Source organism: Neorhizobium huautlense (assembly GCF_030811685.1).
In the GTDB taxonomy this organism is placed as follows: Bacteria; Pseudomonadota; Alphaproteobacteria; order Rhizobiales; family Rhizobiaceae; genus Neorhizobium; species Neorhizobium huautlense_A.
Window position 1 is genome coordinate 1 of the sequence record NZ_JAUSRF010000025.1, and the last position, 57,671, is coordinate 57,671.

42 protein-coding genes and 1 CRISPR repeat array (1 of these 43 running past the window's edge) are annotated in these 57,671 nt (G+C 60.2%); of the genes, 28 read left to right on the forward strand and 14 right to left on the reverse strand.

The annotated features are described in order from the left end of the window. Positions 1-626: 626 nt before the first annotated feature. Positions 627-1,109 (forward strand): hypothetical protein, encoded by a 483-nt coding sequence (locus tag J2T09_RS25195; RefSeq protein WP_306839833.1) that lies wholly within the window; start codon positions 627-629, stop codon positions 1,107-1,109. Positions 1,110-1,115: 6 nt separating this feature from the next. On the opposite strand, the gene J2T09_RS25200 is transcribed toward J2T09_RS25195, so the two are convergent. Both J2T09_RS25200 and J2T09_RS25205 read right to left on the reverse strand, forming a co-directional pair. Continuing rightward, on the reverse strand, positions 1,116-2,303 hold the full coding sequence (locus J2T09_RS25200; protein ID WP_306839834.1) for an aminotransferase: 1,188 nt from the start codon (positions 2,301-2,303) through the stop codon (positions 1,116-1,118). A gap of 99 nt (positions 2,304-2,402) precedes the next feature. Continuing rightward, a complete protein-coding gene (locus tag J2T09_RS25205; protein WP_306839835.1) occupies positions 2,403-3,635 on the reverse strand; it encodes an ROK family transcriptional regulator in 1,233 nt (410 codons plus the stop codon). Positions 3,636-3,864: 229 nt separating this feature from the next. Between J2T09_RS25205 and J2T09_RS25210 the strand changes: the two genes are divergently transcribed. The 5 genes from J2T09_RS25210 to J2T09_RS25230 all read left to right on the forward strand — a co-directional run bounded on the left by J2T09_RS25210 (position 3,865) and on the right by J2T09_RS25230 (position 9,120). Then, entirely contained in the window at positions 3,865-4,890 is a 1,026-nt protein-coding gene (locus J2T09_RS25210; protein ID WP_306839836.1) for a sugar ABC transporter substrate-binding protein, read from the forward strand. A 97-nt stretch (positions 4,891-4,987) separates the two neighbouring features. After that, a complete protein-coding gene (locus J2T09_RS25215; RefSeq protein ID WP_306839837.1) occupies positions 4,988-6,067 on the forward strand; it encodes an ABC transporter permease in 1,080 nt (359 codons plus the stop codon). Further along, positions 6,043-6,861 carry an ATP-binding cassette domain-containing protein gene (locus tag J2T09_RS25220; protein ID WP_306839838.1) on the forward strand — a complete coding sequence of 273 codons (819 nt, stop codon included), beginning with the start codon at positions 6,043-6,045 and terminating at the stop codon, positions 6,859-6,861. Before J2T09_RS25215 ends, J2T09_RS25220 begins: the two co-directional genes overlap by 25 nt. Further along, on the forward strand, positions 6,858-7,481 hold the full coding sequence (locus J2T09_RS25225) for a nucleoside triphosphate hydrolase (protein ID WP_306839839.1): 624 nt from the start codon (positions 6,858-6,860) through the stop codon (positions 7,479-7,481). The genes J2T09_RS25220 and J2T09_RS25225 overlap by 4 nt, the downstream gene beginning before the upstream one ends. Positions 7,482-7,614: 133 nt before the next feature. Continuing rightward, entirely contained in the window at positions 7,615-9,120 is a 1,506-nt protein-coding gene (locus J2T09_RS25230; protein ID WP_306839840.1) for a DASS family sodium-coupled anion symporter, read from the forward strand. A gap of 565 nt (positions 9,121-9,685) precedes the next feature. On the opposite strand, the gene J2T09_RS25235 is transcribed toward J2T09_RS25230, so the two are convergent. Together J2T09_RS25235 and J2T09_RS25240 are read right to left on the reverse strand one after the other, a co-directional pair. Further along, complete coding sequence (locus J2T09_RS25235; protein WP_306839841.1) at positions 9,686-10,315, reverse strand: class I SAM-dependent methyltransferase; 630 nt, start codon at positions 10,313-10,315, stop codon at positions 9,686-9,688. A 9-nt stretch (positions 10,316-10,324) separates the two neighbouring features. Then, on the reverse strand, positions 10,325-10,993 hold the full coding sequence (locus J2T09_RS25240) for a pseudouridine synthase (RefSeq protein WP_306839842.1): 669 nt from the start codon (positions 10,991-10,993) through the stop codon (positions 10,325-10,327). Between the two features lie 196 nt (positions 10,994-11,189). Then, positions 11,190-12,608: a CRISPR direct-repeat array (repeat unit 32 nt; unit sequence GTCGCCTCCCTCGCGGAGGCGTGGATTGAAAC). 273 nt (positions 12,609-12,881) lie between these two features. Here J2T09_RS25240 and bcsN point away from each other — a divergent pair. The 8 genes from bcsN to J2T09_RS25280 all read left to right on the forward strand — a co-directional run bounded on the left by bcsN (position 12,882) and on the right by J2T09_RS25280 (position 27,454). Continuing rightward, positions 12,882-13,862 carry a cellulose biosynthesis protein BcsN gene (bcsN, locus tag J2T09_RS25245; RefSeq protein WP_306839843.1) on the forward strand — a complete coding sequence of 327 codons (981 nt, stop codon included), beginning with the start codon at positions 12,882-12,884 and terminating at the stop codon, positions 13,860-13,862. 63 nt (positions 13,863-13,925) lie between these two features. Beyond that, positions 13,926-16,127, forward strand: a complete 2,202-nt coding sequence (gene bcsA, locus J2T09_RS25250; protein WP_373458642.1) for a UDP-forming cellulose synthase catalytic subunit — start codon at positions 13,926-13,928, stop codon at positions 16,125-16,127. Next, complete coding sequence (locus J2T09_RS25255) at positions 16,127-18,610, forward strand: cellulose biosynthesis cyclic di-GMP-binding regulatory protein BcsB (RefSeq protein WP_306839844.1); 2,484 nt, start codon at positions 16,127-16,129, stop codon at positions 18,608-18,610. The genes bcsA and J2T09_RS25255 overlap by 1 nt, the downstream gene beginning before the upstream one ends. After that, positions 18,610-19,659, forward strand: a complete 1,050-nt coding sequence (locus J2T09_RS25260) for a glycosyl hydrolase family 8 (RefSeq protein WP_306839845.1) — start codon at positions 18,610-18,612, stop codon at positions 19,657-19,659. Before J2T09_RS25255 ends, J2T09_RS25260 begins: the two co-directional genes overlap by 1 nt. Further along, entirely contained in the window at positions 19,656-22,007 is a 2,352-nt protein-coding gene (locus J2T09_RS25265) for a cellulose synthase (protein ID WP_306839846.1), read from the forward strand. The genes J2T09_RS25260 and J2T09_RS25265 overlap by 4 nt, the downstream gene beginning before the upstream one ends. Positions 22,008-22,151: 144 nt before the next feature. After that, a complete protein-coding gene (htpG, locus tag J2T09_RS25270; protein ID WP_306839847.1) occupies positions 22,152-24,053 on the forward strand; it encodes a molecular chaperone HtpG in 1,902 nt (633 codons plus the stop codon). A 176-nt stretch (positions 24,054-24,229) separates the two neighbouring features. Then, positions 24,230-26,953, forward strand: a complete 2,724-nt coding sequence (locus tag J2T09_RS25275) for an ABC transporter transmembrane domain-containing protein (protein ID WP_306839848.1) — start codon at positions 24,230-24,232, stop codon at positions 26,951-26,953. Positions 26,954-26,992: 39 nt separating this feature from the next. Then, the gene (locus J2T09_RS25280; protein WP_306839849.1) at positions 26,993-27,454 is read left to right on the forward strand and encodes a cyclic nucleotide-binding domain-containing protein; all 462 of its coding nucleotides are present in this window, start codon (positions 26,993-26,995) and stop codon (positions 27,452-27,454) included. Between the two features lie 3 nt (positions 27,455-27,457). On the opposite strand, the gene J2T09_RS25285 is transcribed toward J2T09_RS25280, so the two are convergent. Further along, positions 27,458-27,940, reverse strand: a complete 483-nt coding sequence (locus tag J2T09_RS25285; protein WP_306839850.1) for a class I SAM-dependent methyltransferase — start codon at positions 27,938-27,940, stop codon at positions 27,458-27,460. 9 nt (positions 27,941-27,949) lie between these two features. Next, complete coding sequence (locus J2T09_RS25290) at positions 27,950-29,299, reverse strand: nucleotide sugar dehydrogenase (RefSeq protein WP_306839851.1); 1,350 nt, start codon at positions 29,297-29,299, stop codon at positions 27,950-27,952. 160 nt (positions 29,300-29,459) lie between these two features. Here J2T09_RS25290 and J2T09_RS25295 point away from each other — a divergent pair, with 160 nt between their 5' ends. Together J2T09_RS25295 and J2T09_RS25300 are read left to right on the forward strand one after the other, a co-directional pair. Beyond that, on the forward strand, positions 29,460-30,548 hold the full coding sequence (locus J2T09_RS25295) for a glycosyltransferase family 4 protein (RefSeq protein WP_306839852.1): 1,089 nt from the start codon (positions 29,460-29,462) through the stop codon (positions 30,546-30,548). Next, positions 30,545-31,294: a polysaccharide deacetylase family protein gene (locus J2T09_RS25300; protein ID WP_306839853.1), complete on the forward strand. Its 750-nt coding sequence runs from the start codon at positions 30,545-30,547 to the stop codon at positions 31,292-31,294. Before J2T09_RS25295 ends, J2T09_RS25300 begins: the two co-directional genes overlap by 4 nt. Here the strand turns inward: J2T09_RS25300 and J2T09_RS25305 are convergent. Then, positions 31,262-32,233 carry a glycosyltransferase family 32 protein gene (locus tag J2T09_RS25305; protein WP_306839854.1) on the reverse strand — a complete coding sequence of 324 codons (972 nt, stop codon included), beginning with the start codon at positions 32,231-32,233 and terminating at the stop codon, positions 31,262-31,264. The two genes, J2T09_RS25300 and J2T09_RS25305, sit on opposite strands and share 33 nt — an antisense overlap. Before the next feature lie 208 nt (positions 32,234-32,441). Here J2T09_RS25305 and J2T09_RS25310 point away from each other — a divergent pair, with 208 nt between their 5' ends. From J2T09_RS25310 to J2T09_RS25345, 8 genes are all read left to right on the forward strand, one after another. Continuing rightward, positions 32,442-34,346 (forward strand): ABC transporter ATP-binding protein, encoded by a 1,905-nt coding sequence (locus J2T09_RS25310; protein ID WP_306839855.1) that lies wholly within the window; start codon positions 32,442-32,444, stop codon positions 34,344-34,346. After that, the gene (locus tag J2T09_RS25315) at positions 34,343-36,220 is read left to right on the forward strand and encodes an ABC transporter substrate-binding protein (protein ID WP_306839856.1); all 1,878 of its coding nucleotides are present in this window, start codon (positions 34,343-34,345) and stop codon (positions 36,218-36,220) included. Before J2T09_RS25310 ends, J2T09_RS25315 begins: the two co-directional genes overlap by 4 nt. Beyond that, a complete protein-coding gene (locus tag J2T09_RS25320; RefSeq protein WP_306839857.1) occupies positions 36,220-37,218 on the forward strand; it encodes an ABC transporter permease in 999 nt (332 codons plus the stop codon). Before J2T09_RS25315 ends, J2T09_RS25320 begins: the two co-directional genes overlap by 1 nt. 5 nt (positions 37,219-37,223) lie before the next feature. Then, positions 37,224-38,384, forward strand: coding sequence for an ABC transporter permease (locus J2T09_RS25325; protein WP_373458643.1), 1,161 nt, complete (start codon positions 37,224-37,226; stop codon positions 38,382-38,384). A 39-nt stretch (positions 38,385-38,423) separates the two neighbouring features. Next, positions 38,424-39,632 carry a glycosyltransferase family protein gene (locus tag J2T09_RS25330; protein WP_306839859.1) on the forward strand — a complete coding sequence of 403 codons (1,209 nt, stop codon included), beginning with the start codon at positions 38,424-38,426 and terminating at the stop codon, positions 39,630-39,632. A 7-nt stretch (positions 39,633-39,639) separates the two neighbouring features. Beyond that, on the forward strand, positions 39,640-40,884 hold the full coding sequence (locus J2T09_RS25335) for a glycosyltransferase (protein WP_306839860.1): 1,245 nt from the start codon (positions 39,640-39,642) through the stop codon (positions 40,882-40,884). Between the two features lies 1 nt (position 40,885). Further along, the gene (locus tag J2T09_RS25340; RefSeq protein ID WP_306839861.1) at positions 40,886-42,037 is read left to right on the forward strand and encodes a glycosyltransferase family protein; all 1,152 of its coding nucleotides are present in this window, start codon (positions 40,886-40,888) and stop codon (positions 42,035-42,037) included. A gap of 153 nt (positions 42,038-42,190) precedes the next feature. Beyond that, the gene (locus tag J2T09_RS25345; RefSeq protein ID WP_306839862.1) at positions 42,191-43,561 is read left to right on the forward strand and encodes an APC family permease; all 1,371 of its coding nucleotides are present in this window, start codon (positions 42,191-42,193) and stop codon (positions 43,559-43,561) included. Positions 43,562-43,656: 95 nt separating this feature from the next. On the opposite strand, the gene J2T09_RS25350 is transcribed toward J2T09_RS25345, so the two are convergent. Continuing rightward, positions 43,657-44,409, reverse strand: a complete 753-nt coding sequence (locus J2T09_RS25350) for an SDR family oxidoreductase (protein ID WP_306839863.1) — start codon at positions 44,407-44,409, stop codon at positions 43,657-43,659. Between the two features lie 98 nt (positions 44,410-44,507). Here J2T09_RS25350 and J2T09_RS25355 point away from each other — a divergent pair, with 98 nt between their 5' ends. Beyond that, entirely contained in the window at positions 44,508-45,416 is a 909-nt protein-coding gene (locus tag J2T09_RS25355) for an AraC family transcriptional regulator (protein ID WP_306839864.1), read from the forward strand. Between the two features lie 48 nt (positions 45,417-45,464). Here J2T09_RS25355 and J2T09_RS25360 read toward each other — a convergent pair whose 3' ends face one another. The 3 genes from J2T09_RS25360 to J2T09_RS25370 form a co-directional block, all read right to left on the reverse strand. Next, complete coding sequence (locus tag J2T09_RS25360) at positions 45,465-46,442, reverse strand: P1 family peptidase (RefSeq protein ID WP_306839865.1); 978 nt, start codon at positions 46,440-46,442, stop codon at positions 45,465-45,467. 13 nt (positions 46,443-46,455) lie between these two features. Further along, a complete protein-coding gene (gene amaB / locus J2T09_RS25365; protein ID WP_306839866.1) occupies positions 46,456-47,997 on the reverse strand; it encodes an L-piperidine-6-carboxylate dehydrogenase in 1,542 nt (513 codons plus the stop codon). 108 nt (positions 47,998-48,105) lie between these two features. Further along, positions 48,106-49,389, reverse strand: a complete 1,284-nt coding sequence (locus J2T09_RS25370; RefSeq protein ID WP_306839867.1) for an NAD(P)/FAD-dependent oxidoreductase — start codon at positions 49,387-49,389, stop codon at positions 48,106-48,108. A 100-nt stretch (positions 49,390-49,489) separates the two neighbouring features. Between J2T09_RS25370 and J2T09_RS25375 the strand changes: the two genes are divergently transcribed. Continuing rightward, entirely contained in the window at positions 49,490-50,416 is a 927-nt protein-coding gene (locus J2T09_RS25375; protein ID WP_306839868.1) for a LysR family transcriptional regulator, read from the forward strand. A gap of 66 nt (positions 50,417-50,482) precedes the next feature. Further along, positions 50,483-50,719: an Lrp/AsnC ligand binding domain-containing protein gene (locus tag J2T09_RS25380; protein ID WP_153353411.1), complete on the forward strand. Its 237-nt coding sequence runs from the start codon at positions 50,483-50,485 to the stop codon at positions 50,717-50,719. 116 nt (positions 50,720-50,835) lie between these two features. Here J2T09_RS25380 and J2T09_RS25385 read toward each other — a convergent pair whose 3' ends face one another. Together J2T09_RS25385 and J2T09_RS25390 are read right to left on the reverse strand one after the other, a co-directional pair. After that, positions 50,836-51,033: a hypothetical protein gene (locus tag J2T09_RS25385; RefSeq protein ID WP_306839869.1), complete on the reverse strand. Its 198-nt coding sequence runs from the start codon at positions 51,031-51,033 to the stop codon at positions 50,836-50,838. 385 nt (positions 51,034-51,418) lie between these two features. After that, the gene (locus J2T09_RS25390; RefSeq protein ID WP_306839870.1) at positions 51,419-54,073 is read right to left on the reverse strand and encodes an aminotransferase class III-fold pyridoxal phosphate-dependent enzyme; all 2,655 of its coding nucleotides are present in this window, start codon (positions 54,071-54,073) and stop codon (positions 51,419-51,421) included. A gap of 289 nt (positions 54,074-54,362) precedes the next feature. Between J2T09_RS25390 and J2T09_RS25395 the strand changes: the two genes are divergently transcribed. Next, on the forward strand, positions 54,363-56,168 hold the full coding sequence (locus J2T09_RS25395) for an alpha/beta hydrolase (protein ID WP_306839871.1): 1,806 nt from the start codon (positions 54,363-54,365) through the stop codon (positions 56,166-56,168). Positions 56,169-56,180: 12 nt separating this feature from the next. Here J2T09_RS25395 and J2T09_RS25400 read toward each other — a convergent pair whose 3' ends face one another. Beyond that, positions 56,181-57,671: the 3' portion of a glycosyl hydrolase 2 galactose-binding domain-containing protein gene (locus J2T09_RS25400; RefSeq protein WP_306839872.1), read on the reverse strand. Its footprint extends 951 nt past the window's final position; 1,491 of the gene's 2,442 nt are visible here — the last part of the coding sequence; its start codon lies off the right edge, out of view; it ends in the stop codon at positions 56,181-56,183.

Sequence of the window (57,671 nt, forward strand, 5' to 3'; positions counted from 1 at the left end):
CGAGAGCCGTCTGTTCGGGAGCAGGTTTCTTCAACATGACCCAGTGAATCACAAAACCCCTGGACCAGCCAGGGGTTTGTCAGCAGTCTGACGCCGCCTCACGGAGGCGTTGATTGAAACTACGGGATGGGCCAGTCGAATAATGAACTCCGCCGGTCGCCTCCCCACGGAGGCATGGATTGAAACAAAACCCTCCTGCAGATCGTTGTGCCGATCGCGGTCGCCTCCTTGAGGAGACGTGGATCGAAACGGCGGCCTGGGTGCCGTGGTCGGCGAGCTTGTGTGGTCGCTTCCTCGCGGAGGTTTGGATTGAAACGTGCGGGACGTGTTCATCGCAGCTCTGTGAGGATGTCGCCTCCTTGAGGAGGCGTGGATTGAAACCGGTGTGCCGTCCGTGTGGAGGGTGGTGAGGGGCGCGCCTCCTCGAGGAGGCGTGGATCGAAACTACGATCTGGTGGTACAGGTCGCGATCGTGCGGCCGTCAACTCTTCGCGGCAGCATGTGTCGAACTGAAGCATGCTGCCGCGATCATGGTTTAAACGGATTACGGCGTGGATTTCTGATTTGCCCGTGGCTTTGAGACGGTTGAGCTTTTAATGGAAACCCGTGAAAGCACAGGAGCGTCGATGCCGAAAACCCGAAAGCGCCAGTCTCAGGCCGGACTGCGCCTCAAGAAAGAGTTTCCGGACATCCATGCCGAGCTTGTCGCAGGGCGTATTCCCTCGCTGAAAAAGGCTTTGGTCAAGGCCGGGATTGCCACCAAGCCGACGCCGGCGGAAAAGCTGCTGAAGGCGTGGGGCAAGGCGAATGCCGAGGAACGCGGTCGGTTTCTGGCGCAGATCGGCGCCAGCCGTAGCGTTCCGGCGGAAACGGCTGCATCCGCCGCGGTGGAAACAATTCTGATCGCCAATGGCCGTTATCTGCTGCCGCAGACCGTGAGGCGGATCGAAGCCATCATGAAACGCCGAAACCTCTCACCGATCCAGGTGATGAAGGAAGCCGGCTTTCCGTCCGAGGGGCGGTCACTGATACGCGCGCTTGCCAAAAATGCCAGCCTGAGACTGGTTGTCGTTGCAGCGCTCGATGATTGGCTTCGCAAGCAAGGCTGAGACCGGTCAGGCCGCCGCGACTGGCAGCCGATCCGTCAGGGATCTTATGGCGTCGATGCCGACATTGGCAAAGGCGGCACGAACAAAGGCCTGCTGGTTATCGCCAAAACATGTGCCGGGCAGCATGAGAATGCCATGCTCGGCGGCCATCCAGCGGGTCACATCCATCGCATCGCGATCAGGGAATGGATGCCGCAGATAGGCGAAATAGGCACCGATCGAGACGATCGACCAGCCATCCCGTCCTTCGATGACCGTCTGAAATGCCTGCCGCCGTTCGTCGATAATTGTGGTGTTGTTCCGTCGCCATTCGGTGAGCGTCGGCAAGGCCTCGGCGACCGCGTGTTGTGCCGGGCGCGGGGCGCAGATCTGCAGGTTGTCCATCACCTTTTGCAATTGCGCCATCGCCCTGCCTCCGCAGACGATCGCGCCGAGACGGTGGCCGGGAATGCAGAACACTTTTGAAAAGCTGTAGAGGTGGATGAAGCCGTCACGCCAGCCGGTTTTGGAAAACAGGGCGTGAGCCGGACCGGAACCGGCGGATAAGAAATCGCGATAGGTCTCGTCGGTTATGACAAAGATGCCGCGTGAATGGCAGAGGTCATAGAGCGCATCGAGAAACGCCGGCAGATAGACGGCGCCAGTCGGATTGTTGGGTGTCACCACGAACACGGCGCGTGTGCGTGAAGTCACGGCAGCTTCCACCGCCTCGATCGACGGCACGAAACCGGCCTGCGGATTGGCATCCACGACCTTTACGTCGACGCCCAGCATGCGCAGGGTCATTTCATGGTTGAAATAATAGGGGCGGATGAGAATGACCTCGTCACCCGGCCGGACCAGAGCCAATGCCACGGCAAAAAACGCCTGATTGCCGCCGGCAGTGATCTGTACATCCTCGACAGACACATTTGCCTGATAGGCGAGATTGAGATCGTCCGCAAAAGCGTTGCGTAGAACCGTCTCGCCCTGGATTTGGCCATAACCGCACAGATCGGCGCGGCTCGCCGTTTTTCCCAGCCAGCGCAACAGATCGGGATGGGGTGCATAACCGGGAACAGCCTGCGATAGATCGATGACCGGTCCTGCAGCACCACCATAGGATTTGAGGCTTGCCTGCACAGCCGGGATCGGTGGCGGCGCCAACTGTTCGACCCATGGATTGAAGGCAAGCGGTGCCGGCATGTCGTTCATGGTTTCCCCTTTTTGTTGGCCGCAATCCGGGCCTGCCGCGCGACAACCATCATCCGCCAGCTTTGCCAACTTGCAACGGCATCGGGAAAATTGAAAGCCTCAAGTCTCGCTGACATTTTTGAGGAGGACGGACTGATCGGTCAGGTATCGCGCAAAGATCGGCAGGCTGGCGCCGCCGATGGCACGCGCCTGTGAACCGACCTTGCCCTCTATGATATCGGGAATGACGACGCCGCGCAGGTCGAGCCTCGCGACCGCTTCGAGCGTTGCGGTAACGATACGTTTCCTGACCCAGGCCGGAAAACCACCATCGATGACGGCGGCACCAAAATCGATGATCGAGGCGGCGGCCACGATGGCCTGCGCCAGAGCCGCCGCCGTTGCCTGGATCCACAGTTCCAGCGGCTCGCCGAAATCGACCCATTCATCGGCGGAATACCAGAGTGGCTGCGGATCGACGCCCCGCTCGCGCAGCATGTTTTCCAGAACGAAGATCGAGGCGATATCGAGAAGCTGGCGGTTCTCGCCGTTCTTTCCGCGCACCGGCAGTGGGCCGACGGCGCCGGCCGTGCCGGTACGGCCGGAAAAGATGCTGGAATTCAGCACGATACCACCACCGATGAAGGAGCCGATGAAAAGATAGATGAAATCCGGATAGGTGGGGCCGACGCCAAACACCAGTTCGGCACCGCAGGCGCTTGTCGCATCGTTCTGCAGATAGACCGGATGCGCAACTCGGGCCGCCACTTCGGCCTGCAGATCGACGCCGTGCCAGACTTCCATGGCGCCGGACGGTGCACCAATTTCATCGGCCCAGTTCCACAGTTCGAAGGGGGCGGCAATGCCGATGCCGGCAATGCGTGCCTGTTCTTCTGCGCTTATCTGTTTTTCGATATCGGCAAGGCCGTTCGTGATGATCCGCAGAATTTGCTGGGGCAGCGGATAGGCATAGGTCTCGTGATAACGCTTGCGGACGTTGCCGACAAAATCCATCAGCACGAGGTCGGCGCTGCGACGGCCGATTTTTACACCGAAGGACAGGACCGCATCGGGATTGAGCCGCATCGGTACCGATGGCTGGCCGACACGACCGCGCAAGGGTTCGCCGCGCAAAAGCAGCCCGTCCTTTTCCAGCGCGCGCATGATGACCGAGGCCGTCTGCGCCGACAGGCCGCTGAGCCGGGTAATATCCGCCTTCGACAAGGCACCATGCAGTCGCACCAGCGACAGGACAAGCCGCTCGTTATAGGCGCGCACCCGCGTCTGGTTGGAGCCGCCGGAAAAACCGGCGGAAGCAGCAGGCCCGGCAAGCGGGCCATCGGTGATCGACATCCAGCACCTCCCTTGCCTTCGCTCTCTCACGCCGGACACAGCATAACAAGATGGAATAAATAATTCAATCGGAATTAATTATTGACAGGCGGTTTTGTTTTGCGATTATGCAAATCGCGAGGATGCAGGGATGTCTGGAGGAGGCGTCTGATCTCGATGGGGCTCAATCCGGCCTGCATTCACATCGAACCCGTCCGCGGCTTGCGGACTTTGTCTCTGGGAGGAGATCATGAAAAAATCCGTATTGTCCCTGTCGTTCGGGGCACTGGCGCTTGGCGTCGTATTTGCGGCACCGGCACAGGCTGCCGATGTGTCCGCCTGCCTGATCACCAAGACCGATACCAACCCCTTCTTCGTAAAAATGAAGGAAGGTGCTACCGCCAAGGCCAAGGAACTCGGCGTCACGCTGAAATCCTATGCCGGCAAGATCGATGGTGACTCAGAAAGCCAGGTGGCCGCGATCGAGACCTGCATCGCCGATGGCGCCAAGGGCATCCTGATCACCGCGTCCGACACCAAGGGTATTGTGCCGAACCTGAAGAAGGCCCGCGATGCCGGCCTGCTGGTCATCGCGCTGGACACGCCGTTGGAACCGATCGACGCCGCCGACATGACTTTTGCCACCGACAATCTGCTCGCCGGCAAGCTGATCGGCCAGTGGGCGAAGGATACGCTGGGCGATGCCGCCAAGGATGCCAAGGTGGCCTTCCTCGACCTCACGCCGTCGCAGCCTTCCGTCGACATTCTGCGTGACCAGGGTTTCATGATCGGTTTCGGTATTGATCCGAAGGATCCGAACAAGATCGGTGATGAGGACGACCCACGCATCGTCGGTCACGACATCACCAACGGCAATGAAGAAGGCGGCCGCACGGCGATGGAAAACCTTCTGCAGAAGGATCCGACCATCAACGTCGTTCACACGATCAATGAACCGGCTGCGGCCGGTGCCTATGAAGCGCTGAAATCGGTCGGCCGCGAAAAGGACGTGCTGATCGTGTCGGTCGATGGCGGTTGCCCGGGCGTCAAGAACGTCGCCGATGGCGCGATCGGTGCAACCTCGCAGCAATATCCGCTGCAGATGGCATCGCTCGGCATCGAGGCGATTAAGAAGTTTGCCGATACCGGCGAAAAGCCGAAGCCGACCGAAGGCAAGAACTTTTTCGATACCGGCGTGACGCTGGTCACCGACAAGCCCGTTCCGTCGATCAAGTCGATCGACACCAAGGAAGGCCTCAAAAAGTGCTGGGGCTGAGCCACTAGCCAATTCTTGCGGGCCGGTGACGCAAACATCATCGGCTCGCCACGGCAACTCGGTCTGAACCGGGAACACGACAAAGCGGGAGGATTTCATGAGCGAGCCAGTGGCAAGCACACCGCATAACGACTACGAAAAAGTGCTCAAGGACAGTTCGAAGGATGTCGCGTCCTTCGATCACGACAAGCCATCCGCCCTTCATAAATTCCGTCATTTCCTTCACTCCAACCCGTCGGCCGTATCGCTGATCGTGCTGGTGGTTTCGCTTTTCGTGTTCGGAATGACGCTTGGCGGCAAATTTTTCTCCGCCTTTTCACTGACGCTGATCCTGCAGCAGGTGGCGATCACCGGTATTGTCGGCGCCGCCCAGTCGCTGGTGATCATGACCGCCGGCATCGATCTCTCGGTCGGTGCCATCATGGTGCTGTCCTCGGTCGTGATGGGGCAGTTCAGCTTTCGTTACGGCCTGCCGCCGGAACTCGCCATTCTCTGCGGGTTCATCACCGGCGCGCTCTGTGGCTTCATCAATGGCGTACTGATCGCCAAGGTGAAACTGCCACCCTTCATCGTCACGCTCGGCATGTGGCAGATCGTTCTGGCCAGCAATTTTCTCTATTCGTCTAACGAAACCATCCGTGCGCAGGAAATCGAGGCCAATGCGCCGATCCTGCAATTTTTTGGAGAAACTTTCAGGGTTGGCGGTGCCGTCTTCACGTATGGTGTGATTGCCATGATCCTGCTGGTGGCCGTGCTCTGGTATGTACTCAACCACACGGCCTGGGGCCGCCACCTTTATGCTGTCGGTGATGATCCGGAAGCGGCAGACCTTTCCGGCGTCAACGTGCAGCGCATGCTGATTTCGGTCTACGTTCTTTCCGGCGTCATCTGCGCACTGGCCGGCTGGGCACTGATCGGCCGTATCGGTTCCGTTTCGCCGACAGCCGGCCAGTTCGCCAATATCGAATCGATCACTGCCGTGGTGATCGGCGGCATCTCGCTGTTCGGCGGCCGTGGCTCCATTCTCGGCATGATGTTCGGGGCATTGATCGTCGGCGTCTTTTCGCTCGGCCTGCGCCTGCTCGGCACCGACGTACAATGGACCTATCTCCTGATCGGCGTCCTCATCATCGTCGCCGTTGCTGCCGACCAATGGATCAGAAAGGCTTCACGCTGATGCCCCAGGAAAACATCGATACAAGAACCCCCATTCTCACCGGTCGCAACCTCGTCAAACGTTACGGTCGCGTCACCGCCATCGACAATGCCGATTTCGATCTCTATCCCGGCGAAATCCTCGCCGTGATCGGTGACAACGGCGCCGGAAAATCCTCGCTGATCAAGGCGATCTCAGGCGCCATCCGTCCCGACGAGGGCGAGATCCGCATGGATGGCGAACTCGTCCACTTCAACTCGCCGATCGAAGCACGCAAGGCTGGTATCGAAACCGTCTACCAGAACCTCGCGCTGTCGCCGGCCCTCTCTATCGCCGACAACATGTTTCTCGGCCGCGAGATCCGCAAACCGGGCTTCATGGGCAAAGTGCTGCGCAAGCTCGACCATGCCGCCATGGAAAAGATGGCGCGCGACAAGCTTTCCGAGCTGGGCCTGATGACCATCCAGAACATCAACCAGGCGGTGGAAACGCTGTCGGGTGGCCAGCGTCAGGGTGTTGCAGTAGCGCGCGCTGCGGCTTTCGGCTCAAAAGTCATCATTCTCGATGAGCCGACGGCTGCCCTCGGCGTCAAGGAAAGCCGGCGCGTGCTGGAACTGATCCTCGACGTGCGTTCGCGCGGTATTCCGATCGTGCTGATCTCCCACAATATGCCGCATGTGTTCGAAATTGCCGACCGCATCCATATCCATCGGTTGGGCAAACGGCTGACGGTCATCAATCCAAAAGATTATACGATGTCGGATGCCGTCGCCTTCATGACCGGCGCCAAGGCACCGGAGCCGATTGCCGCATGACACCAACCACCGAAGATCTCGCCCGCACGATCATCGACCGTGCGGGCGGTAAAAAACGCTTTCTCGTGGCGATCGCCGGCCCGCCAGGTGCCGGCAAGTCGACGCTGGCGGATGAACTGGCCACGGCCTTGCAGGCACAGGGCGAAAGCGCCGAAGTGCTGCCGATGGACGGTTTTCACATGGATGACGGCGTGCTGCGGGCAAAAGGTTTGTTGCCACGCAAAGGAGCGCCCGAAACTTTCGACGTGCGTGGGTTTCTCGATATCGTCCGCGCCGTGAAGGCGGCCGATCAGGAAGTGCTTGTCCCCGTCTTCGACCGATCACGCGAGATTGCCATTGCGGCAGCCCGCATCGTTGAACACTCCACCCGTTTCGTGCTGGTCGAAGGCAACTATCTTCTCCTCAACCGTGCACCATGGTCTGGGCTCGACGGACAGTTCGATTTTTCCGTCCTGATTTCCCCGCCGGTCGAACTCTTGGAGGCGCGGTTGATGCAGCGCTGGTTGGACCTCGGTTATACCGAGGCGGCGGCCCGCGCCAAAACCGAGGATAATGACCTTAAGAATGGTGCCCTCGTTCGCGAATACAGCCGTGTGGCCGATTACGTGCTGACGTCCTGATTTTTCGGGCTTCGAAAACACGATTGCCCTGCGCCCTTGATCAACATCAAGAAAATGCTGCGCGAAAAATGCCATCAGTCCAGTGGGAGGACGTGAGGCGGGGATTGCCCCGCAATGTCCAGAGGACACTGCAATGCCCACCAGATTGATCGATATTCTTACCTATTTCAAACAGGCGGTACCATTTCGCATCATTCCCGCGATCGTCACCACCGTCTTTCTTTTCACTCTTCTCGCCATACCCGCTCCATCGGATCTTGATGAAAACGGCTGGGTGATGCTGGCGATTTTTCTGACGACCATTCTCGCCATCATCCTGAAGGTGATGTCGATCGGCGTCATGGCCATCATGGCGATCGTCATCGTCTCGCTGGCGCAGGTGACCTCGCCCAGTTCGAAAGGTGCGGTAGCCGATGCGCTCAGCAGCTTCGCCAATCCGCTGATCTGGCTGATTGTCATTGCCGTACTGATCTCGCTCGGCCTCAAAAAGACCGGGCTGGGGCGCCGCATCGGGCTTTATTTTATCGCCCTTCTGGGAAAACGCACGCTTGGCATCGGTTATGGCCTGGTGTTCTGCGAGCTCGTTCTGGCGCCGTTCACGCCCAGCAACACGGCGCGCGGCGGTGGCATCATTCACCCGATCATGAAATCGATCGCCAATGCCTTCGATTCGGATCCCGCCAAGGGCACCCAAGGCCGCGTCGGCACCTATCTGGCGCTGGTGAACTATCACGCCAACCCGATCTCGTCGGCCATGTTCGTGACGGCGACCGCCCCCAACCCGCTGGTTCTGGAATATGTCGCCAAGGCAACCGGCGGCACGATCCACCTCACCTGGGTGACTTGGGCGCTCGCCATGTTTATCCCCGGCGTCATTGCCATGCTGGTTATGCCGCTGGTGCTTTATGTCCTTTCGCCGCCGGAACTGAAAAAGACTCCTGACGCCGTCACCTATGCCCGCAAGGAACTGGGTGACATGGGCCCGGTCTCGGCAAAGGAATGGGTGATGGTTGCCACTTTCGCCCTGCTGCTACTGCTCTGGGCAAACGTACCGGCCATGATCTTTGGCCCCGCCTTCACGCTCGATCCGACTGTCGTCGCGCTGATCGGCCTGTTCACGCTGCTGATCACCGGCACGATCGACTGGAACGATGTGCTGGGTGAAAAAAGCGCCTGGGATACGTTGGTCTGGTTCGGTGCATTGGTCATGATGGCCGACCAGTTGAACAAGCTGGGTGTCATCGGTTGGTTCTCGAACGGCATGAAGGACGCGATCACTGCCGCCGACCTCAGCTGGCAGCTGACTGCCGCCGTGCTGGTGCTGGTCTTCACCTTCGCGCATTACATGTTCGCCAGCACGACCGCGCATGTCAGTGCCATGATGCTCGCCTTCCTTACCGTCGGCGTCATGCTCATCCCGGCGGATTATCACGGCATCTTCATCCTAATGATGGCCGCCGGTTCGGGCATCATGATGACATTGACCCACTATGCCACCGGCACCTCGCCGATCATTTTTGGCAGCGGTTACGTGACCATGGGCAAATGGTGGGGCGTGGGTTTTGTGATGTGTGTGATCAACCTCACCATCTTTGCCGTCATCGGCGGCATCTGGTGGAAGGTGCTGGGTTACTGGTAAGCGTCTGAGCGCTTATGAAAAAATGGGGCGACTGCGAAAACCGTAGTCGCCCCGTTTTCATGTCCGGTATCGCTTTCGCAAAATTTCCGCCCTTGTGCATCGCAAGCGACGCGCTTTCACGGCTGGCTTCCAACCTCGACGATAAACGACCTGAAACCTGCCATGTCCGAAATCTTGTGCGCTGACTGGCCGACACTGCCGGCATTCAGCAAGCCGTTATCGAGGATCGGATTCCTGACCGGTTTGGCCTCGTTGCCGGACAGTGACGGCACGAGCGCGTCGGTATCAAGAGCTAGAGCACGTCGCAGCTAATCTGCACCATTCTGTTGGCTTAGACGGAGTCGGATATTCGCTCGGCCGGCGCGCGTCGTAGCCAAAGCATACGGCCAAGCCGGCCGAGCGAATAGGCGGCCCGTATCAGCCAACCCCGAAGGGGCCGGGCATCTTTCCGCCAGGATCAGAGGCGATCGGCTCGAACGTACCTGAAGGTATGCCCTTCGCCAATCGCCTCTGCCCTGACGAAAACCTGCTCCGGCAGAATGGCGCAGATTGGCTGCGACGTGCTCTAAGATGCCGGTGTCGGGATCTTCGCATTGACGAACACGTCATACCGCGTGCTTTTGCCCACGATCTGGTGTGATGGCTTGCGAATTCCAGTCATCGGCTCGCCACGCAAGGGCCATTTCAGGACGACGCGATATTGCGCGCTTTCGAGAGCAATCTGCATCAGCCTGGCCGAGTCGGGATCGGTACCGACGATGTCGCGGATCAATCGCATTTCCTTCTTTACCAAAGCCGTCTTGTCACGTGGCGGATGCATGGGATCGATCAGAACGACCTGCGGCGCCAGTTGTGGCAGCAGATCGCAGGAATCGCCTTTGATCAGCGTCATTCGGGAAACGGTCTCGGCATACCGCCCGCCTTCCAACCGCGCCCGCTCCAACCCTTCGGCGAGACGCGCATGCATGTCTGGAGAACGTTCGATCAGAGTGACGCGTGCGCCAAGTGAGGCGAGGAAAAAGGCGTCACGACCGAGCCCGGCCGTCGCATCGACGACATCGGGCGTGATGCCGCTGGCAAGACCGGCGGCTTTCGCCAATGGTTGCCCGCGCCCTTCGCCGGACCGAAATCGGTGCCCGACCGAACCGCCCACGAAATCAACGATCAGCGGTGATTTTTCGATATCCTGCGCCATCAGCCGACCTCAGAAAGGAACCGGGGATGTGAAGGTCACATCGGAACTGTCGGGACGGCGAAAGGTCAATTGCTCGGCATGCAACAACAGGCGGCTCGCTGCGGACAGTGCCTCGCCATCGGCATAAAACTCGTCGCCAAGGATGACATGGCCCAGCGCCTTCATGTGCACGCGCAATTGATGTGTCCGTCCGGTCAGGGGAAACAGACGAACACGCGTCGTATTTACACGGCGTTCAATGACCTGCCAGCGTGTCTGCGCCGATTTGCCCTGTTCGAAGTCGACATGGTGTCTGGGCTTGTTATCAGGATCGATCGCCAAAGGCAGGTCGATCAACCCTTCTTCACCCTCAATTCGCCCCCAGACCTCTGCCACATATGATTTTTGCGTCGTGCGCGCCTCGAACTGGGTTGCAACAAAGGCATGCGCCTTGCGATTGTGCGACATCAGCACGATGCCTGACGTATCCTTATCCAGTCTATGCACGATCAATGCCCTTGGAAACTGCTTTTGCACCCGCGTCAGCAGGCTGTCTGTGAGGGCGGGATGTCGGCCGGGAACCGATAACAGGCCACTCGGCTTGTCGAAAACAAGAAACTCCGCGTCCTGATGCAGGAGCGAAAGATAAGGATCCATCGGAGGATGATAGACGGGGGCAATATCGGAGAACGCGTTCATGGCAACCTTTTATCACATATCGGCGCGAACCATAAGCGTGCCGTGAGATACCGGACGGTTCGCACCGGCCCCAGCCTATTGAAATCGTGAAAAAATCCGAAATTACAGGCCCGATTGACGACGATGTGCTTCTTCTGGGCGCATTCGCGCCAACAATCCGCCTTGCGTCGTCTTTACAAGCGTTTATCAAGAGGCAGTCGCCTCCCTCGCGGAGGCGTGGATTGAAACCTTGCGCCTGCGCACCAGGCCGGCCAGCTTTTTGGTCGCCTCCCTCGCGGAGGCGTGGATTGAAACGATCACCACGCCGGCCATGCGCTCGTGGATGTCCTGTCGCCTCCCTCGCGGAGGCGTGGATTGAAACAAGCGGTGCAGGCTGTGGGGCATGTGGGCTTGGGTCGCCTCCCTCGCGGAGGCGTGGATTGAAACCGCGCGGAGCGGTGTCAGCAACGCGGTCGCCTCAGTCGCCTCCCTCGCGGAGGCGTGGATTGAAACGATGCGATCGAGGTAAAAGCGTCGCTTGTTTTCGTCGCCTCCCTCGCGGAGGCGTGGATTGAAACGCAAAAAGGACGTCGGACACGATCTGCAGATGGGTCGCCTCCCTCGCGGAGGCGTGGATTGAAACATGGCCTGCCCGAAAGGCTGCGTGATCTCGCCCAGTCGCCTCCCTCGCGGAGGCGTGGATTGAAACAGAAGCAGGGATTCCGTTGACGACGGCTCTGCCAAGTCGCCTCCCTCGCGGAGGCGTGGATTGAAACTCGTTCCTCGCTGTAGAGCCGCCGCGGTCAAAGGGTCGCCTCCCTCGCGGAGGCGTGGATTGAAACCAGCTCGGGCACGAATGTCCGAGACAGAAGCGGATCGTCGCCTCCCTCGCGGAGGCGTGGATTGAAACGAGCTTCTACCGGCTTGGGAACAATGACGAGCTTTGGTCGCCTCCCTCGCGGAGGCGTGGATTGAAACCGCCTTGCTGTGCCCCAAGTCCATTGACCTGTTGTCGCCTCCCTCGCGGAGGCGTGGATTGAAACGCCGAGGGAGGATGGGTCGATCTGCCGGACGGCGTCGCCTCCCTCGCGGAGGCGTGGATTGAAACGTCGCCGGCCCTGATGGCAAGCCCCTGACAGTCGTCGCCTCCCTCGCGGAGGCGTGGATTGAAACTGTTATGCGCTTGATGTACTTGCGCCGGACAAAGGTCGCCTCCCTCGCGGAGGCGTGGATTGAAACAAATTCAAGCCGCTGGACGAGATCACGATGACGGGTCGCCTCCCTCGCGGAGGCGTGGATTGAAACCGTGCCGATGAGCGGCGGGTCGACCTACTTTTCACGTCGCCTCCCTCGCGGAGGCGTGGATTGAAACACATAGGCGTCTTTGTAATCCGTTGGGCGACCACGTCGCCTCCCTCGCGGAGGCGTGGATTGAAACCCGACTGTCTGGCCGGCGATGTAGTCGAGCGAGCGTCGCCTCCCTCGCGGAGGCGTGGATTGAAACATCATGCAGGAACAGGAACCGCCGTTCGAGATATGTCGCCTCCATCGCGGAGGCGTGGATTGAAACCATGGCAATGCCGAACTTGTACGCCAGGCGGCCGGTCGCCTCCATCGCGGAGGCGTGGATTGAAACATCACGATCGAGGACGAAACTGGGTCGGCCAATAGTCGCCTTCCTCGCGGAAGTGTGGGTGGATGCGAGCGCCGACGCCACGTAACCCCAGTCACGGCGTGTCGTTGTGGCACTCCGCGGTTTTTGTTGTTGTAAACTGGCTTCGTGAAAAAACAGCGTTAACGATCAATTAATAAATTGGTTACTAAAACGCTAATATTGCCTGCGCAGCAGGTGCGAATCAGTTTTGATACGTGCTGCGTGGATCCAGACTTTTTTGAGTGCGGCTGCTTCATGAAATCGATTGCGACGACAGTTCTGTTGATGGCCGCCTTGTCGGGGTGCAGTTCCACCACCGGTGTCACCCGTTTCCAGCCGACACGTGCCGTTTCCGCAACCGAGGCGCTTGTTTTTCCGCCACCGGGTGGCCCGGCGATTGTCGGCGTGATTGAGCGGCGCTATCGAAACGGTATCGAGCAGGATATCGCCCTGCGCACGCAATCCTCCGTCCCCGGCCAGAATTCCATCAAGGTGAAATTTGTCGGCCCCGGCATGGAAGGGGCAAATACCGACAAAACGCTGTCTTCTGCCCGTTTGACGGATTCGGCGATCACCCGCGAAATGCGCAGCGCCGTGCCTGGCCTCGCCATGGCGCGCACACCAAGTTATCTGCAGAACAATTACGGACCGTTCAGTTATGCTGTAGGCCGCAGCCGCAGCGGTGATACCTGCGTCTATGGCTGGCAGCAGATCCGCTCCTCGACCAATGCACGCAACACGCTCCACAATCTCGGCGTCATCCAGATGCGCCTGCGTCTTTGCGATGCGGATCTTTCCGAGCAGGCGCTGCTTGCCACCATGTATGGATACACGATCAACGGCTCCTTCACCGGCTGGCAGTGGAACCCTTACGGTCGCGAGGATCGTGTCGATCCGAGCCTCGGCCGGCCGGGGCATCCGGTTTATCCGGCGGCCGCAGCCGTCGAACATTATGCGCCGCCGCTCGGTTATGAACCTCGGCCGGCAGTGCGTCGTGTGTCAGTAGCACCGGCGCGGCCGCGTGCGACGACTACAAGGCCGCAGACAACCAATGTGGCACCGGCAGTCTCGACTGCGCCGACCGGTCCGCTCGTGCCGCTGCCGCCAACGGCTTCGTCTGCGGCGGGAACGGCACCGGCAACCGGGCAGGTAACCGGGTGGCCAGCCGCGCAAAACCAGAATTCGATACGGGTGCCGACCCCGGATTGTGTCGGCGGCAGCGGCGCCTGCCCATGATGAACCCGATGACGGAGACGGATCGGATCGATGATGCGCCAGACCGGTGCGGGGAGTCCTGAAATGCCCATTCACAAGATCCGCAGCGTTATCGTCTGGATCATTGTCGTTACTGCCGTCATTGCCCTCATCACGCTTCCGGTCAATCTCCAGACGCAGCTGATCGCCAGCATCTGCGCGCTTGCCGTCATGGCCATCATCAAAATCCTGAAGGGGGAGGGCACCTGGCGGCTGATCGCGCTCGCGTTCGGCACGGCCATCGTGCTGCGCTACGTCTACTGGCGCACGACCAGCACGCTGCCGCCGGTCAACCAGCTGGAAAACTTCATTCCCGGTTTCCTGCTTTATCTGGCGGAAATGTACAACGTGATGATGCTGGGCCTCAGCCTTTTCGTCGTCGCGACACCCTTGCCGCCGCGCCCCTCGCGCGCCGCAAAGCTAGAACATTTTCCGCATGTGGACGTGTTCGTGCCATCCTACAACGAAGATGCGACGCTGCTCGCCAACACGCTGGCGGCGGCCTCAAGCATGGATTACCCGGCAGACAAGCTGCATATCTGGCTGCTCGACGATGGTGGCACGGTGCAGAAGCGCAATTCGCCAAAACTTCTGGAGGCCCAGGAGGCGATGGCGCGCCACAAGGAGCTGAAACAGCTCTGCGAGGATCTCGGCGTCAACTATCTCACGCGCGAGCGCAACGAACATGCCAAGGCCGGCAATCTCAACAACGGCATGCAGCATTCCAGCGGTGAACTGATCGCCGTTTTCGATGCCGATCACGCGCCCGCCCGCGATTTTCTGAAGGAAACGGTCGGTTATTTCGAGGAGGACGAAAAACTCTTCCTCGTGCAGACGCCGCATTTCTTCATCAATCCGGATCCGCTGGAGCGAAACCTCAGCACGTTCGACAAGATGCCGAGCGAGAACGAGATGTTTTACGGCATCATCCAGCGCGGCCTCGACAAATGGAATGCCGCCTTCTTCTGTGGTTCGGCAGCGCTCCTCAGCCGCCGTGCGCTCGAAACCACCAACGGGTTCAGCGGCATCAGCATTACGGAAGATTGCGAAACGGCGCTCGAGCTGCACAGCACCGGCTGGCACAGCATCTATGTCGACAAGCCGCTGATCGCCGGTCTGCAGCCGGCCACCTTTGCCAGCTTCATCGGCCAGCGCTCGCGCTGGGCGCAGGGCATGATGCAGATCCTGCGCTTCCGTTTCCCGCCGTTGAAGCGCGGCCTGTCGATGGCGCAGCGTTTTTGCTACATGTCGTCCACGTTGTTCTGGATGTTCCCGTTCCCGCGCACGATCTTCCTGTTCGCGCCGCTGTTCTATCTGTTCTTCGATCTCGAAATCTTCACGGCCTCCGGCGGCGAGTTCCTCGCCTATACGCTGGCCTACATGTTCGTGAACCTGATGATGCAGAACTATCTCTACGGATCGTTCCGCTGGCCATGGATTTCCGAACTCTACGAATATGTGCAGACCGTACACCTTCTGCCGGCGGTCGTGTCGGTCATGGTCAATCCGCGCAAACCGACATTCAAGGTCACGGCCAAGGACGAATCGATCGCCACAAGCAGGCTGTCGGAAATCAGTCGCCCCTTTTTCGTCATCTTCGCGGTTCAGGTCATTGCTCTCATCATCACCATCTACAAGATCTATGCCGAGCCTTATAAGGCCGACGTGACGTTGGTGGTCGGCGGCTGGAACCTCATCAACCTGCTGATGGCGGGTTGCGCGCTTGGGGTCGTTTCCGAGCGCGGTGAGCAGGCGGCTTCGCGTCGGGTGCGCATCAACCGGCGCTGCGAATTCCGGGTCGATGAGGAATGGTATGCCGCCTCGATCGAGGATGTGTCGGTTCATGGTGCGCGTATCAACGTCTTCAATCGGCGTGCCGCCGGCATGGTCAAGGGCGCCATCGGTGATATCCGTTTTCAGCCGCATAGCGGTGGCGAGATGGTCACCCTCTCCGTCGTGGTTCGCAATGCGCAGGCGGCCGGCGATATCACCACGGTCGGATGCCAGTATGTGCCGAAATCGGCGCAGGATCACCGCATGATCGCCGATCTCATCTTTGCCAATTCCTCGCAATGGTCGCAGTTCCAGGAATCGCGGCGCTACAATCCCGGGATCATTCGCGGCACGATCTGGTTCATCGGTCTGGCGCTTTACCAGACCAGCCGCGGGCTCGTGTATTTCTTCCGCAGCGGCCGCAGCGTTCAGAAGGAAGCGGCAGAGCAGGATGCAGCAGGAGCGAAAAGCTGATGCGCAAAACCTGCCTCGTAGCCACGCTTTCCTTGCTGACCGCCACCTGTGCTTTCGCCCAGTCTCCGGGCGCGCAATCTTCCGGCTTCGATATGTCCGGCGAGCGTCCGGCCGGCACGACGCAGCCTCCTGCGTCCGCCAATTCTGAACCGCGCCAGCAGCCTGCTCCGCCCGCCGGTTCAGCGGCTCCAGCCATGCCGCAACAGGCTCCGCCGATCACGCCGCAAATGCCGGCACAGGCTGCGCCCCAGCCACAGGTCACCCAGCCACCGGCCGCGCAGCCTGGACAGAAGGCGCCACCGAGCCGCGTTTCGCCGGCAGGCCAGCCGGCATCGCAGGGTTTCCGTCGTTACATCGTTCCCGCCTCGTCCATGGTTCTGGAAGGCGAGCATGATCGGCATTCGTGGTCAGTGTATGTAACACCGGAGCAGGCCGGCAGCCCGGCCCGCCTCAATCTCGGTTACCAGAATGCCGTCGTGGTGGCGCCGGAAGCGTCGCAGATTTCCATTCTCGTCAACAATCGCCTTATCGGCCAGCAGCAGGTGACGGCCTCGGAAAACCCCGCACAGGTCTCGTTTGCCGTGCCGCCGGGTCTTCTGCAGCAGGGCGTCAATGTTGTCACGATGCGCGCCGACCAGCGCCACCGCACCGATTGCTCGATCGAATCCACCTATGAACTGTGGTCGAACATCGATCCGGCCAACACCTATCTGGCTTTCAACGGTGCCCTTGCGACGCGTCTGTCGAGCACTGATGCCATTCGTGCCATCGGGGTGGACGAAACGGGGTCGACGACCTTCAACATGGTCGTGCCGTCGCTCGATCAGCCGGGAACGCTGAAACCGGTTCTGCGACTGACGCAGGGCCTGTCGATCCTCAGCGGCATGCCGAGCCAGAAATTCGAGTTCCAGACCGATCGCCTTACGCCTTCCGCCTCCGGCAAGCTGACCGTTCTGGTCGGCACGGCAGCGGAGCTGCAGCCGCTTTTCCCGGATCTGCCGCCGGCGGCAGCCAGCGCGCCGATCGCCACCTTTGTCGATGATCGCCGCACCGGCCAGCCGGTCTTCGTGGTCAGCGGTCCCAGTTGGCAGTCCATTGCCGCTGCGGTCGACAGCGTCGTGTCGCCGGTGGATCGTCCTCTCAGTGTTCAGCGCAGTGTCATTTCCACCCAGAGATGGTCGGCGCCGGATGCGCCCATGCTGTTTTCCAATGCCAATCTCAGCTTCTCACAGCTCGGCATGGAAACGCTGGAATTTTCCGGCCGACGTGTGCGTTCCGGCTTCAAGATCGGCGTGCCCGCTGATTTTTATGCGCAAGGGTATGGCGAAGCGACCATTCTCCTGGATGCCGCTTATTCGCAGGCCGTGCTGCCGGGCAGCCAGATCAATGTCTATGTCAACGGCAATATAGCTTCCACTGTGCCGATCGTGACGTCCGGCGGCGGCATTCTGCGGCATTTGCCGATCCGTGTGACGATGCGTCATTTCAAGCCGGGTGTGAACACGGTGGAAATGGAAACGGTTTTGCGCACGCAGGAGGATGATGTCTGCGCTCCGGGTGCTTCCGCCTCCACGACGCCGCGTTTCGCCCTGTTCGATACGTCCGAATTCCATATGCCGGATTTCGCCCGCATCGGTCAGCGCCCCGATCTGGCGAGCATGGCCGGTACCGGATACCCCTATAGCCGTGACGAGGACGCAACGCCGCTGTTCATGGATCGCGTCGATCGCGATACCCTGTCGGCCACGGCAACGCTTCTGTCTCGCATGGCGCTGGCTGCGGGCCGGCCATTGCTTATCGAACCGATCGCGTCTGCCAATGCGGCCGGCGATCGCGATGCCATTTTTGTCGGCTCGATCACGCAGATGCCGGTGCCGGTTCTGTCGCAGGTCAACATCGCCTCCACAAGCCAGTCGGCATGGCGGCCTACCGCCGGTGCCACGACCGAAAACGTCAATACCGGCGAAGTGTTCGACCAGTGGCGCGATCGTGTCAGCGGCGGCAACTGGAATGGCCAGATTTCTGCCTTTCAGGAATGGATGCAGCGCAATTTCGATATTTCCCTGCGCTCGTTCCGCCTGCTGCCGGGCAGCGAAGAACCCTTCGCACCCTCCAATGCCGCAACCTTCATGGTTGCTCAGGGCGTCAGTCCGGCCGGCAATGGCACGTGGACGGTGGCCACGGCACCGTCGGCCAGCGATCTGGCAGATGGTGCTCGGGTCATGTCCTCGCAGGATTTCTGGCCGCAGGTCACCGGCCGTGTCACCACCTATTCGTCGAGAACGGGTCGGGTCGATAATGTCGCGGTCGAAGGTTTTTCCTTTGTCCCGCCGACCGACAATTCCATCTGGAACTACCGCCTGATCGCCGCAAACTGGCTCTCCACCAACGTGCTTTATTTCGCAGCCGTGTTCGCTGCGGTCACATTCATGGTCGGCATTGCCACCGCCGCCCTGCTTTCCAATCTGGGGAGGCGGAAGTGATGTTTTTGCGTCCGTTCCTGACCTGTGCCGCCGTCTTCCTGTTTTTGTGCGGTGGTCTGCCGAACCCGGCCCATTCGGCGGGTGTACCGGCGGCGGAATGGGAAGCCTACAAGGCCAAATTCCTCGATGGCAGCGGCCGTATCATCGATAACGGCAATGGCAATATCAGCCATAGCGAAGGGCAGGGTTATGGGTTGATCCTTGCCTATCTCGCCAATGATCCCTCCGATTTTGAGCAAATCTGGTCTTTTACGCGCACGGAACTGCTGTTGCGTGACGATGGCTTGGCCGTGTGGAAATGGGATCCGAACGCCAAGCCGCATGTGATCGATACCAACAATGCCTCCGATGGCGATCTCCTGATTGCCTATGGCCTCGCGCTCGGCGGAGCCGCGTGGAACCGGGCGGATTATACGGCGGCGGCGCGAAACATTGCCCGCAGTCTTCTGAAAAGTGCCGTCGTCGATCATGCTGGCCGGACCGTGCTTTTGCCGGGTCTTGAGGGGTTTGGTGCCGATGATCGCCAGGATGGCCCGGTCATCAACCCGTCCTACTGGGTTTATGAAGCGCTGCCGATCATGAACATGCTTGCCCCGTCCGATCGCTGGAAAAAACTTGCCGATGACGGTCAGGTGCTGTTGGGCGCCATGCGCTTCGGTCCCCGTCATCTGCCGGTGGATTGGGTCAGTATTGCGCGCCAGCCCAAGCCTGCCGAGGGCTTTGCACCGGAATATGGGTATAATGCGATCCGCATTCCGCTTTATCTCGCGCGTTTCGGCGTCACCGATCGGGCCTTGCTCACATGGCTTGCCAAAGCGACCACAGCATCGGCCGATGCGACCGGCATATTCGATGTCACCACCGGCGAAGTGAAGGAAACGCTTTCCGATCCCGGCTATCGCCTGGTTAACGATCTGGTTGCCTGTATGGTAGACGGTACAAAGCTGCCGGACGCGGTTCGCCGATTCGATCCCGTCCTTTATTATCCGTCCACGCTCCAGTTGCTGGGCCTGGCCTTTATTGCAGAGAAGCACCCGGAATGCCTATGAGAAAGGTTCTTGCAGCAACAGTGGCAATCATGGCCGTGGCGGCAGCCGTCTACGGCCTGAACGATGCCGATGCCTTGCGCGAACACTTTCCAGAGAGAGATGGTGTGCAGCAGTCTGCTCCCAAGCTGATGGCCATGGGACGCGTGCGCGGGCCGGATGGCCAGCCCGTCGATTATCCCGGCGTCGATGTTTATTCCGGTGCCACCGGATCGACCACCGAAGCGCCCCTGCAACTGTCACAGGCGGATACGGCTGCTCCTCTGACTCAGGCGCCAGCACAAGCCCCAGCCCAATCCCGGACCGCATCCGAAAATGCCGCGCCCGCTGCCGGTCAGGCGCCAAACCGGCCGCAGGTGGATGAAAGCGCGCTGCGTTATTTCGCGGCCAGAAACGATCAGGCACGGCTTCAGGCGGAAATTTCAAGGCTGCGGGCGCTTTATCCAGACTGGACGCCGCCGAACGATCCGCTGGCGGTGCCGCAGAATGGTGATCCGCAGCTGGAAAGCATGTGGCGTCTTTATGCCGACGGTCGCTTTGCCGAATTGCGCAAGGCGATCGCCGATCGTCGTGTCGCAGATGCGGCATGGCAGCCACCGGCGGACCTACTCGAACGCCTCGACGTCGCCGAAGCACGGGCCCGTCTCGTCAATGCATCCGATCTCAAGCAATACCAGACGGTCGTCGATATCGGCGCCCAGACACCGGCGCTGCTGACTTGCGCCGAGGTCGATGTCCTGTGGCGTATCGCCGAAGCCTTTGCCGAAACCGATCGGGAAGTCCGTGCGAAGGACGCCTATGGTTATGTTCTGAAGAGCTGCACCAATCCGCAGGAACGGCTGGCGACGGTGCAAAAAGCTTCCGCCGTGCTCGATTATGCCGGCATGCAGGATCTTCTGTCTTCCGAACACCGCAACGAAGACGGTTCCGGTGAATTCGACAGTTTGCGCGACGATCTTTCCCGCCGTTTCATGGCTGAAGCGAACGAGGATCCAAAGATGCGGATCGCGGATGCTTACATCACGCGCGTCGAAAAGCTTGCGGAAGATGGCTCTCTTGCCTCGGATGCGCTTTTGGTCGGCTGGTATCGCCTGCGCCGCGAAGACACGGGTGCTGCGGAAAAATGGTTCCGCATGGCACGCGAGCGCGAAGATTCCGCCTCCGCTTCCCAAGGTCTGGCGCTTTGCCTGATTGCGAAAAAGGCGCCGCAGGAAGCCGAAGACGTGATGTATCGCTGGCGCGACGATTCCACCGATGCCAAGGATACCTATATGGCCGCGACGGCCAATCTGCTGGCTGTCATGCCGCCGCCGGTTCTGCCCGAGCCGGTGTTGCAGCGCATTGCAGTCGAGGTCATCGAGGCAAAGGATGCCGCCTCGGCACAGCAATTCGGCTGGTATGCCCGCAATTTCAACCAGCCGCAGACGGCAGCCCGCTGGTTTGAAACAGCGCTTTCCTGGAAGCCGGATGATGAACCCTCTGCCTATGGTCTCGTCCTGTCGCGCAACCAGTTGAACGATCGCGCCGGTGTTGCCGCCGTTCAGAGCCAGTGGCAGGGGCGCTCGGTGCGTATCGCCAATCTCGGCGAAACCACGGAACAGACCCTGGCCGCCCAGCGGATCGCCCAAGGGAGTGCAGATCAGCAGGGCGCTCAGTTGCCGGCCCAGCAATATGCGGGCCAGCCTGCGGTGAATGCGAATGCCCAGCAGGTAATTGCCACACAGACCGCACCAATATTGCCGGCCTATGCCCCGGCACCCGTTCAGCAGACATCGACGGCACCAGTGCGGCGATCTGCACCTGTTGCCAGCGCGTCGCGGGGCGCGCGGACAGAGCGTGGCTGCACGACAACCATCGATCCCGAAGGCCTTGCGCCCGGTGCCGCCCTGTCTCGCGGCTGGTGCCTAATGGAATTGAACCGTCCCATGGAAGCGGCGGAAGCTTTTGGTGTCGCGCTCAAGCGCGGTTCCGGTCAGGTCCGTGAAGATGCCGCTTATGGTCAATCTCTTGCCTATCTGCGTGTCGGCCTGACGGACAATGCCGCCGTTTCCGCAACCCAGGCGCCGCTTGCCCGCAAAAGAGCATCGGAACTGCAGGTGGCGATCCTGTCGAACCGTGCGACCCTGGCATTCGATGCCGGCCGGTATCGCGATGCCCTTCTGTTCCTCGACCAACGTGCCCAGCTCGAAACCGAACGTGTGGACCTTATGGTCATGCGCGGTTACGCCTATCTCAACATGAAGCGATATGCCGATGCCATGCAGGTGTTCGAGGCCGCTTCGCAGAGCGGAAATCGTGATGCACTGCGTGGTCTTGCGGATGTGCGGGCGGCCCGCAACAACGATTACTGAGCCATTTTGATGTGAGCTTGTACGCCATTGCGATTGCGTGCTTCCCGCTCTGGTTTTGTGTTTTCCCGTTTCCTATCTTGGCTGTAATCGATCCGCACCATTCGCACGGGCGGATGCGCCAGGCCGTTCACGATGAGGGGAAACATGACCGAAGCCGCTGTAGAAAAGACTGTCGAAAACCATGCCTTTGAGGCCGATGTCGCGCGTTTGCTGCACATGATGGTCCATTCGGTCTATTCCGACCGCAATGTTTTTTTACGCGAACTCATCTCCAATGCTGCCGACGCCTGCGAAAAACTGCGGTATGAAGCGATCACCGACCCATCCCTTTCCGCCGGCGACGGTGAAAACCGTATCACCCTGACGCTGGATGAAGAGGGCAAGCGGCTTACCATCGAGGACAATGGCATCGGCATGAGCCGGGCCGAGATGATCGAGGCGCTCGGCACCATTGCTCGCTCCGGCACGCGCGCCTTCATGGAACGTATCGAGGCGGCCAGAACCGAAAAGGGCGAACAGGATGCGCAGCTGATCGGCCAGTTCGGTGTCGGTTTTTATTCCTGTTTCATGGTGGCGGAAAAGGTCGATGTCGTTTCCCGTCGCGCCGGCAGCGACGAGGCCTGGCGCTGGTCGTCGGACGGCAAGGGCAGTTACGCCATCGATGCGGTGGACGTCTCCGAAGCACCGGCGCGCGGCACCCGTATCACACTGCATCTGCTTGAAGATGCCGGCACCTATACCTCGCGCTGGACGGTCGAAAAGATCATCAAGGACCAGTCCGGCCACGTACCGGTGCCGATCTTGTTGGCTGAAAAGCCCGGTGCGGAGCCGGCGCGTGTCACCGATGGTACGGCGCTGTGGACGCGTTCCAAAAACGAGATCTCTGCGGAAGATTACACGGACTTCTATCGCAGCTTGTCCGGCCAGTATGATGATCCGGCCCTCAACGTGCATTTCCGTGCCGAAGGCCGCCATGAATATACGACGCTCGCCTTCGTGCCCGGCTCGCAGCCGTTCGACATGTTCGATCCCGACCGCAGGGGCCGGATGAAGCTTTACGTGAAGCGCGTCTTCATCACTGATGATGCCGATCTGGTGCCGCGCTACCTGCGTTTCGTGCGCGGTCTGGTCGATACGTCCGACCTGCCGCTCAACATGTCGCGCGAAATGATCCAGGAAAGCCCGATTCTCTCGGCCATCCGCAAGGGCGTGACCAGCCGTGTCCTGACTGCCATCGAAAAACTGGCCGAAAGCGACACGGAGGCCTTCACAAAACTCTGGGAAAATTTCGGACCCGTGCTCAAGGAAGGGATCTACGAGGATTTCGAGCGTCGCTCGCAGCTTCTGGCGCTGTCGCGCTTCCGCAGCACGTCGAGCGGTGAAGGATACCGTTCGCTTGCCGATTATGTGGGTGACGCGAAGGAAGGACAAAGAGCGATCTATTATCTCACTGGCGGCAATCTCGATCAGTTGCGCGCCTCCCCGCAGCTCGAAGGTTTTCGCGCACGCGGCGTCGAGGTTCTCCTGCTTACCGATTCGATCGACAGTTTCTGGGTGATGAATGCGCCGGAATTCGACGGAAAATCGTTCAAGTCGATCACGCAAGGGTCAGCCGATCTTTCGCAATTTGCCAAGCCGGAAAGCGAGCAGGCTGAAAACAAGCCGGAAACGACAGCCGTCATCGATGATCTCATCACCTTTGCCAAGCTGCGCTTGACCGATGCCGTTTCGGATGTGCGGGTTTCGGATCGTCTGACGGAGAGTGCCGTTTGCCTGGTGGCATTTGAGGGCGGTTATGACCGCCAGCTGGAAAAGATTCTGCAGGGAGCGGGCCGTATCGAAGGTGCCAGCAAACCGGTTCTGGAAATCAATGCCGATCACAGCCTCGTAAAGGCGATTGCCGCTAGGTCGGATGACGAGACACTGCGGGAAGATGCCGTCCTGCTTCTTCTCGACCAGGCCCGCATCCTCGATGGCGACAAGCCGGAAGAGCCGCGTGCCTTTGCCGAAAGGCTGCAACGCGTTTTCGAGCGGGCGCTGAGATAATTCTCATCGATGCAGTGGTGCGACCTTGCAACAGGACAAGGCCGCAAAAGGGTGATAAAAACTGATGGCTGCAATGCACGAGACGATTTGCAGCCATATACCCGGATGGTTATATACAGCGCCTGAAAATATGTAGAGACATGGACGTGCACATGCCGTCCCTTTGACGGCATCCCATGGAAAAAAGCCTTCTCCGTTATATCTGGAGACATACACGACGGCAGCAGCTGTTCATCCTGGCCATCGTGGCGGCGTCCATGGTGCCGTATTTCCTTGCCTTCGATCTGCCCAAGCAGATCATCAACGGTCCGATCCAGGGCGGCGGCTTCGAAAGCGAAGGCGCGACGCAGGCCTATATGGATTTCACCGTCACGCTGCCGTGGCTCGGCACAATCTTCCAGTTCGACGGCATTCCGCTGGACCGCCTGGAAACGCTGGGTGCGCTGTCTGGCGTCTTCCTGTTGCTGGTCATCATCAACGGCCTCTTCAAATATTATATCAACACCTACAAGGGCCGTCTTGGCGAGCGCCTGCTGCGCCGTATCCGTTACCAGCTGGTCGATCGCATCCTGCGCTTTCCGCCGAGCTATCTGAAAAAGGTCCATGCCGCCGAAGTGTCAAGCATGGTCAAGGACGAGGTGGAACCGTTCGGCGGCTTCACCGGTGATGCCTTCGTGCAGCCGGCCATGCTGGGCGGGCAGGCGATTGCCGCGCTGTTCTTCATCATGGTGCAGAATTTCTGGCTGGGCATGATCGCAGCCACCATGGTGGCCATTCAGGTCGGCATCATTCCGAAAATGCGCCATCGCCTGATCGAATTGGGTCGTCAGCGGCAGGTGACCGCACGCCATTTCGCCGGCAAGGTCAGCGAAATCGTCGAGGGCATCAGCACCATCCACGCCTTCGATACCTCGAACTACGAGCGTGCCGACGTTTCCCATCGCCTCGGCCATATCTACAAGATCCGCTACGACCTTTATCAGTGGAAGTTTCTCGTCAAGTTCGTGAACAATTTCTTGTCGCAGCTGACGCCTTTCCTGTTCTATTCGATCGGTGGTTACCTGACGCTGCGCGGCAACCTCGACGTCGGGCAGCTGATAGCCGTCATCAATGCCTACAAGGACCTGCCCGGCCCGTTGAAGGAACTGATCGACTGGGATCAGGCGCGCCAGGACGTACAGGTCAAATACGAACAGGTGCTCGAAGAATTCGAAGCTCCGATGATGATTCCGCCCGCCGTTCACACACTGGCGGCCAAGTCGGAAGACAAGTCCTTCTCGCCTCTTGCTGCGGTGAATGTCACGATCGAGGACCAGAGCGGCGCAAGAGTGGCCGAGGGCGTATCGGTCAGGTTCGAGCGTGGTGAAACGGTTGCCATCATCGATAATGCCGGAAGCGGCGCCGAGGCGCTTGCCGAAGCCTTCGGGCGTGTCGCCTGGCCGGTTGCCGGCAAGATCACGCTTCAGGATACCGACCTTCTCGACCTGCCGGAATCCGTATCGGGTCGGGCGATCTCCTATTCGGGCGCCGATAGCTATTTCTTCCATGGCACGCTGAAGGACAATCTTCTCTACGGCCTGAAACACGCGCCGACATCGACCGTGACCTATAGCGGCCGCGATGCGACCCAGCGCCGCTGGGAGATGCACGAGGCCCGCATGGCCGGAAATGCGGACTTCGATATCCATGCGGAGTGGCTGGATCGCAGCACCACGTCGGTGCGCAACGGCCAGAAGGATGATCTGAAGAACTCGCTTCTTGCCGCGCTGGATGCCGTGCAATTGACCTCTGATATCATGGATCTGGCGCTGCATTCGACTTTCGATCCGGAGGTCCACACCGAGCTGGCCGCCCGCATCGTCGATATGCGTCATGCCTTGCGGTCGACGCTGTCGGTCAAGGGGCTGTCGCATCTCGTCGTGTTCTTCGAACCGGATCGTTACAATATCGAGGCCAGCGTCGGCGAAAATCTTCTGTTCGGCACCATGCGGCAGGGGGCGGGTAATGAAAACTCTCTGCTCGATAGCGACTATTTCTACGACGTGCTGCGCTCGGCCGCACTTCTCGAGCCGCTCTTCGACATGGGCGCGGCGATTGCCGAAAACCTCGTCGACATCTTTGGCAGCCTGCCGGAAGATCATCCCTTCTTCCAGCAGATGATCACGCTCAGCGCCGATGAGATCGACGTCTACGAACAGTTGCTTCAGCGTTTCAGCGAACGTCCCGAAGGTGTGCGGCCCAATCGTGACGAGTTGCGCGCCATGCTGCGTCTGAGCTTCAACTATGTGGAACTGCGTTATCGTTTCGGTCTTCTGACGCCGGAACTGTCGGAAAAGATCGTCAAGGCGCGCGATCTTCTGCACGACAAGCTGCCGGCGCATCTTGCCGGCCTTATTGAACGGTACGATCCGCATCGCTATATCGCGCTGGCGAGCCTGCGTGAAAACATCCTTTTCGGCAAGCTCAGCCACCGTATCGCCGATGCCGGCGAACAGATCCGTGCGGTGGCCTCCGGTGTCATGCATGAGAAGGATCTTTATGCGAGCTTCCTCGGCGTCGGCCTGGAATTCGATATCGGCGCGGGCGGCAGACGCCTGACGCTGGTGCAGCGCCAGAAGCTGAATGTCGCGCGTTCGTTGATCCGCAGATCCGATTTCTACGTCTTCAACAGGGCGCTTCCGGGCCTTGATCGGCGCGTACAAAACGAGATCGTTAAAAACGTAGTAGATTTTCTAAAGGAACAGGATCATGATCCTGCCATTATCTGGGTACTGTCAAACACCTCCCTCGCTCGTTTGTTCAAGAGGGTGGTGGTGTTCGATAGAGGCTCGATCGCAGATGATGGAACATTCGAGACTCTCGAGCAGGAAAGTGGTATATTCAAGACGCTGGTAGCCTAGGAAAGGGCTGCCAAGCACAGCTGAACGGTGGTGACGACGATGTTACTGAAGGAAGAAGTACAGCTTTTGCGGCGGATACCTTACTTTGCGAAGGTGGATCCCTGTCGCCTCAAGCTGCTGGCCTTCGCATCCAGCAGGGTCAGCTACGACGCCGATCAGGAACTCTTTCATCAGGGGGATGCCGGTGATTGCGCCTATGTCCTCCTGGACGGCAGCGCAGATATCCTCATGGAATCCCCGGAAGGCGAAGTGAAGATCGGCGAAGTCAAGGGTGACTGCATCGTCGGCGAAGTCTGCCTTCTCTGCGATGGCGTCCGCACCGCGACCGTGCGCACCACCACGCCCGTCGAAGCGCTGAAGATTTGCAAGGATGCCTTCTCCAAGGTCCTGATCGATCCGGGCGTCACGCGTGAAGTGACGCGTGCTTTTGCCGAGCAGTTGCACCGCACGACCAGCGAGCTCGATCGCACGCGCGTCGGTCAGCGACAGCTGGTCAACTGATCCTCACGCCGTCTTCCGGTACAGGAAATATCGGCCTTCTTCCACGCTCGGCAGGCGTGGTAGCTCTTCGAGTTCGGGATGCGACAGGGGGAGACCGCTGACGGCAACACCGCCTTCAGCCAGCATGCCTGCGACCATGCCCGGCAACCACTCCAGCGTGATCGCGTCCTTGTCCGGATAGCCGGTGCCGATGTCGGCATGAACCAGGGCCGCCTTCTTGTCGACAAAACCCTGTCCCGTCTCGCGAATTTCGCCCTCGATGAAGTCACCGGGTGCAGGCGCCAGCGTCTTGTGAGCCGCGAACTGCCGGTCAAATGCCACGACACGCCGGTCGGAAAAGTTTTCGCGCAAGTGGCTGTAGGTCCGACCATTGCCGAGGCCCACTTCGAGCACCGCACCGGCCGGAAGATCGAGCGTATCCCGAACATGATTGAGGATGTCACGCTGCGCGGACATGCGGTTGATGAAGCTGTCGAGCCGGCTCATGAAAAATCCCTATGCCTTGACGATGTGCTCGGCAGCAATAGTGCGGCGGGCAAAGACGTTGCGTGTGTCGATGATCAACGGTGACCATTCTGCGAGTGCCTGATAGTCCACGTCGTCATGGTCGGTGGCAATCAGCACGGCGTCATAGCCGCGGATCGCTGCCTCGCTCCATTCGATCGATGTACGGCCGCGCAGATGGCCATATTCACGCGTCTGCGGAATTTCGCTCACAAACGGGTCGTAATAGTCAAAATCCCCGCCACGCTCGAGGATGATCTCCATCAGCTTCAGCGAGGGGCTTTCCCGGATATCCGGAACGTTTTTCTTGTAGGAAAGGCCGAGGATCAGGATTTTCGAGCGGCTGAGCGCCTTGCCGGCCTTGATGTCCAGCGCTTCGGCAAGCCGGGTGACGACATGGCGCGGCATGGCGGTGTTGATCTCGCCGGCAAGCTCGATGAAGCGCGTCGGCTGGTCGTATTCGCGCGATTTCCAGGTCAGGTAGAACGGATCAATCGGAATGCAGTGGCCGCCAAGGCCCGGTCCCGGATAAAACGGCATGTAACCGAACGGCTTGGTCTTGGCCGCGTCGATCACATCCCAGACGTCGATACCCATGGCCTCGTAGACGACCTTCAACTCGTTGACGAGGGCGATGTTGACGGCGCGAAAGATGTTTTCCGTGAGTTTCACGGCCTCGGCCGTAGCCGTGGAGGCCACAGGCACCACTGTCTTCACCACGGTGCCGTAAAAGGCCTGCATCATCGCGGTTGCCGCTTCGCCGTCGCCGGCAACGATTTTCGGAATGGTCGAGGTTTCGAACTCGCGATTGCCGGGGTCTTCGCGTTCCGGCGAATAACCGATAAAGAAATCCTCTGCCGAACGCAGGCCGGATTTTTCGAGGATCGGTTTCATCACCTCATCGGTCGTGCCGGGATAGGTGGTGGATTCCAGCACGATCAACTGGCCGGGGCGCAGCGTCTCGGCGATCTTTTCGCAGGTTCTTTCCACGAAGGAGAGATCGGGATCGCGGTGATGCGTCAGCGGCGTCGGCACGCAGATGGCAATCACGTCGCAATCGCGCAATTGCGAAAAGTCGGTCGTTGCGAAAAACCGGCCGGCCGCCGTCTCGCCCGCCAGAATATGGTCCGGTACTGCCTCGATATAACTCTTGCCTGCCTCGATCGCCACCATTTTCCCGGGGTCGATATCGAAGCCGGTGACACGGTAGCCGGCGCGCGCCATGGTCATCGCCAATGGCAGGCCGACATAACCGAGGCCGATGACACCGGCGCGGGCGGATCTGGATTGAATGGCAGCCAGAAGGGTGGAGGCCGGAAGGGCAGAGGGAGTGCTGGTCACGGGGAAAGGAACCTGAATTTCGATGTCCCTCAGTTGAGTGCCTTGTGGCGAACTGTCAAGGGACGGCAATAGAGCAATCTGGCCGCAGGCCTTCCACCTCCCATCCATTCACGGCAATGAGGCTTGCATCCGGATCGGCTCGCCGTTTATGCCTTCCTCCATGAAAATAGCCTTTTACGCGCCTCTCAAGTCGCCCGACCACCCGGTTCCATCCGGCGACCGCCTGATGGCGCGGCTGTTGATCGAGGCCTTGCGCCGCAGCGGTCACGAAGTCGAGATCGTTTCGGAATTTCGCTCTTTTTCAGCAACACCGGATGCTCTTTCGCGATTGCAGCAAGAGGCGGGAGGCGAAATCGAACGAATCGATGCGGAATGGCGTCGGGACGGCGTGCCGGATCTGTGGTTCTGTTATCACCCCTATTACAAGTCGCCGGATCTCCTTGGCCCGACGCTCTGCAGGGCGCATGGCGTGGCTTATGTCACCGCCGAAGCCTCCTATTCGCAGCGACGCAATGGTCAGGGCTGGCAGGCGCATCAGAATCTGTTGGCTAATGCATTGCAGTTTGCGGCCGTGAATATCGGTCTCACCCGGCGTGATCTCGAAGGCATCCGCCAATCGGTCACGACTGCAAGGCTGGAACATCTGCCGCCCTTTATTGATACCGCTGCATTCTCCGCGCGGGCCCACGAACCAAAACCATTGCACCTTGTGACGGTGGCGATGATGCGCCCGGGTGACAAGCTCAGCAGTTACACCGCGCTTGCTGCCGCACTTCAGCCGCTGGACGATCTGCCCTGGAGGCTTTCGATCGTCGGCGATGGTCCGGCTCATGATGACGTGAAAACATTGTTTGCCGGATTCGGATCCTGTCGCATCCTCTGGCATGGCCAGCTTTCGGCAGATGAGGTTGCCGGTGTGCTGGCCTCGGGTGCGGTCTATCTCTGGCCCGGCCATGGTGAAGCCTACGGACTTGCCTATCTGGAGGCGCAGGCTGCCGGCTTGCCGGTTGTGGCCGAGCGCATTGCCGGCGTGCCGGAAGTCGTTGAAGATGGCCGCACGGGAATTCTCACCGTCCCGGGAGACACAGAGGCTTATTCGGCAGCCATCCGTCAGTTGCTTACCAATGACGATGCGCGAAAAGCCATGGCAGGTGCTGCTAGAGATTTTGTGCTCGCCGAACGCTCGCTCGATGGTGCCGCCCGTCGTCTCGAAACCATACTGGAAACCCATCTGGAATTTTTGCGATGACCGAACGACTGTTGATCGAAGCGTTGGACAAGCTCGCTTCAAACGGCAACTGTGTCGATCTGTGGCTGCGTGATGACGATTGCATCGAACCGACCGAGGCACTCGACGCCTTCCTCGGTGCTGCCGCGCGCCAAAAAATACCGGCAACGCTTGCCGTCATTCCCGCCCATACCGGCGAGGCACTGGCGAAACGTCTGGAAAGCGAGCCGGGTGTTCTCGTCACCGTTCACGGTTGGTCGCATGAAAATCATGCACCGGCGAGCGTGAAGAAGCGCGAACTCGGGCTCGATCGGCCGGTCGAGGTCGTTGAGGGGAATCTGCGAGCCGGACTGGAAAAACTCACCCGTCTTCACGAGGTACGGCTGTTTCCCATGCTGGTGCCGCCGTGGAACCGTATTGATGCGACCTTGATCGAACGGTTGCCGGGGCTTGGCTTCAACGCGCTCTCCACCTTCGGGCCGGAAAAGCCGGCGGCGGTGACGATGCTCAATACCCATGTCGATGTCATCGACTGGCATGGCACGCGCGGTGGCCGCGATCCCGAGCTGCTGTTCGCCGAAACGGCGGCGCTATGTCTGCCCGGTGGCGTGATCGGCGTGCTCACCCATCACCTCGTGCATGACGATGTCGTTGCGGATTTTCTCGATCGCCTGTTCAGTCTCACCGCCGGTCATCCGGGCTGCCGCTGGCGGTCCGCCGCGGATATTCTGGCGTCACCAGCTTTTCCAGCCGATCAGGAAGCCTGAAGCGTCTGCCTCTGCCCGGCTGACTGCATCCAGAACAGCGTCCACTGGTGCCTGTTGCGGCAGGTTGGCGGCCACGAAGCCGCTATCCGGTACGGTCACCGCGCACAGCCGCGCCAGAAGCGTAAAGATCACCGGCCCTGTCGCCCACCAGGCCGGGGCGCCCGGCAATTCGGCCATCACGCCCGGCAAAGCATCGACGAGAATATCGAAGAGCGGATGTTTTGGCGGCGCGGCGATAAAGGAATTGGTGAGCAACAGGCTGTCGCCACCCAGATTGCGGGGTGTCTGCTCGGCCAGCGCCGACAGGCCGACCAGCGGCAAAAAAGCATCGAAACCGATATCCTTGCGGGCCGGATACCAGTCGCAGTCGAGATAGATGCCGCCCTCGCGCGCCAGGATCAGGTAACGCGCCACATCGACCGCGCCGGGAAAATCGCCCTCGTCGAGAAAGGCGCGGAAAACCGCATTGTCGTAGACGCCGATGGCGCGGATATCGTCCTCCCGCCATAGCCTGTAGCCGTAACCGGTCGCCTCGGCATGCTGTTGCCATGCCGCTGTCCCCACCGGAACAGGCTTCGAGCCGATCCAGATCTGGTGAATGGTTCGAGGTACTGGCCTGTCGTTCATGGCCGCCATGTTTTTCCGCGCAGCCTCATCGATGCGGAAATGCCGTGTCATCCGCTCGGGTTCCGGCACGAGATGATATTGCAGGCCGATACGGCTAACCGCATCGCCTTCGACCTTGGCCAGTTTCAGAAAGGCGGAATGCAGTTTGCGCGGCATTCCAAGCTGCGTCAGCGGTCCAAGCGTCGCCACCGATTGCGGCGCCAGAACTGAGCGCATCTCTTCCAGTGCAACCCGCGCCTCGGCCAGACGCTTCTCCGCGATCAGCGATTTTGCGGTCCGCAATACCGCCTTTTCATCCTGGCCGATACTCATGCCATCTCGCTCCAGTTGCCGCATTCCATGTTATTGCGGCTACGATGTTTGCCGCCCGGTGGTCAAACGCTTTCAATCGCCGGGAACCAACTGTTGTTTTGCGATTTCTGTTACATGGACAGAGTAAGCCTGCGTGCTATAGGCTGCCTGAAACGCCTACTAGACTAGCCATCATCCCCGTCGATCCTACGGGTATCAGGATAAAACAGTGACCGAACGCCACGATTTGCTGCGTGCCGAAAATCTGAGCGTGTCGTTCCCGTTTTACGGCGGACGTATCGAGGCGATCCGTAATTTCAGCCTGCGCATATCGCCCGGCAAGGTAACCGCGCTTGTCGGTGAATCTGGTTCCGGCAAATCCGTCTTCGGCCGCACGATCATGGATATCGAATCCGCCTCGGCACAGATCGGTGGCAGCGTGCTGTTCGACGATCCTGCCGGAGTAGAAGGGCCGATCGATCTCCTGAGCCTTCCCCATGACGGGCGAAAGATCCGCTCCATTCGCGGCAATCGCATCGGCATGATCTTTCAGGAACCGATGGTCTCTTTCTCACCGCTACACACGATCGGCAACCAGATCGAGGAAGCGTTGAAGACCCACACGATCCTGTCGCCGACAGAGCGGCACGAACGGGTGATCGAAATGCTCGGCCTCGTCGGCTTTTCCAAGCCGAACAAGGTGTTTGGCATGTATCCGTTCGAGCTTTCCGGCGGCATGCGCCAGCGTGCGATGATTGCAATGGCGCTGATCTGCCGGCCGGCGCTGCTGATCGCGGATGAGCCCACGACGGCACTCGACGTCACCATCCAGGCGCAGATCCTGAAACTTCTGAAAGACCTGCAGTCGCGTTTCGACATGGCGATGCTGCTCATCACCCATGATCTCGGCGTGGTCGCCAATCTCGCCGACGAGGTCGTGGTGGTCTATCGCGGCGAGGTGATGGAAGCCGGTCCGGTGGACGAGATTTTCCGCAATCCGCAACATCCCTATCTCAAGGGCCTGATGGCCGCCGTTCCGCATTTCGACATGCAGCCTGGCGAACGCCTGAAGCCGCTGCGCGATATCGGTGTCGACGGCAGCCGTATGCTGGCGAAAAAGAAGGCGGCCGCCGAGCCCGATCCGGGGCATCCGCGCTCCGATATCCTGCTTTCCGTCCGTAATGTCAGTAAATCCTTCACCGCCCGCCGTTCGGGTTTCTTTGGCCTCGGCACGCCGGAAAAGACGCTCGCCGTCAACGATGTCAGTTTCGATATTCTGCGTGGCGAAAGCCTCGGCCTTGTCGGTGAAAGCGGTTGCGGCAAGACCACGCTCAGCAAGATTTTGATGCGCGGGCTGAGTGCGGATGCAGGCAGCGTCACCTTTAATGGCGCTGAAGGTCCTGTCGATGTTCTGCATGCTGAGAAAGAGGATCTGAAAATCCTGCGGCGAAAAGTGCAGATGGTGTTTCAGGACCCCGTTTCGTCGCTTTCGCCGCGCATGACGGTGCGCAACATTATCGGCGAGCCCTTGCAGATCCACGAAAAGGGCGATGCGGAAAAACGCACCCGCATCGTTGAGGCACTCACCAGTGCCATCGGGCTGGAGCGCAGTGCACTCAGCCGTTATCCGCACAGTTTTTCCGGTGGCCAGCGTCAGCGTATCGGCATTGCCCGCGCGCTTGCACTCGGGCCGGAACTGCTGATCTGCGACGAGCCGGTCTCGGCGCTTGATGTGTCCATCCAGGCGCAGATCCTCAATCTGCTGAAGGATCTCAAGAAGGAACTCGGGCTCACCTATCTGTTCATCTCGCACAATCTTGCGGTGGTGAACTACATGGCCGATCGGGTTGCCGTCATGTATGCCGGACGCATCGTCGAGATCGGCCCGGTCGAGACGATCATGCGCTCGCCGGTTCACCCCTATACGCGAAAACTGCTGGCTGCCGTGCCTTACCCGGATCTCGACCGCCCGCTCGATTATGCGACGGTGGGCAGCGCCTTGAAACGCCCGAAATGGGATGCCCCTTTCGATGATGATGATGACCGGCCGGAGAGCCTCGCGCATGCGGATCTCGGTGGCGGCCATTTTGTTCTGGCGCAACGCAATGCCGATGCACGGGAGCTTCGGCCATGATCACACGCCGCACCTTGCTTGCACTTCTCGCATCTTCCGCGGCCGCGCCGTTTGCCCGGGCCACGCAGACGGATGCGAGCCTTCAGGCATCGACAGTTCCACCAGGCCCGCCCAAGGCTGCCCGTATCATCAATCTTGCATCACTCGGTCGCGAACCCGGTAAACAGGGCGGCACCGTGCGCATGCTGATCGGCGGCCAGCGCGATATCCGCCTAATGCCGATCAACGGTTATGCTCGGCTGATCGGTTACGACGAACATCTCAATCCGCTGCCGGATCTTCTCGAAAAATTCGAGGTCGAGCACTCGAAGGTTTTTACCTTTCACCTGCGTGAAGGACATCGCTGGTCGGATGGCAGCCCGTTCACGGCGGAGGATTTCCGCTATGTCTGGGAGGACATGTTCCACAACACGGAACTGCATCGCGGTGGCATTCCGGCAGAGTTGAAAGTGGATGGCGCGGAGCCGCGTTTCGAAATTCTCGATGAACGCACGGTGCGTTATTCCTGGGATACGCCCAATCCGGATTTTTTGGCGCAGCAGGCAGCGCCTTCGCCCACACGGCTGATGATGCCATCGGCCTATATGAAGCAGTTCCATCCAAAGTATCAGGATGCGGAAACGCTGGCCAAGCTGATGAAGGCCAATCGCCTTGAAGACTGGTCATCGCTCCACCAGTTCATGGGGCGTACTTTTCGGCCGGAAAATCCCGGCCTGCCGACGCTGGAACCCTGGTGTCCGCGCACCAAGCCACCAGCGCAGCAATTCATCTTCGAGCGCAATCCGCATTTCCACCGCGTCGACGAAAACGGCGTGCAATTGCCCTATATCGACAAATTCGTGCTCAATGTCAGTTCGCCGGGTCTGATCGCCGCCAAGGCCGGTTCAGGCGAAAGCGACCTGCAGATCGCCAATATCGATTTTGCCGACTACACATTCCTGAAAAGCTCGGAAAAGCGCTTTCCGGTTCACGTCAATCTGTGGAAACGCACGCAGGGCTCGCGCATCGCGCTGATGCCCAATCTCAACTGCAAGGATGAGGTCTGGCGCACGTTGTTCCGGGACGTGCGTTTCCGGCGTGCATTGTCGCTGGCGATCGATCGCAGCGAAATCAACAAGGCGGTGTTTTACGGGATCGCCAAGGAAAGCGCCAATACGGTTCTGCCGGAAAGCCGGCTTTACCGGCCTGAATATGCCCAGGCCTATACCGCATTCGATCCAGAGGCGGCCAATCGTCTGCTCGATGAAACGGGGCTTGATCGGCGCAACGACAAAGGCCTGCGGCTGCTGCCGGATGGTCGCGTTGCCCACATCACCATCGAATCCGCCGGTGAAGATTCATTCGAAAGCGATGTACTGGAACTGGTCGCCGATCACCTCTTCAAGATTGGCATCGCTATCCATACGAGAGCGACGCAAAGGGAGTTGTTCCGGCGCCGCATTCGTGGCGGCGAAACGATCATGTCCGTCTGGCAGGGGCTGGATAATGGCGTGCCGACCGCCGACATGTCGCCGCAGGAATTGGCACCGACTTCGGACGATCAGGTGTTCTGGCCGAACTGGGGACTGAACTACATGTCCGGCGGAGGCGATGGTAATCCTCCCGACATGCCGGAAGCGAAACAGTTGCTCGACCTCCTGAAGGAATGGCGCCGCAGTGGCGAGACCAGCGAGCGCGAGGATATCTGGCACCAGATGCTGTCGATCTTCACACAGCAAGTTTTCACCATCGGTCTTGTCAATGCGGCACTGCAACCGGTGGTCAGTTCATCGAGGTTGCGCAACATGCCTTCGCGCGGTCTCTTCTGTTTCGATCCCTATTCCTATCTCGGTGTCTATATGCCGGACACGTTCTGGTTCGGGGAGAGTGCCTGATGCTGCGTTACATTCTCTGGCGCATCCTAGTGATGATCCCGACCCTGCTTTTGATTTCGATGCTGGTCTTCACCATCATCGAACTGCCGCCGGGCGATTATTTCGAAAGCTATATCGAGGAACTGCGGGCCATCGGCGAAAAGGCCGATCTGCAGGAAATCGAGGAATTGCGGGCGCGTTACGGTTACGACAAGCCGATACCGATCCGTTACCTCAACTGGGTCGGTGGCATGCTGGTCGGCGATTTCGGGTATTCCTTCGAATACCGCCTGCCGGTCAGCGAAGTTGTGGGTGATCGCCTGTGGCTCACGGTTCTGGTCTCCTTCGTCACCATCGCTCTCACCTGGATCATCGCCTTCCCGATCGGCGTTTATTCGGCCACCCGCCAGTATAGCTGGGGTGATTATGGATTGACGCTATTCGGCCTGATCGGCATCGCCGTGCCGAATTTCATCTTCGCGCTGATCCTGATGTATTTCGCCAATATCTGGTTCGGCACCACGATCGGCCATTTGATGGATCAGAAATATCTCAACCAGCCGATGAGCTGGGACAAGTTCTGGTCGATCCTGGAACACCTGTGGATCCCTGTCATCATCATCGGTACGGCCGGAACGGCCTCGATGGTGCGCCGGTTGCGCGCCAACCTTCTGGATGAGCTGCAGAAGCAATATGTCATGACGGCGCGTGCCAAGGGCCTGCATCCGATGAAGGTGCTGACCAAATACCCGCTGCGCATGTCGCTCAACTTCTTCATCTCGGATATCGGCTCCATCCTGCCGTCGATCATTTCCGGTGCGGAAATTACCGCCGTTGTGCTCTCGCTGGAAACCACCGGCCCGATGCTGATCAAGGCCCTGCAGAGCCAGGACATGTATCTGGCCGGTTCGTTCCTGATGTTTCTAGCCTTCCTGACGGTGATCGGCGTGCTGGTCTCGGATATCGCGCTGGCACTGTTTGATCCGCGCATCCGTCTGAAGGGAGGGGCCACCAAGTGAAGCCCATGCTCCCGCAAAGCGGCCAGCCGCTCGATCATTACGTCTCGACCGCCCCGTTCGATCCTTACGCAACCGAAGCGGCAGCCGGCTCCAGCGCCTATACTGAGGCCTCGCAGCTGCGGCTGATGTGGTGGCGGTTCAAGCGCCACCGGCTGGCGCTGATCTCCGGCATCCTTCTGCTCGTTGCATATCTGTCGATCATCATCGTCGAGTTTCTGGCGCCGTATAACCTGCATACCCGCAATATCGACAGCATCTATTCACCGCCGCAATCGGTGCATCTCTTTCATGAAGGCGAGTTCGTCGGGCCGTTTGTCTACAAGCAGCGCATGCAGCTCGACATGACGACGCTGAAGCGGGTCTATACCGACACCAACATCGTCCAGCCGCTGCGTTTCTTCTGCAAGGGGGACGCCTATCGTTTTTGGGGGCTTTTCGAAGCCGACCGCCATCTCGTCTGCCCGGCAGAAAACGGCGATTTCTTTCTGCTCGGCACCGATCGCCTCGGCCGCGATGTGCTGTCGCGCATTCTTTATGGCGCGCGCATTTCGCTTACGATCGGTCTTCTCGGCATCACCACAAGTTTTATTCTCGGCATCGTGATCGGTGGTCTTGCCGGCTATCGCGGCGGCGTGTTCGATCTCATCGTCCAGCGCATCATCGAGGTCTTGCAGTCCATCCCCAGCATCCCGCTCTGGCTGGCACTTGCCGCCATCATGCCGCTCACCTGGAGCCCGCTGGTCATCTATCTCGGCATCACCTTCATCCTCGGCCTGCTGGATTGGACGGGGCTGGCGAGGGCGGTTCGCTCAAAGCTCTTTTCACTGCGGGAAGAGGATTATGTCCTGGCTGCGCAGCTGATAGGCGCCAGCAAGACGCGCATTATCGGCCGCCATCTTGTGCCCGGCTTCATGTCGCATCTCATCGCCAGCGCCACGCTTGCCATTCCCGGCATGATCCTCGGAGAGACCACGCTCAGCTTCCTCGGTCTCGGCCTGCGCGCGCCGATCACAAGCTGGGGTGTCTTGCTCACGGAAGCGCGAACGGTTAACGTGATCGCCCTCTACCCATGGCTTCTCTTCCCGGTCATCCCGGTCATCGTGGTGATCCTCGCCTTCAACTTTTTGGGAGACGGCTTGCGCGACGCCGCCGATCCCTACAAGTGACACGCATAGAATTCGTATAATCTGTAACGAAAGACCCACATGACGCGCCGTCTCGATAACGCTCGCATCCTCATGTACAGCCATGACACGTTCGGACTCGGCCATCTGCGCCGCTGTCGCGCCATCGCCCATTCGCTGGTTGAGGATTACCGTGGCCTGAATGTCCTGATCATCTCCGGCGCCACCATTGCCGGTGCCTTCGATTACCGCGCCCGCGTGGATTTTGTGAAGATCCCGTCGGTCATCAAGCTGCGCAACGGCGAATATACGTCGATGGACCAGCATATCGATCTTCAGGAAACCCTGAAGATGCGCCAGTCGATCATCCGCCACACCGCCGAAACATTTGATCCCGACATTTTCATCATCGACAAGGAGCCGCTCGGCCTGCGCGGTGAGGTCGAGGACACGCTGGCCTACCTGAAGACGCGCGGTACCAAGCTGGTTCTCGGTCTGCGCGAAGTCATGGATGCACCGCATCTGCTCGACAAGGAATGGCAGCGCAACGATGTGATGCGCAAGATCGGCCAGTATTACGACGATATCTGGGTTTATGGCCCACCGGAATTCTATGATCCGCTGGTCGGCCTCGATGCACCGCAGAATGTCCGCTCGAAAATGAGTTTCGTCGGCTTTCTGCAACGCGCCGTCGGCGAGGGCGTGCAGTCCGATCACCGCCAGAAGGACGATTACATTCTCGTCACCACAGGTGGCGGTGGTGATGGCGCCGATCTCGTTCAGGAAGTCATTGCCGGATACGAGGCCGATCCCACCTTCACCCAGAAGGCACTGATCGTGCTTGGCCCTTATATGCCTGCCGAACAGCGTCATCGCCTGCAGGAAGCGGCCGCGCGTGTTGGCCCATTGGAAGTGATCGAGTTCGACAACCGCATGGAAGATCTGGTGGCCAATGCCAAGGCCGTCGTCGCCATGGGCGGCTACAACACCTATTGCGAGATCCTCTCCTTCGACAAACCGGCGCTGATCGTGCCACGCACCCAGCCGCGCGAAGAGCAGTTGATCCGTGCGCAACGTGCGACCGAGCTCGGCCTTGTCACCATGCTGTTGCCGGAGGAATCCGCCGATCCCAAATGTATGGCAGCCGCCTTGCGAACCCTTCTCACCCAGCCCGCTCCCTCAGCCGGTGATCCAAGCCTCAGGCTTGAGGGGCTTGCCCATATCTCGTCCATGGTCGGTGAATGGATGAAGCGCCGCGACGGCGATCATCTGACGGTCGTGCAGGGCTGAGCAACACATGCCGGAATTGAAGAAGATCGTCGTCCTCCTGAAGGGCTATCCGCGCCTTTCGGAAACTTTTATCGCGCAGGAACTCTTGGGGCTGGAACGGGCCGGGCTGTCGCTCGAACTGTTTTCCATGCGCCGCCCGACGGACAAGAAACGTCATCCGATCCATGACGAGATCCGTGCACCGGTCAAATACCTGCCGGAATATCTGCACGAGGAACCGCTTCGGGTTCTGTGCTCGCTCATGAAGGCTGCGCGCAAGCCGGGTTTCGGCAAGGCAGTGCGCCAGTTTTTTACCGATCTTACCCGTGATTTTTCCCGCAACCGTTTTCGCCGGTTCGGCCAGGCGGCCGTGCTGGTGGCCGAGTGGCCGGCGGATGCCGACTGGCTTTATGTACATTTCATCCACACACCGGCCTCGGTCGGTGCCTATGCGGGCATGATCGCCAATATTCCATGGTCTGTCTCGGCGCATGCCAAGGATATCTGGACCTCTCCTGCCTGGGATCTGCAGGGCAAGCTCAGCCAAGCCAACTGGGCCGTCACCTGCACGCGCGCCGGGTTCGATCACCTGACTGAACTGGCTGGCCGCGAAGGTATCGTCAACCTCAGCTATCACGGCCTCGATCTCGATCGTTTCCCGGTCTTTGCCGAAAAGCGGAATGTCCGCGATGGCTCTTCCGCAGAAGACCCCGCCATCATTCTCTCCGTCGGCCGCGCCGTGAAAAAGAAAGGTTACGATACGCTTCTCAACGCCTTGGCGCTTTTGCCAAAAGATCTACACTGGCGTTTTCGTCATATCGGCGGGGGCGAACAGTTGTCTGCCCTGAAGGCGCAGGCGGAACAGCTTGGACTGACCGACCGCATCGAATGGTTCGGCGCGCTGGCGCAGGTGGAAGTGCTGGAACACGACCGCAACAGTGATGTCTTTGCGCTGGCCTCCCGCATCACCGATGATGGCGATCGTGATGGCCTGCCGAATGTTCTGGTCGAAGCCGCCAGCCAGCGCATGGCCTGCGTGGCCACTGCCCAGGCCGGCATTTCCGAACTGTTTGTCGATGGCGAAAACGGCCTGCTCGTGCCCCCGGAAGATGCGGCGGCTCTGGCCGCAGCGCTTGAACGCATGATCCGCGATCCGGCGCTCCGCCAACGTCTCGGCGATGCCGCCGAACATCGCGTCCGCCACGAATTCGATCACCGCGCCAGCATTCGCCAGCTCGAAACGCTGTTTGCCGCGCACCGCGGAAAGGCATGACATGACAACCACCAACCGCCAGCCGCGCGTCTTTTTCTACGTCCAGCATCTGCTCGGCATCGGCCATCTGGCTCGCGCCAGCCGTATCGCGGCGGCACTGGTGGAGGATGGTTTTGCCGTCACGCTGGTCACCGGTGGCATGCCGGTCAAAGGTTTTCCGGGGCCGGGCATCGACCATGTCGAGCTGCCGCCAGTCGCAACCGGTGTCGAATTCGCCGGTCTGGCGCAGGCCGATGGCACACCGGTCGACAAGGCTTTTGAGGAAGCCCGCACCAAAATGCTGCTCGATGCCTTCCATCGTATAAAGCCGGATGTGGTCATCACCGAAGCCTTTCCTTTCGGCCGCCGTCAGGTGCGTTTCGAGCTTCTGCCGCTGCTGGAAGCGATCGAAGCCGCAGAACCGCGCCCGGTCGTCTGCGCCTCGGTGCGCGATATCCTGCAGGAAAACCGCAAACCCGGTCGCGATCGGGAAACTGTTGACTTGGTTCAAAACCATTTCGACCACGTGCTCGTCCACGGTGACCCGACTTTTGCTCGCATAGAGAATACGTTCCCGCTCGCAGATGAGATTGCTGACCGGGTCATCTATACCGGCATGGTGGCGCCGCCGGCGCCCAAGCCATCTGAGGAACGTTACGATATCGTCGTGTCCGCTGGTGGCGGCGTGGTTGGCGCAGCCCTCATGCAGGCCGCCGTTGCCGCTTCTGCCGATTTCGATCGCACGCTGAAATGGTGCGTCATCACCGGCCCGAACCTGCCGCAAGCGGATTTCGACAGCCTTGCGAGCAGCACGGCTGAAAACATGACGCTGTTCCGCTTTCGCCCCGATTTCCCGAACCTGCTGGCGTCGGCATCGCTCTCCATCTCGCAGGCCGGTTACAATACGGTGGGCGATCTGCTGCAGACCTCCTGCCGTCTGCTTCTCGTGCCCTTCGCTACTGGCGGAGAAACGGAACAGACGGAGCGTGCTGAAAAACTGAAGGCCATGGGGCTCGCGGTCGTGGTGGAAGAGGCCTCGCTGTCGAAGGACAGCATGTCGGCCGCCATTACTGAGGCCTTGCAGCTGCCGCCACCGTCCTCGGTGGATATCCGCATGGATGGCGCACGCGAAACAGCCCGGATCCTGCGCGGGCTTCTGGCAGAGCGGCCGTAACAGGCGCGTTGCGCCTCTTATTCGCTGGCAGGGCGGGTGCGGCCATGCCCCAAATCTTTCAAACCCTTACCTGTCCTCATTTGCGTTTTCGCAATTCGGAACTTCGGCCTATCTTCGGCGTTGAGCGTGATCGTCGCTGGAGGAGGAAGCCCGATGACCACACCCGTGACCAAGCCGGATGATTCGGCCGAGCCGAAAACCGAACTCAACCGCATGATCGGCCCCGGCCTTTTGCTTCTCTTCATCGTCGGCGATATTTTGGGGACAGGCATCTATGCGCTCACCGGTCAGGTGGCGGCGGAAGTTGGCGGTGTCGTCTGGCTGCCCTTCCTGATCGCCTTCGCCGTGGCACTGGTCACCGCCTGCAGCTATCTCGAACTCGTCACCAAATATCCGCAGGCCGCCGGCGCCGCGCTCTATACGCACAAGGCGTTCGGAGTGCACTTCATTACCTTCATCGTCGCTTTTGCGGTCATGTCGTCGGGCATCACGTCAGCCTCGACGGCGTCGCGCGCCTTCGCCTCCAATTTCACCGCAGCAACCGGGTTCGATTTCGGCGCTTATGGTGTCACCGGCGTGGCGCTGTTCTTCATCGCTGCCGTCGCCCTCATCAATTTCCGTGGTGTCGGTGAAAGCGTGAAGATGAATGTGCTGCTGACGGTGGTGGAACTCACCGGTCTGTTCATCATCATCGGCATCGGTTTCTGGGCGATCGGCAATGGCCAGGGCGATGTTTCGCGTGTCTGGACGTTTGAACCGGCAGGGGATCACGGTGTCATCTGGTCGGTGGTGGCCGCCACCACACTCGCATTTTTCGCCATGGTCGGCTTCGAGGATTCGGTCAACATGGCCGAGGAGTGCAAACAGCCGAGCCGCATCTTTCCAAAAGTGCTGCTGGGCGGCCTCATCATCACCGGCGTCATCTATATCCTCGTTGCCATCTCGGCCATCACGCTGGTTTCCGCCGCCGATCTCGGCGAAGGCGAAACGCCGCTCCTGAAGGTCGTGCAGGCGGGTGCGCCGAACTTCCCGATCAGCATTTTTGGCGTCATCACCATGTTCGCGGTGGCCAATTCGGCGCTGATCAACATGATGATGGCGAGCCGCCTAATCTATGGCATGAGCCGCGAGGGCGTGCTGCCAGCGTCACTCGGCAAGGTACACAAATCGCGCCGCACGCCCTATGTCGCCATCGGTTTCACGACACTGCTCGCCATCGGCCTCATCACCTTCGCCGGCGGCGTGAAGGAGCTTGGCGGCACTACCGCGCTTCTGCTGCTCGGCGTTTTTGCCCTCGTCAACGTCGCGGTTCTGGTTCTGCGCAAGGACACGGTGGGCCACAAACACTTTCGTACGCCGACGTTCCTGCCGGTCATCGGTGCGGCCAGCTGCCTCTTCCTCGTCGGCCCATGGACCGGCCGCGAGCCGGTGCAATACACGATCGCCGCCATCCTGCTCGCCATCGGCGTTGTGTTGTGGTTCGCGACGGTGCGGTTCATGAAGGCGCAGGCGCAAACGGCCTGATTTGTTTTGGTGATCCGGTGGGCATGATTCTCCCGCCGGGTGCCCCCATCTTCGCAAGGAAAAGGCGGCAACCTGAACAGTCGCCGCCTCAAATCTCACATACCGGCTTCGGTCATCCAGAGCTCGGCGTCGGCGCCGCCGGGAATACGAAGCGGGGCGGATAGGTCCGTGGCCGCGCGCCAGACGGCTTCCGCCACATCGGGTGCATAGGTCACGGGTCCCGTATCTTCCTGCACGGCTTTCACGAACTGCTGAAGCAAGGGCGCATAATCCGCATTGTCCATTCCGCGCAGGTGAGGGCGCGCATTCTCCCCGAAACGGGTCTGCGGTGAACGGCCCGGCAGAACGATATGCACCCGAACGCCAAAAGGCTCCATCTCGATCGCCAGGGATTCCGTAAATGCGTTCACCGCTGCCTTGCTGGCTCGATAGACGCCGATCACCGGCAGGGGCTTCACGGTCACCGTTGAGGTGACGTTGATGATGACGCCCGCCCGGCGCTGGCGCATCTGCGGCGCTACGGCCTGAATCATCTCCAATGTGCCGATCGTGTTCGTCTGGAACAGCGATTGCACCGTTTCCGGCGCTGTAAGCTCGACCGGCGCGGGCGCTCCAAAACCAGCATTGTTGACGAGGACGTCGATCGGTCCCGCATTTTTGACGACATCAGCGATGCTCTCTGAATCGGTGACGTCGAGAGCAAGAATGCGCAGACGCTCGGATGGCGGCAACAGGTCCGGGTTGGGCTTGCGCATCGTCGCGATCACGTCCCATCCCCGTTCGAGAAACAGTTTCGCGGTCTCAAGACCAAAGCCGGACGAACAACCGGTAATCAATATCGTGGACATCAGCTTCTCCTGAATAAAAGCAATGAAGCCATGGTAGTGACGCAGCGTAAGACTTTATATATTCTAAAATCCTCATTTCTTTAGCGATAGTCCTGGTCATGTCCATCGATCCCCTTGCCGAAATCGTCACGTTGCTGCAGCCCAAGGCGCGTTTTTCGAAACTGGTCGAATGCGCCGGTGTCTGGCGGATCGAGCGGGAGGCGACGGGCGAACCGTTTTATTGCGCCATCCTCGAGGGACGTTGCCGCGTCAGGTTCGGTGGAGGCCAGCCGTTCACGCTGCAGGCCGGCGATTTTGTGCTCGTGCCGGCCATGCGCGATCTTGCCAATGAGAGCATCGACGCGCCGGCCGATCTCAAGGCCATGTTTCCTACTCCGCTCGACGACGGTCGTTTTCGCGTCGGCAACCTTGAAGGAGCGGCCGATCTGCGCATGCGCATAGGCCATTGCAGTTTTGGCTCGCCGGATGCGGCCTTGCTGGCTCCTCTCCTGCCGGATGTGGTTATCGTTCGCGATGAACCACGGCTTGCAACGCTGATGCAGCTGGTCGGTGAGGAAACACGCGGGCAGCGGCCAGCGCGCGAACTCGTGCTGGAGCGACTGCTGGAAGTGTTGCTGATCGAAGCCTTGCGATCAGGCACACAAGCCACCGCATCGCCGGGCCTCAGCCGTGGCCTTGCCGATGAACGCCTGTCGGCAGCGCTGCACGCCATGCATGCGCGCCCCGCTCATCCGTGGACGATCGCCGATCTGGCCACAGAAGCCTCACTGTCCAGATCGGCATTTTTTGCCCGTTTCAGCCGCATCGTCGGCCTGCCGCCGATGGAATATCTGCTGGTGTGGCGCATGGCGCTTGCCAAGCAATTGTTGCGGGGCCGCGAGATCGGCATGGATGACGTGGCTGAACGCGTGGGCTACGGCTCCGCAAGCACGTTCAGCGTCGCATTTGCAAGGCATGCAGGCGTGCCGCCGGCACGGTATGCCCGCAGCCAATTGAGACAGGAATGAGTGTCGGGGTGTTTGGTGGTAGCGCGTAAGCCGTTGTCGATTGTCTACTTACCCAAACCGATCCCGCCAAGCGCCTTGAGCGCCTTCCACCGGAAGCGCCGTTGCCTCGAAAACGCCGCGCGCAATCGCCCGTGCCGTCACCAGCGTCGCCAGATGAAAGATCTCCATCAGTTCCGCGACATCCGCCACCGGTTTTTCAGCCGTGGCGGCGGCAAACATCGTGTCGCCGTCGAAGGGCAGGTGGGCGGGCAGCACGGCGCGGGCCAGTCCGTCATGGGCAAGAATGGACAATCGGTGCGCCTGCGCCTTGGTCAGCACCGCGTCGGTTACCACGACGCCGATCGTCGTTGCCGTCACGTTGATGCCTTTCAGGCGCATATCGGTGTCGAAGGTGGTAGGCATGCCCAGCCCACCGAATTCTTTTCCCTGTTCGAACGGTGCCGCCCAGAAATGCGGGCCATCGCCGATCGTGGCGGATCCCAGTGCATTGGCTGCCACCAGAGCCGCCACCCTGTGCCCGGCTTTCGTTCTGGCGCTGGCCGAACCCAATCCACCCTTAAAGGTCGCTGTCGTCGCACCCGTTCCCGCGCCCACCGTGCCGAGTGCAAAATCGCCCTTCCCGATCGCTTCGAAAGCCTGAAAACCCATGTCGCGATAGGGGGAATGGCGACCCCAATCCTTGTCGCCGCCGTTGAGCAGATCCATCAGGATCGCCTGCGGCACGATCGGCACTTTTGTCGTGCCAACCGTCAAGCCGCGCCCGATTGCGCGCAGACCCGCCTGCACGCCGCCGGCCGCATCCAGTCCGAAGGCCGAACCGCCTGACAGCACAAATGCATCCACCGTCTCGACCGTCATGGATGGGTCGAGAAGGGCGGTGTCCCGCCCACCCGGCGCGCCGCCGAGCACGCTGCCGGATGCGATCACCGGCCTTTCGAAAACGACGGCCGTTACGCCGGAGCCGAGCACGAGATCGGTGGCATGGCCAACGGCCACGCCCGAAATATCGGTCAGCAGGTTTTTCATCGGCGCATCGGCATCAATCGATGTCGAATTTCACGCCCTGCGCCAAAGGCAGGGTGCGGCCGTAGTTCAGCGTGTTGGTGGCACGGCGCATATAGGCACGCCAGGCATCCGAACCCGATTCGCGGCCGCCGCCGGTTTCCTTCTCGCCACCGAATGCGCCGCCGATTTCCGCGCCCGAAGGACCGATATTGACATTGGCGATGCCGCAATCCGAGCCCTGCGAGGAGACGAACGTTTCCGCCTCGCGCATGTCGTTGGTGAAGATCGAGGAAGAGAGACCCTGCGGCACGTCATTGTGCAGGGCAATCGCGTCGTTGAAATCGGAATATCGGATCACATAAAGGATCGGCGCAAAGGTTTCGTCTTTTACCGGACCCGTCTGGCCCGGCATTTCAACGATGGCCGGTCGCACGTAATAGGCGTTCGCCGCATCGTCGGAGAGAACCCGCTCGCCGCCCGAAATTTTTCCGCCGGCGCTACGTGCTGCATCGAGTGCTGCCTGCATCTTCTCGAAAGCAGCCTTATCGATCAGCGGGCCGACGAGATTGCCTGCTGTCAGCGGGCTGCCGATCGTGACAGACTGGTAGGCCTTGATCAGGCGCGGCACCAGCTGGTCGTAAACGCTGTCATGCACGAACAGGCGACGCAGCGTCGTGCAGCGCTGGCCGGCAGTGCCCATGGCGGAGAAGGCAACGCCGCGCAGCGTCAGGTCGAGATCGGCGGTCGGGGTGACGATTGCGGCATTGTTGCCGCCGAGTTCGAGGATCGAGCGGCCAAACCGCTGTGCCACGCGCGGGCCAACGATACGGCCCATGGCGGTGGAGCCGGTGGCGGAAATCAGCGGCACCTTCTCATGGTCGACCAGCACTTCGCCGATTTCGCGGCCGCCGATCAGAAGCGTCGAAAGGTTTTCCGGCGCCTCGTAACCGGCATCGCGATAGCGTTTGACGGCCTTTTCGAAGATCGCCTGGGTGGCAAGCGCGGTCAGCGGTGTTTTTTCCGAAGGTTTCCAGACGGTGGAATTGCCACAGACCAGCGCCAGCGCCGAATTCCACGACCAGACCGCGACCGGAAAGTTGAAGGCGGAAATGATGCCAACGACGCCGAGCGGATGCCAGGTCTCCATCATCCGGTGGTCGGCGCGCTCGGTGGCGATGGTCAGGCCATAAAGCTGGCGCGACAGGCCGACGGCGAAATCGCAGATGTCGATCATCTCCTGCACTTCACCGAGACCTTCCGATGTCACCTTGCCGACTTCGATGGACACGAGCTGGCCCAGCGCATCCTTGGCGGCGCGCAGTTCCTCGCCGAGAAGGCGGATCAGTTCGCCGCGCTTGGGGCCGGGCACCTTGCGCCAGCTAAGAAATGCCGTCTGGGCTTTCTCGATCGCAGCCTTTGCGTCGTCAGCGGAATGTTCCGGCAGCGCGCCGATCTGCTTGCCGGTGACGGGAGAGCGAACGGCCAGGGTGCCGCCCTTGTAGCGGGAGGTTGCCACGCCGAGATCGGCAAGAATGCGGTCCACGTCGGCGGCGAGGTCGAGTGCGGCAAGGGTCATGTCGGTCTCCAGTTTTTGCGCTCCCCTTAAGATGAAGCGTCGTGATTGCGTGCAATGTACAAGTGGCGACGGCAGAGGCAATCGCGGTGAGGGATATTTGTTATCCGGTCAAAACCGTTCGCCGGCCAAATGGGCGATCTGCGCGCCCGCTTCGTAATAGGCTTCCTTCAGCGGGCGCAGCGATGGCAATTTCGGATCGCTGACCGGCAGCGGCATGTCCGCTTCGGGCAGGCGTCCCAGAATATGCTCGGCGAGAATCTTGCCGAATGTCGTGCCCGGCGCGATGCCGCGGCCGTTGTAACCACAAAAACCGATAGCATTGCGATCAAACCTGTGCAGGCGCGGCAGGGCATTGTCGGTCATGCCGATCTGGCCATACCATTCCGCCTCGAATTCGACCTCGCCGAGCTGCGGAAACAGTCGCGCCAACGATCGTTTCGCCCATTTTTTATGGATGCCGGTGCCCGTGCCGCGCAGCGCGCCGACGCTGCCGAACACCAGCCGACCGCCCCGATCCATGCGGAAGGAGGAGAGGATCTCCTTCGTGTCCCAGCAGCCCTCGCGGCCAGGCATAATGGTGCGCAGAAGATTGTCGGAAAGCGGTCGTGTCGCCAGATTGAAATAGGGCAGGTGCACCTGCTCTTCGCGGGTCACGGCCCATGGCCCGATGCTGTAGGCATCAGTGGCGACGATCACCCAATCCGCCGAAATTTTTCCCTGCGCGGTGCGCACGACATGCTTTCCGGCGCTCTTTTCAGCCGAGATCACAGCGCTGCCGGTAAACAATCTTGCGCCTGCCTTGACCGCCGCATGCGCCAGACCGCGCGCATAGGCCAGCGGCTGCAGCGTGCCGGCCCGCATGTCCAGAAGCGCACCGGCATAGGCGCTGCTTCCGACACGTCGTTCCGTTTCCGTGGCGTCGAGGATGGATACCGGTGCACCACGGCTCTGCCATTGGCGGGCGCGCTCCTCCAGTTCCTTCAAGCCGTCCGCACCCACGGCCAGATGCAGCGTGCCGTTTTCGACAAGCTCGCAGTCGATGTCATGTTTCCTGATCGTTTCCCGCACCAGCGCCGGGCCATTGCCCAAAAGGGTCAGTGCGCGTTCGCCGTAGACCGGCCCAAGCTCTTTTGGAAAATCATCGGGCATCACCCACATGCCGGCATTGATCAGCCCGACATTGCGTCCGGCTCCGCCAAAACCGATCTCGGTCGCTTCCAGTACGACGACGTTTGTGCCCGCCTCGGCCAGATGCAACGCCGCTGACAAGCCCGTATAACCGCCCCCCACGATCACCACATCCGCTGTCCCAGCGCCTTCAAGGCGCACCGTCACCGGCGCTGTCGGAGCCGTCTTTTCCCAAAGGCCGTGCGAACGTGGATTGTCGAGCATGATGCGATATCCGGATGGCGCGATATCCTTAATCTTTACAGCGGCACGTGAACGGTGAATATCGACATGTTCTCAACAGGTCATTCGCTGGAGGAATGACATGCTGCCGCCAAGGCGCTTTTTTCCGTCCTTTTCACTGCTCATCGCGTTTGAAGCGGCTGCCCGCACCAGCAGCGTCACGGCCGCCGCCCGCGAACTCGGCCTCACCCAGAGCGCCGTCAGTCGCCAGATCGCCGCGCTCGAAGGCCAGCTGGGGGCAGCACTTTTCCTGCGCGAACGCCAGACGATCCGGCTGACGCTCGCCGGCGACACCTATGCACGTGAGGTGCGGGAAGCCTTGCGGCGCATATCCAGCGCCTCGCTCAATCTGCGCGCCAACCCTTCCGGCGGCACGCTCAATCTCGCGGTCCTGCCGTTTTTCGGCACGCGCTGGCTCACACCGCGCATCGGTCGTTTTTCGGAAAAACATCCGGGCATGATGGTCAACCTGATCACCCGGCTGGAGCCTTTCGATTTTCGGTTCGACACGCTCGATGCGGCCATCCATTTCGGCGAGCCGCGCTGGCCGGGTGCCGATCTCACCTTCCTTCTGCAGGAAGACGTGATCCCCGTCTGTAGCCCGGATTTCAAGCTGCGGCGGGCGCTGACCGGGCCGGCTGACGTGCTGCGCGCGCCGCTTCTGCATCTCAATACGCGGCCGGATGCCTGGGAAACATGGTTTGCCAGTCGCGCCACGCCGTTCGATGCCCTGCACGGCATGTTGTTCGATCAGTTCGCGCCGATGGTGGAGGCGGCCGTGGCCGGGCTTGGGGCGGCGCTTCTGCCGCGTTTCCTGATCGGCCGCGAACTCGATCAGGGGCTTCTCGTGCCGGCCATCGAAAATGGCGGCGTGGAAACCGGCGGTTATCACCTCGCCTGTCCGCCGGATCGTGTCTCGTATCCGCCGCTCGCGGCTTTTAGAGCATGGCTGCTGGAAGAGGTTGCCGCTGATACAAAGATACGGGATCGCTTGCGAACGGAGGCCTGATCGGCCAATAGTCGGACATTCAATCCTTGGCCGCTTGAATGCGGCCTGACCTATGGGACGTTTTTGATGAAACCGATTTTCGTGCAATTGCGCTGCACTCCCGGCAAGACCTATGAGGTTGCCGATGCCATCTACAAGACCGAACTGGTCTCGGAGCTTTATTCCACCAGCGGTGACTGGGATCTTCTGGCCAAGGTCTATCTGCCGGAAGGCGAGGAGATCGGCCGTTTCGTCAATGAAAAGATCGCCTGCATTCCGGGCATCGAGCGTTCGCTGACGACGATGACCTTCACCGCGTTCTGATTCGGCCAAAGCGAATCTGATCCAACAAAAAAGCCGCCCAACATGGAGCGGCTTTTATTGTTTTCGGCCGGCTTTGCGGCGTTTTCGACAATATGGATCGATCATGCCTGACAAGATCATACATGGACCGGGTTTGCGGCGCGCGAACGGGCCAGGTGATCATGAATGGCGAGCTTCACCTCGTCGGCAGAGCCGAAACGCTGCTCGTCCAGGTCGATGACGTGAAACTTCACGGCGATGAACTTCAACCGGTTGTCATCCGGCACGACGATCCCGACGGGCTCGCCGCCGTATTCTATAACTTGCTTTCGCATGGGCAGGCTCCAGCAGATACCGCGACATGAGGGCGGCACTGCGAAATGACTTAATTCAGAAAACCGAGGGTACTTGAGAACCGTAGACGGTGATCGTCACATTCGACAGCGCGGAGAGGAGACGCATTCCACGCGTTTAAGTCGACGCACGCCCGGTTTAAGAGTGGCGTTGACGCAGGTCATAATAATCATGTCACTCTCCCTTTCTGGCGTTGCGTTAGGATCAAACTGGAATCAAAAATTCCAGTATCGAATCTTCTCTACGACGAAACTCATCTTCGATCAACGAAAATCAATTTAGCTAGAATATTTTTCTTTATGATGACAGGATCACGGCAAGTTTGTGAAATCTCATTCGCAAAATCGCCGTTTCTGACAACTCAAATTAAATAGTAATCACCGTCTCGTCGGACAAGGGATCGGTCCGACCATTCTCATCACGATCGTTCACGCTGATGTTTTCATTGGTTTTTTCTTCTTGGGCGTACCGTTCAACCAGAATGCCGGACAGGGTTTTCGCAAGTTTTTCCGCTGCGGCGTGATCGAGCCAAAGCGGCGGGCGTAAAATCAGGCGGCTTGGATCATCGATATCAGGTGTCATAAAGCCGCGTTTTTGAAGGGCACGCGCCACGGATTCGGCGTCGCCTCCGGTAAGGGCCAGATCGATGACAAGGCCTTCGCCGCCAATGGTGATGCCGTGCTCGCTTGCCAGCGGCTCCAGCAGCGTTCGCAGATGCTCACCCACCAGCTGGGCGTTTTCCTGCAGGCCGTCATCGCGCAGGGCGGCAAGGGCGGCGGCTGCCACGGCATAATCGACGGCATCAGTCGCAGCGGTGATGTTTTCGCCGAGGGGCATGCCAGGATCGCTACGGGTTATCAGAGCGGCAAGCGGCTTTCCGGGCAAAATGCTGCCGGTTACCAGAATGTCGGGCAGGGTCTCTTCCCGTTCGAACTGCCAGATATGCCGGCCGGTGCGGCCAAAACCCGTCAGCCTTTCGTCGGCAATGCGCAGGGCGGGTGCAGGTTCCTGCGCAATTCCGTCCTCCAGCCCTTCTTCCATATCGAAAAAGCCTGGCTGGCGGTCATCGCCGCGCAGCAGGTTCTGCGCCAGTTCCATCATCTCGCGTTCCGGGCCGATGGCGACAATCACATCCAGTCCCTGCGGCAGGGTTTTCAGCAATTCGTCGCGAAACCGTTGTTCGGCGGCGGAAACGGCAGGGCCCGCCAGCAGCGACCATTGGCGGTAAGCGGCTTCTGCTAGCGCCGGGTGTCCATAACCGACAATGCCGGCGGCTCCGGAAAGGTCGGTGACGGCGCGGCCGATGCCGTCATAAAGGTTGGCGCGCCAGCCGCGCACCGATTGGCCGATTTTGGGCGTCGGTGCATCGATGTCTATACCCAACAGTTGCGAAGGAGAGGGGCAGAGCCTGCGCCATGCGCCCGCCCGCGATGGCGTCGTGAACAGAGGCGGCACGATCTCCTCGTTGCGGCACAAGCGGATACGCAAGCCACCGACGGAACCTTCGGCACCGGCCACGGAACCGATCGCATCTTCTGCAAACAGCGCCATGCCCTCGGTTAGCGGGCAGACCAGGCCCTCGAGGTAAAGTGTTGCATCGCGACCCACGAGAACCAACTGCTGGCCGACCTCCTTCAGCATGCCGCCGAACGGCGCCACCACCACACTGCCGGCCGGCACGCAGATATCCACATGCAGGGCGTAATTGTCGGCCTCGCCACCATCCTGACCGACGCTGCGGGAAAACCGGTATTCGCCATACCGGGTGGCGCCCATATGCGTTTCCCAGGAAACCCGCGCCAGGAGACGCCAGTCGATTTCCGGGTCGGTCCAGTTGCCGTCGATCAGAAGCGGGCTGTCGATGCCGAGATCGACGAGGCGGATCTGCTCGACATCGATTTCCGGCAGCAGCCGGCAAATATCTTCCGAAAGGACCGTAGGATTGCCGGCATCAAAACCGGTCGCATCGAAAATGGCGGCTTCCATCAGCGCCGGGTGAACGCCGGTCGTCACGGCAAACACTTTTTTACCGGCGTGGTCTTCAGAGGCGGCAATCGCACCGGCTTCGCCATCCACGGCGGCTGCGGCAATAGCCTCATGCTCTGCCTGCGCGGCCAGCACGCAGGCGCGCGCGACAATCAGCGGCCACAGGGCCCGCAATTCCGGCTCGCTGAGCGGATAGGTATCGTGAAAGGCGCGCACGGCCGGCAGGATGTCGAACGGGTCATTGCCGCCATGGGCGATCAGATCGGCACAGGTGACCGCAAGCGCGGCCGCCAGCCAGCCGCGCACCACGGCTGCCACATCGGTAATCCCCTCGGGTCGCCAGATGCCGTCTTCCGTCACCCGGCCGCTCATGCGGGCGATTGTCAGGTCGTGATGCACCGGCTGGATACGCAGCATCGGGCCAAGCGGCTGCACCTGCCGAAGTGCCGTCACCAGAACCTTGGCAATCGGATCGCGCACCGCATGATCGCTGACACCGCTCAAAAGCCGCAGCACCACCGGCCCGGCATGGCGCAGGTCGGTATCGACCGAGCGTTCCAGTCCCGGTTCATCGAAATCGGAGAGGCTTTTTGCCATTTCGCCGGCCAGGCGGCCGATGCCCGCCATATCCTCGGCATCGAGAACGTGGGTTTCCGGCAGTCTGCTCACATCGTGAAGAGTAATGAGGCGCACGGCCTCGCCGCTTTCACCGCCCTCGCTGGCCAATGCCACCACATCCTGCCCGTCCTGCGTGGTTACCGCTTCCGGTGCATCGGGCGCATCCGCCTGCCGGGCAAGGTGCCGCAATATCTGTGCTTCCAGCGCCAGTTCCCTTGCATGCTCGGCACTTGCCAGATCCAGCCGATAACGCATGTGGCCGTTATCGATCACATAGGCTTGCGGTTCGCCATCGATGGGTTCGGCATGACCGGACAGGCCGTAATGGTCTCGAAGAATCTGTTCGATCGCCGTTGAAGGCGTGTCTTCGTCCGTGCGCTGAGGTGGGGGAAACGTCTCGGCAGAAAGGTCGGACATTCAACTCTCCGAAGGGTACTCCATGATAAGATTAGCGCAGTCTTCGCTCACGTCCATAGGCTGCACTTCATCCTTGTTGTTGCAGCGCTTTTACACGCCGGGCCAACGCCGGATCCGGTAAGCCGCAAAACCTAAAGCTGTCGCGTAAAGTTTAAGCATTTATGCATGTAAACAGGCTAGGATTTTCTGTGATGGCAGACATGCGGTGATCGGTTTTTCGGGCTGACACCTCATGGTGCGCATCTCAAAAATCGTTCCATAGCCTGCGCGGCCAAGCGGATTGACTTGTATGACCCTTCCCCTGGTTCTGCCGCGCTCCGCTGCCATGCCGCTCACCTTTGCCGGCACGGTCGGTCTCTACACCCCGCCCGCTGAAAATGCCTCGCCGGTCGATCTCGCGGTTCTTTTCGCCAGTCCCTGGGGACTGGAGGAAATGTGCACGCGCAAATTCTGGCGCGTCCTTTCGGAAAAGTTCGCCGATCGCGGCATTGCTAGCCTGCGTTTCGATTATCCCGATACCGGCGATGCACTGGATGGCGCGTGCGATCTGCAGGGCCTTTCCGCATGGACCCAGAACCTGCTTCAGGCGGCCACCGAACTTCGCCACCTGTCCGGCTGCAGCAAAATCATCGTCGTCTCGCAGGGGCTCGGTGCTGTCGTCGCCGCTGAAGCGGCTCCGCTTTTGCCGGATACCGAAGCAATCGCCTTTCTGGCCCCGGTCACATCCGGCCGCATGCATCTGCGCGAACTGGCATTGTGGTCCAGGGTCGTGGATGAAAATCTCGGCCTTTCCGAAGAACAGCGGCTGAAGGAGGGTGTCTCGATCGCCTCCCTGATCATGCCGTCTGCGGTGGCGCAGGATGTTCGCAAGGCCGACCTTCTGAGCCTCAAAAGCGTGCCGGCCTGCCATTGTCTCGTCGTGGAACGGCCGGATCGCCCGGCAGATGCCGCTTTTGCCGCGCAGCTGAAAACACTCGGCGCAAACGTCACGCGCCAAAATTTCGAGGGGTATGACCGGCTGGTGTCCAATCCGCTGGCGGCAAGGGCCGCGCCATCCGTCATTGAAAATCTGCTCGATTGGGTCGTTTCACTGCCCTCGGCGCAGATCCTGCTATCCGGTACGCCCGCCCTGCCGGTGCCGAGCGCGCCGTTGGTCGGAGACGTTTTTTGCGAAACCCCGCTGCGCTTCGGCCAATATCGGCGCCTGTCCGGCATGTTGTGCGAACCGCAGGGCGAGCGTCAGGGCGCCACGGTGGTGTTCGTCTCATCCGCCTATGACCGACATTGCGGCTGGGGCCGGGCCACGCTTTATCTTGCCCGCGAACTGGCGCGTTTCGGCATAAGCTCGCTGCGTTTCGATACCGCCAATGCCGGCGATAGCCCGCCGAGGCCAGGCGAACCGGAACAGGTGCTTTATGGCTCAGGCCAGAATCTCGACCTGCAGGAAGCGATCAACTTCCTCCAGTCTCTCGATACACGACCCGTCATCGCGGCCGGGCGCTGCAGCGGGGCCTATCTCGCCATGCAATGCGCCGAGATCGACAGCCGGATCACCGGCGTCGTTGCCGTCAATATCGCCACGTTCCGATGGAAAACTGGTCGCTCGGTGGAAGAAGCCGTCAACAATGCTGGCCGCAGCCTTGGCGAATATGGCGCGCGCGCGCTGCGGCTGGAGACCGTGAAACGCCTTTTGCGCGGCGAAATACATGTCGTCAGCGCACTCTCTCATATCGGCAAAAGTCTGGCTGGTCGTATCCGCAACCGCGCGCTTGGCGTGGTCCGCTTCTGGCTGCCGCATGGCCGCTCGGTACAGACGCTGTTTCGCCATCTGCAGGCGGAAAACAAGCCGGTGGCGCTGCTTTACAGCGAAAACGATTATGGGCTTGAAGAGTTCGATTATTATTTTGGCCAGGGCGGTGGCCGGCTTGCCGGTTTTGACAATGTTTCGGTGACGATGATCCCTGCCGCCGACCACAATCTCACACCGGCTTATGCCCGTGAAACCTACCTGTCGGCGGTTCGCCATATGGCCCTGCAGATTGGGCAGGCGCCGCAATCGACCGCAGATCGGCCGGATATACTGCATAACTCCTGACGCGCAGCATCGTCAGAAGCGGATCAGATGGTCGTTCCCCAGTGAGCCGATCGATCCGCTCGGCAGATTGTTCGAATCAGCATCCGTCAAAGGCACCAGTTCCACCTGTTTCACGGCACCGGGCGCCAAATGAAAGCCGGTTTCCGCCGCCCGAAATCCCTCGACGCTGATCGAAACCGATTGTGCCAGACGATCGGCTGAAAGCTGCAGCACCCAGCCGCCATCCTCACCCTTCACTAGGCTTGCCTCGATCACTCCTGCATGCAGAGCGCGTGTCCGCCCCAGCGGAAAATGAAAGGCTTCGGCGATGATCTCACCGCTCGCCGCATCCTTCAGCCGCGCCACGGTCACATCATGCGAGGGCGGGCCAAAACGATAGGCATAGGTCGTGTCGAAAAAGGCGCCGAACAGGTCAGTCGCGGCCAGTGTCACGCCGTGGCGCGCATCAAGCGTTATCGCCCTGTTGCCGCTGACCACCACTTGGCGCCCATCACGAAGACAGGCAAGTTCCACCAATACGTCCCGTGCAACGGCGCTGTCATTGAGGATATGAACATCAAGGCCATTGGTGCCCTCGTCGGACATCACGATCTGCACCGGCCGAAACGCCCGTTTCAGCGCATGCCAGGTCGATTTCGGCCGGCCCGTCGCATCGATCACGCCCCAGCCGGCGCCGGGCAACAAATCCTGCAAGGTCCAGACCAAGGCACCATGGCAAGTGGACCCCGGCCGTCGCCATTCGGCAAAGCTCGCCTCCATCACTTCGGCCGTCGCGGCGCGCGAAAAGGCGAGGTAGCGCTGAGGGTCTTCATAACGCAGTCTTGCCGGCTCGAACCCGTAGAGTTCCTGCAGATAATGTTCGCGCACATCCTCGAAATCCCAGGAGACACCGGCATCGCGCGGTACGCGGGCCTTCCAGCGCGGGTCATGCGAGGGCGGCACCGGCAGATCTCGTTCCAGCGTATCCGCATCCGGCACGTTGGAAAAAGCCAGGCATTCGGCGGCAAAGCGCACATTGGCGCGGCGCGCATCGTCAAGCGGCCGGCAATAGGCACCGACGCCGTAATAGTGGGCTACGCCGGCATGGGGGAAAAACGGCAGCGCTCCGCCGCTCGGCGAGTTTTCCACGTAAGGCGTATCGATGCGTCCGTCGCGGCACAGTCCGGCCAGAGTGTCGGTCGCTAGCGAACCTTTCCAGATGCGCTCCGGCAAGCCCATCATCGCGCCCTGCTGAAACATCTCGCTTCCGCCGCACAGGATCGCTAGCGATGGCGAGGCCGAGGTAAGCTTCAGAAATTGTTCGACTTCCGTTTTCACGTGAATCAACAGGGCTTCATTATTAGCCGGGTAATCGAAATTGGCGAACATCAGGTCCTGCCAGACCATGATGCCCAGTTCGTCGCAAAGCTTGAAGAATTCCGCGGTCTCGTAAGCCGCAATACCGGGAATGCGGATCATGTTCATGCCCGCTTCCGCCGCCAGTTTCAGCCACGGTTCGTAATC

What these genes read in the sequence shown, in the direction of transcription:
- J2T09_RS25335 (WP_306839860.1), top strand. Translation starts at nt 39,640, where the DNA reads ATGCCGGAATTGAAGAAGATCGTCGTCCTCCTGAAGGGCTATCCGCGC.
- J2T09_RS25235 (WP_306839841.1), bottom strand. Translation starts at nt 10,315, where the DNA reads ATGGCGCAGGATATCGAAAAATCACCGCTGATCGTTGATTTCGTGGGC.
- J2T09_RS25275 (WP_306839848.1), top strand. Translation starts at nt 24,230, where the DNA reads ATGGAAAAAAGCCTTCTCCGTTATATCTGGAGACATACACGACGGCAG.
- J2T09_RS25265 (WP_306839846.1), top strand. Translation starts at nt 19,656, where the DNA reads ATGAGAAAGGTTCTTGCAGCAACAGTGGCAATCATGGCCGTGGCGGCA.
- J2T09_RS25390 (WP_306839870.1), bottom strand. Translation starts at nt 54,073, where the DNA reads ATGTCCGACCTTTCTGCCGAGACGTTTCCCCCACCTCAGCGCACGGAC.
- J2T09_RS25360 (WP_306839865.1), bottom strand. Translation starts at nt 46,442, where the DNA reads ATGAAAAACCTGCTGACCGATATTTCGGGCGTGGCCGTTGGCCATGCC.
- J2T09_RS25220 (WP_306839838.1), top strand. Translation starts at nt 6,043, where the DNA reads ATGGATCAGAAAGGCTTCACGCTGATGCCCCAGGAAAACATCGATACA.
- J2T09_RS25200 (WP_306839834.1), bottom strand. Translation starts at nt 2,303, where the DNA reads ATGAACGACATGCCGGCACCGCTTGCCTTCAATCCATGGGTCGAACAG.
- J2T09_RS25215 (WP_306839837.1), top strand. Translation starts at nt 4,988, where the DNA reads ATGAGCGAGCCAGTGGCAAGCACACCGCATAACGACTACGAAAAAGTG.
- J2T09_RS25225 (WP_306839839.1), top strand. Translation starts at nt 6,858, where the DNA reads ATGACACCAACCACCGAAGATCTCGCCCGCACGATCATCGACCGTGCG.
- J2T09_RS25385 (WP_306839869.1), bottom strand. Translation starts at nt 51,033, where the DNA reads ATGCGAAAGCAAGTTATAGAATACGGCGGCGAGCCCGTCGGGATCGTC.
- J2T09_RS25210 (WP_306839836.1), top strand. Translation starts at nt 3,865, where the DNA reads ATGAAAAAATCCGTATTGTCCCTGTCGTTCGGGGCACTGGCGCTTGGC.
- J2T09_RS25340 (WP_306839861.1), top strand. Translation starts at nt 40,886, where the DNA reads ATGACAACCACCAACCGCCAGCCGCGCGTCTTTTTCTACGTCCAGCAT.
- J2T09_RS25300 (WP_306839853.1), top strand. Translation starts at nt 30,545, where the DNA reads ATGACCGAACGACTGTTGATCGAAGCGTTGGACAAGCTCGCTTCAAAC.
- htpG (WP_306839847.1), top strand. Translation starts at nt 22,152, where the DNA reads ATGACCGAAGCCGCTGTAGAAAAGACTGTCGAAAACCATGCCTTTGAG.
- J2T09_RS25325 (WP_373458643.1), top strand. Translation starts at nt 37,224, where the DNA reads ATGCTCCCGCAAAGCGGCCAGCCGCTCGATCATTACGTCTCGACCGCC.
- J2T09_RS25370 (WP_306839867.1), bottom strand. Translation starts at nt 49,389, where the DNA reads ATGCTCGACAATCCACGTTCGCACGGCCTTTGGGAAAAGACGGCTCCG.
- J2T09_RS25350 (WP_306839863.1), bottom strand. Translation starts at nt 44,409, where the DNA reads ATGTCCACGATATTGATTACCGGTTGTTCGTCCGGCTTTGGTCTTGAG.
- J2T09_RS25375 (WP_306839868.1), top strand. Translation starts at nt 49,490, where the DNA reads ATGCTGCCGCCAAGGCGCTTTTTTCCGTCCTTTTCACTGCTCATCGCG.
- J2T09_RS25380 (WP_153353411.1), top strand. Translation starts at nt 50,483, where the DNA reads ATGAAACCGATTTTCGTGCAATTGCGCTGCACTCCCGGCAAGACCTAT.
- bcsN (WP_306839843.1), top strand. Translation starts at nt 12,882, where the DNA reads ATGAAATCGATTGCGACGACAGTTCTGTTGATGGCCGCCTTGTCGGGG.
- J2T09_RS25330 (WP_306839859.1), top strand. Translation starts at nt 38,424, where the DNA reads ATGACGCGCCGTCTCGATAACGCTCGCATCCTCATGTACAGCCATGAC.
- J2T09_RS25255 (WP_306839844.1), top strand. Translation starts at nt 16,127, where the DNA reads ATGCGCAAAACCTGCCTCGTAGCCACGCTTTCCTTGCTGACCGCCACC.
- J2T09_RS25230 (WP_306839840.1), top strand. Translation starts at nt 7,615, where the DNA reads ATGCCCACCAGATTGATCGATATTCTTACCTATTTCAAACAGGCGGTA.
- J2T09_RS25315 (WP_306839856.1), top strand. Translation starts at nt 34,343, where the DNA reads ATGATCACACGCCGCACCTTGCTTGCACTTCTCGCATCTTCCGCGGCC.
- J2T09_RS25295 (WP_306839852.1), top strand. Translation starts at nt 29,460, where the DNA reads ATGAAAATAGCCTTTTACGCGCCTCTCAAGTCGCCCGACCACCCGGTT.
- J2T09_RS25285 (WP_306839850.1), bottom strand. Translation starts at nt 27,940, where the DNA reads ATGAGCCGGCTCGACAGCTTCATCAACCGCATGTCCGCGCAGCGTGAC.
- J2T09_RS25195 (WP_306839833.1), top strand. Translation starts at nt 627, where the DNA reads ATGCCGAAAACCCGAAAGCGCCAGTCTCAGGCCGGACTGCGCCTCAAG.
- J2T09_RS25240 (WP_306839842.1), bottom strand. Translation starts at nt 10,993, where the DNA reads ATGAACGCGTTCTCCGATATTGCCCCCGTCTATCATCCTCCGATGGAT.
- J2T09_RS25395 (WP_306839871.1), top strand. Translation starts at nt 54,363, where the DNA reads ATGACCCTTCCCCTGGTTCTGCCGCGCTCCGCTGCCATGCCGCTCACC.
- J2T09_RS25355 (WP_306839864.1), top strand. Translation starts at nt 44,508, where the DNA reads ATGTCCATCGATCCCCTTGCCGAAATCGTCACGTTGCTGCAGCCCAAG.
- amaB (WP_306839866.1), bottom strand. Translation starts at nt 47,997, where the DNA reads ATGACCCTTGCCGCACTCGACCTCGCCGCCGACGTGGACCGCATTCTT.
- J2T09_RS25205 (WP_306839835.1), bottom strand. Translation starts at nt 3,635, where the DNA reads ATGTCGATCACCGATGGCCCGCTTGCCGGGCCTGCTGCTTCCGCCGGT.
- J2T09_RS25260 (WP_306839845.1), top strand. Translation starts at nt 18,610, where the DNA reads ATGTTTTTGCGTCCGTTCCTGACCTGTGCCGCCGTCTTCCTGTTTTTG.
- J2T09_RS25320 (WP_306839857.1), top strand. Translation starts at nt 36,220, where the DNA reads ATGCTGCGTTACATTCTCTGGCGCATCCTAGTGATGATCCCGACCCTG.
- bcsA (WP_373458642.1), top strand. Translation starts at nt 13,926, where the DNA reads ATGCCCATTCACAAGATCCGCAGCGTTATCGTCTGGATCATTGTCGTT.
- J2T09_RS25345 (WP_306839862.1), top strand. Translation starts at nt 42,191, where the DNA reads ATGACCACACCCGTGACCAAGCCGGATGATTCGGCCGAGCCGAAAACC.
- J2T09_RS25305 (WP_306839854.1), bottom strand. Translation starts at nt 32,233, where the DNA reads ATGAGTATCGGCCAGGATGAAAAGGCGGTATTGCGGACCGCAAAATCG.
- J2T09_RS25280 (WP_306839849.1), top strand. Translation starts at nt 26,993, where the DNA reads ATGTTACTGAAGGAAGAAGTACAGCTTTTGCGGCGGATACCTTACTTT.